This is a genomic window from Paenibacillus sp. FSL K6-0276 (assembly GCF_037977235.1).
Taxonomy (GTDB): domain Bacteria; phylum Bacillota; class Bacilli; order Paenibacillales; family Paenibacillaceae; genus Paenibacillus_AQ.
In genome coordinates this window covers 461,372-519,042 of the sequence record NZ_CP150276.1, presented here as the reverse complement: position 1 = coordinate 519,042, position 57,671 = coordinate 461,372, and the positions used below count along the sequence as shown (strand labels likewise).

General features: G+C 46.3%; 56 protein-coding genes and 1 riboswitch (1 of these 57 cut by a window edge). Of the genes, 22 read left to right on the top strand and 34 right to left on the bottom strand.

The genetic code is table 11. The features are described 5' to 3' along the window. Positions 1-188: 188 nt before the first annotated feature. The 4 genes from MHH52_RS02390 to MHH52_RS02375 all read left to right on the top strand — a co-directional run bounded on the left by MHH52_RS02390 (position 189) and on the right by MHH52_RS02375 (position 6,348). A complete protein-coding gene (locus tag MHH52_RS02390; protein WP_340006430.1) occupies positions 189-2,174 on the top strand; it encodes an anaerobic ribonucleoside triphosphate reductase in 1,986 nt (661 codons plus the stop codon). Then, positions 2,171-2,686 carry an anaerobic ribonucleoside-triphosphate reductase activating protein gene (gene nrdG, locus MHH52_RS02385; protein ID WP_340006428.1) on the top strand — a complete coding sequence of 172 codons (516 nt, stop codon included), beginning with the start codon at positions 2,171-2,173 and terminating at the stop codon, positions 2,684-2,686. The genes MHH52_RS02390 and nrdG overlap by 4 nt, the downstream gene beginning before the upstream one ends. Positions 2,687-2,741: 55 nt before the next feature. Further along, entirely contained in the window at positions 2,742-5,075 is a 2,334-nt protein-coding gene (locus tag MHH52_RS02380) for a ribonucleoside-diphosphate reductase subunit alpha (protein ID WP_340006427.1), read from the top strand. Positions 5,076-5,316: 241 nt separating this feature from the next. Further along, entirely contained in the window at positions 5,317-6,348 is a 1,032-nt protein-coding gene (locus MHH52_RS02375) for a ribonucleotide-diphosphate reductase subunit beta (RefSeq protein WP_339317761.1), read from the top strand. Between the two features lie 175 nt (positions 6,349-6,523). Here the strand turns inward: MHH52_RS02375 and ssuE are convergent, their stop codons facing one another. Together ssuE and MHH52_RS02365 are read right to left on the bottom strand one after the other, a co-directional pair. Continuing rightward, positions 6,524-7,072 (bottom strand): NADPH-dependent FMN reductase, encoded by a 549-nt coding sequence (gene ssuE / locus MHH52_RS02370; protein ID WP_313640573.1) that lies wholly within the window; start codon positions 7,070-7,072, stop codon positions 6,524-6,526. A gap of 126 nt (positions 7,073-7,198) precedes the next feature. After that, positions 7,199-7,423: a hypothetical protein gene (locus MHH52_RS02365; protein WP_340006426.1), complete on the bottom strand. Its 225-nt coding sequence runs from the start codon at positions 7,421-7,423 to the stop codon at positions 7,199-7,201. Between the two features lie 147 nt (positions 7,424-7,570). Between MHH52_RS02365 and serS the strand changes: the two genes are divergently transcribed. Further along, positions 7,571-8,854, top strand: coding sequence for a serine--tRNA ligase (gene serS, locus MHH52_RS02360; protein ID WP_340006424.1), 1,284 nt, complete (start codon positions 7,571-7,573; stop codon positions 8,852-8,854). A gap of 132 nt (positions 8,855-8,986) precedes the next feature. Here the strand turns inward: serS and MHH52_RS02355 are convergent, their stop codons facing one another. The 11 genes from MHH52_RS02355 to MHH52_RS02305 form a co-directional block, all read right to left on the bottom strand. Further along, the gene (locus tag MHH52_RS02355) at positions 8,987-9,625 is read right to left on the bottom strand and encodes a histidine phosphatase family protein (protein ID WP_340006422.1); all 639 of its coding nucleotides are present in this window, start codon (positions 9,623-9,625) and stop codon (positions 8,987-8,989) included. Between the two features lie 38 nt (positions 9,626-9,663). Then, entirely contained in the window at positions 9,664-10,446 is a 783-nt protein-coding gene (locus MHH52_RS02350; protein ID WP_313640570.1) for an AAC(3) family N-acetyltransferase, read from the bottom strand. Positions 10,447-10,616: 170 nt separating this feature from the next. Next, positions 10,617-12,179: a response regulator gene (locus MHH52_RS02345; protein WP_340006420.1), complete on the bottom strand. Its 1,563-nt coding sequence runs from the start codon at positions 12,177-12,179 to the stop codon at positions 10,617-10,619. Next, on the bottom strand, positions 12,176-14,086 hold the full coding sequence (locus tag MHH52_RS02340) for a histidine kinase (protein ID WP_340006419.1): 1,911 nt from the start codon (positions 14,084-14,086) through the stop codon (positions 12,176-12,178). Before MHH52_RS02340 ends, MHH52_RS02345 begins: the two co-directional genes overlap by 4 nt. Before the next feature lie 119 nt (positions 14,087-14,205). Beyond that, on the bottom strand, positions 14,206-15,906 hold the full coding sequence (locus MHH52_RS02335; protein ID WP_340006418.1) for an extracellular solute-binding protein: 1,701 nt from the start codon (positions 15,904-15,906) through the stop codon (positions 14,206-14,208). Between the two features lie 109 nt (positions 15,907-16,015). Next, complete coding sequence (locus MHH52_RS02330; RefSeq protein WP_340006417.1) at positions 16,016-16,906, bottom strand: carbohydrate ABC transporter permease; 891 nt, start codon at positions 16,904-16,906, stop codon at positions 16,016-16,018. An 18-nt stretch (positions 16,907-16,924) separates the two neighbouring features. Further along, a complete protein-coding gene (locus MHH52_RS02325) occupies positions 16,925-17,875 on the bottom strand; it encodes an ABC transporter permease subunit (protein ID WP_340009465.1) in 951 nt (316 codons plus the stop codon). A 308-nt stretch (positions 17,876-18,183) separates the two neighbouring features. Further along, the gene (locus tag MHH52_RS02320) at positions 18,184-21,411 is read right to left on the bottom strand and encodes a cellobiose phosphorylase (RefSeq protein ID WP_340006416.1); all 3,228 of its coding nucleotides are present in this window, start codon (positions 21,409-21,411) and stop codon (positions 18,184-18,186) included. A 28-nt stretch (positions 21,412-21,439) separates the two neighbouring features. Next, positions 21,440-22,777 carry a glycoside hydrolase family 30 protein gene (locus MHH52_RS02315; protein WP_340006414.1) on the bottom strand — a complete coding sequence of 446 codons (1,338 nt, stop codon included), beginning with the start codon at positions 22,775-22,777 and terminating at the stop codon, positions 21,440-21,442. Positions 22,778-23,094: 317 nt separating this feature from the next. Then, positions 23,095-24,114 (bottom strand): LacI family DNA-binding transcriptional regulator, encoded by a 1,020-nt coding sequence (locus tag MHH52_RS02310; protein WP_340006412.1) that lies wholly within the window; start codon positions 24,112-24,114, stop codon positions 23,095-23,097. A gap of 52 nt (positions 24,115-24,166) precedes the next feature. Next, positions 24,167-24,649, bottom strand: coding sequence for a hypothetical protein (locus MHH52_RS02305; RefSeq protein ID WP_340006410.1), 483 nt, complete (start codon positions 24,647-24,649; stop codon positions 24,167-24,169). Positions 24,650-25,032: 383 nt separating this feature from the next. On the opposite strand from MHH52_RS02305, the gene MHH52_RS02300 reads away from it, so the two are divergent. After that, positions 25,033-25,758 (top strand): HNH endonuclease signature motif containing protein, encoded by a 726-nt coding sequence (locus MHH52_RS02300; RefSeq protein ID WP_340006408.1) that lies wholly within the window; start codon positions 25,033-25,035, stop codon positions 25,756-25,758. A gap of 101 nt (positions 25,759-25,859) precedes the next feature. On the opposite strand, the gene MHH52_RS02295 is transcribed toward MHH52_RS02300, so the two are convergent. Continuing rightward, complete coding sequence (locus tag MHH52_RS02295; RefSeq protein WP_042184438.1) at positions 25,860-26,057, bottom strand: YwbE family protein; 198 nt, start codon at positions 26,055-26,057, stop codon at positions 25,860-25,862. Positions 26,058-26,118: 61 nt separating this feature from the next. Between MHH52_RS02295 and MHH52_RS02290 the strand changes: the two genes are divergently transcribed. Beyond that, complete coding sequence (locus MHH52_RS02290) at positions 26,119-26,421, top strand: hypothetical protein (RefSeq protein ID WP_340006406.1); 303 nt, start codon at positions 26,119-26,121, stop codon at positions 26,419-26,421. Between the two features lie 30 nt (positions 26,422-26,451). Here MHH52_RS02290 and sdaAA read toward each other — a convergent pair whose 3' ends face one another. The 4 genes from sdaAA to MHH52_RS02270 form a co-directional block, all read right to left on the bottom strand. Further along, positions 26,452-27,330 (bottom strand): L-serine ammonia-lyase, iron-sulfur-dependent, subunit alpha, encoded by an 879-nt coding sequence (gene sdaAA / locus MHH52_RS02285; protein WP_313639851.1) that lies wholly within the window; start codon positions 27,328-27,330, stop codon positions 26,452-26,454. After that, a complete protein-coding gene (gene sdaAB / locus MHH52_RS02280; protein WP_340006405.1) occupies positions 27,327-28,037 on the bottom strand; it encodes an L-serine ammonia-lyase, iron-sulfur-dependent subunit beta in 711 nt (236 codons plus the stop codon). The genes sdaAA and sdaAB overlap by 4 nt, the downstream gene beginning before the upstream one ends. Positions 28,038-28,190: 153 nt before the next feature. Further along, a complete protein-coding gene (locus MHH52_RS02275; protein ID WP_340006404.1) occupies positions 28,191-28,610 on the bottom strand; it encodes a GNAT family N-acetyltransferase in 420 nt (139 codons plus the stop codon). Continuing rightward, complete coding sequence (locus MHH52_RS02270; protein ID WP_340009463.1) at positions 28,607-29,188, bottom strand: DUF4269 domain-containing protein; 582 nt, start codon at positions 29,186-29,188, stop codon at positions 28,607-28,609. Before MHH52_RS02270 ends, MHH52_RS02275 begins: the two co-directional genes overlap by 4 nt. 127 nt (positions 29,189-29,315) lie before the next feature. Here MHH52_RS02270 and MHH52_RS02265 point away from each other — a divergent pair, with 127 nt between their 5' ends. Both MHH52_RS02265 and MHH52_RS02260 read left to right on the top strand, forming a co-directional pair. Further along, the gene (locus MHH52_RS02265; RefSeq protein WP_340006403.1) at positions 29,316-29,531 is read left to right on the top strand and encodes a hypothetical protein; all 216 of its coding nucleotides are present in this window, start codon (positions 29,316-29,318) and stop codon (positions 29,529-29,531) included. Further along, the gene (locus MHH52_RS02260; protein WP_313639846.1) at positions 29,509-29,964 is read left to right on the top strand and encodes a hypothetical protein; all 456 of its coding nucleotides are present in this window, start codon (positions 29,509-29,511) and stop codon (positions 29,962-29,964) included. Before MHH52_RS02265 ends, MHH52_RS02260 begins: the two co-directional genes overlap by 23 nt. A 7-nt stretch (positions 29,965-29,971) precedes the next feature. On the opposite strand, the gene MHH52_RS02255 is transcribed toward MHH52_RS02260, so the two are convergent. From MHH52_RS02255 to MHH52_RS02245, 3 genes are all read right to left on the bottom strand, one after another. Next, complete coding sequence (locus tag MHH52_RS02255) at positions 29,972-31,621, bottom strand: NAD(P)H-hydrate dehydratase (protein WP_340006401.1); 1,650 nt, start codon at positions 31,619-31,621, stop codon at positions 29,972-29,974. Between the two features lie 110 nt (positions 31,622-31,731). Then, on the bottom strand, positions 31,732-32,364 hold the full coding sequence (locus tag MHH52_RS02250; protein WP_340006399.1) for an NAD(P)H-binding protein: 633 nt from the start codon (positions 32,362-32,364) through the stop codon (positions 31,732-31,734). Positions 32,365-32,582: 218 nt separating this feature from the next. Further along, entirely contained in the window at positions 32,583-32,990 is a 408-nt protein-coding gene (locus MHH52_RS02245) for a GNAT family N-acetyltransferase (RefSeq protein WP_340009461.1), read from the bottom strand. Positions 32,991-33,291: 301 nt separating this feature from the next. On the opposite strand from MHH52_RS02245, the gene MHH52_RS02240 reads away from it, so the two are divergent. Further along, positions 33,292-33,561 carry a hypothetical protein gene (locus MHH52_RS02240; protein ID WP_313639844.1) on the top strand — a complete coding sequence of 90 codons (270 nt, stop codon included), beginning with the start codon at positions 33,292-33,294 and terminating at the stop codon, positions 33,559-33,561. A 108-nt stretch (positions 33,562-33,669) separates the two neighbouring features. Here MHH52_RS02240 and MHH52_RS02235 read toward each other — a convergent pair whose 3' ends face one another. The 4 genes from MHH52_RS02235 to MHH52_RS02220 form a co-directional block, all read right to left on the bottom strand. Next, the gene (locus MHH52_RS02235; RefSeq protein ID WP_313639843.1) at positions 33,670-33,894 is read right to left on the bottom strand and encodes a YezD family protein; all 225 of its coding nucleotides are present in this window, start codon (positions 33,892-33,894) and stop codon (positions 33,670-33,672) included. 111 nt (positions 33,895-34,005) lie between these two features. Then, complete coding sequence (gene cysW, locus MHH52_RS02230) at positions 34,006-34,869, bottom strand: sulfate ABC transporter permease subunit CysW (protein ID WP_340006398.1); 864 nt, start codon at positions 34,867-34,869, stop codon at positions 34,006-34,008. A gap of 666 nt (positions 34,870-35,535) precedes the next feature. Beyond that, positions 35,536-36,390, bottom strand: a complete 855-nt coding sequence (gene cysT, locus MHH52_RS02225; protein ID WP_340006397.1) for a sulfate ABC transporter permease subunit CysT — start codon at positions 36,388-36,390, stop codon at positions 35,536-35,538. A gap of 92 nt (positions 36,391-36,482) precedes the next feature. Next, entirely contained in the window at positions 36,483-37,610 is a 1,128-nt protein-coding gene (locus tag MHH52_RS02220; RefSeq protein WP_340006396.1) for a sulfate ABC transporter substrate-binding protein, read from the bottom strand. Positions 37,611-38,094: 484 nt separating this feature from the next. Here MHH52_RS02220 and MHH52_RS02215 point away from each other — a divergent pair, with 484 nt between their 5' ends. After that, complete coding sequence (locus MHH52_RS02215) at positions 38,095-40,374, top strand: alpha/beta hydrolase (protein ID WP_340006394.1); 2,280 nt, start codon at positions 38,095-38,097, stop codon at positions 40,372-40,374. A 135-nt stretch (positions 40,375-40,509) separates the two neighbouring features. Here the strand turns inward: MHH52_RS02215 and MHH52_RS02210 are convergent, their stop codons facing one another. Beyond that, positions 40,510-41,559 carry a lactonase family protein gene (locus tag MHH52_RS02210; protein ID WP_340006392.1) on the bottom strand — a complete coding sequence of 350 codons (1,050 nt, stop codon included), beginning with the start codon at positions 41,557-41,559 and terminating at the stop codon, positions 40,510-40,512. Positions 41,560-41,994: 435 nt separating this feature from the next. On the opposite strand from MHH52_RS02210, the gene MHH52_RS02205 reads away from it, so the two are divergent. The 3 genes from MHH52_RS02205 (at position 41,995) to MHH52_RS02195 (ending at position 44,177) form a co-directional block, all read left to right on the top strand. Beyond that, positions 41,995-42,255 (top strand): GlsB/YeaQ/YmgE family stress response membrane protein, encoded by a 261-nt coding sequence (locus MHH52_RS02205; protein WP_234532655.1) that lies wholly within the window; start codon positions 41,995-41,997, stop codon positions 42,253-42,255. A 221-nt stretch (positions 42,256-42,476) separates the two neighbouring features. Further along, complete coding sequence (locus MHH52_RS02200) at positions 42,477-42,977, top strand: cytochrome c biogenesis protein CcdC (RefSeq protein WP_340006388.1); 501 nt, start codon at positions 42,477-42,479, stop codon at positions 42,975-42,977. A 237-nt stretch (positions 42,978-43,214) separates the two neighbouring features. Continuing rightward, positions 43,215-44,177, top strand: a complete 963-nt coding sequence (locus tag MHH52_RS02195) for an L-lactate dehydrogenase (RefSeq protein ID WP_340006386.1) — start codon at positions 43,215-43,217, stop codon at positions 44,175-44,177. Positions 44,178-44,248: 71 nt separating this feature from the next. Here MHH52_RS02195 and MHH52_RS02190 read toward each other — a convergent pair whose 3' ends face one another. Continuing rightward, positions 44,249-46,489, bottom strand: coding sequence for a heavy metal translocating P-type ATPase (locus MHH52_RS02190; RefSeq protein ID WP_340006384.1), 2,241 nt, complete (start codon positions 46,487-46,489; stop codon positions 44,249-44,251). Positions 46,490-46,683: 194 nt separating this feature from the next. Here MHH52_RS02190 and MHH52_RS02185 point away from each other — a divergent pair, with 194 nt between their 5' ends. Next, positions 46,684-46,959: a CPBP family intramembrane glutamic endopeptidase gene (locus tag MHH52_RS02185; RefSeq protein ID WP_340006382.1), complete on the top strand. Its 276-nt coding sequence runs from the start codon at positions 46,684-46,686 to the stop codon at positions 46,957-46,959. Positions 46,960-47,116: 157 nt separating this feature from the next. Here the strand turns inward: MHH52_RS02185 and MHH52_RS02180 are convergent, their stop codons facing one another. From MHH52_RS02180 to MHH52_RS02150, 7 genes are all read right to left on the bottom strand, one after another. Then, positions 47,117-47,482: a metalloregulator ArsR/SmtB family transcription factor gene (locus MHH52_RS02180; RefSeq protein ID WP_042184384.1), complete on the bottom strand. Its 366-nt coding sequence runs from the start codon at positions 47,480-47,482 to the stop codon at positions 47,117-47,119. 109 nt (positions 47,483-47,591) lie between these two features. Continuing rightward, positions 47,592-48,326: an ABC transporter permease gene (locus tag MHH52_RS02175; RefSeq protein ID WP_340006380.1), complete on the bottom strand. Its 735-nt coding sequence runs from the start codon at positions 48,324-48,326 to the stop codon at positions 47,592-47,594. 2 nt (positions 48,327-48,328) lie between these two features. Next, positions 48,329-49,045 (bottom strand): ABC transporter permease, encoded by a 717-nt coding sequence (locus MHH52_RS02170; RefSeq protein ID WP_340006378.1) that lies wholly within the window; start codon positions 49,043-49,045, stop codon positions 48,329-48,331. Beyond that, positions 49,042-49,953, bottom strand: a complete 912-nt coding sequence (locus tag MHH52_RS02165; RefSeq protein ID WP_313639830.1) for an ABC transporter ATP-binding protein — start codon at positions 49,951-49,953, stop codon at positions 49,042-49,044. The genes MHH52_RS02170 and MHH52_RS02165 overlap by 4 nt, the downstream gene beginning before the upstream one ends. A 70-nt stretch (positions 49,954-50,023) precedes the next feature. Further along, a complete protein-coding gene (locus tag MHH52_RS02160; RefSeq protein ID WP_340006377.1) occupies positions 50,024-51,451 on the bottom strand; it encodes a HAMP domain-containing sensor histidine kinase in 1,428 nt (475 codons plus the stop codon). After that, complete coding sequence (locus MHH52_RS02155) at positions 51,448-52,122, bottom strand: response regulator transcription factor (protein ID WP_313639828.1); 675 nt, start codon at positions 52,120-52,122, stop codon at positions 51,448-51,450. The genes MHH52_RS02160 and MHH52_RS02155 overlap by 4 nt, the downstream gene beginning before the upstream one ends. A 146-nt stretch (positions 52,123-52,268) precedes the next feature. Beyond that, a complete protein-coding gene (locus tag MHH52_RS02150) occupies positions 52,269-52,688 on the bottom strand; it encodes a pyridoxamine 5'-phosphate oxidase family protein (RefSeq protein WP_340006375.1) in 420 nt (139 codons plus the stop codon). Between the two features lie 113 nt (positions 52,689-52,801). On the opposite strand from MHH52_RS02150, the gene MHH52_RS02145 reads away from it, so the two are divergent. The 7 genes from MHH52_RS02145 to MHH52_RS02115 all read left to right on the top strand — a co-directional run. Beyond that, the gene (locus tag MHH52_RS02145) at positions 52,802-54,007 is read left to right on the top strand and encodes an MFS transporter (protein WP_340006374.1); all 1,206 of its coding nucleotides are present in this window, start codon (positions 52,802-52,804) and stop codon (positions 54,005-54,007) included. Positions 54,008-54,058: 51 nt separating this feature from the next. Then, positions 54,059-55,408, top strand: a complete 1,350-nt coding sequence (locus MHH52_RS02140) for a hypothetical protein (RefSeq protein WP_340006372.1) — start codon at positions 54,059-54,061, stop codon at positions 55,406-55,408. 156 nt (positions 55,409-55,564) lie between these two features. After that, positions 55,565-55,675, top strand: a riboswitch (TPP riboswitch). 160 nt (positions 55,676-55,835) lie between these two features. Continuing rightward, the gene (locus tag MHH52_RS02135; protein ID WP_340006370.1) at positions 55,836-56,888 is read left to right on the top strand and encodes an ABC transporter substrate-binding protein; all 1,053 of its coding nucleotides are present in this window, start codon (positions 55,836-55,838) and stop codon (positions 56,886-56,888) included. Positions 56,889-56,916: 28 nt separating this feature from the next. Next, positions 56,917-57,069 carry a hypothetical protein gene (locus tag MHH52_RS02130; RefSeq protein ID WP_340006368.1) on the top strand — a complete coding sequence of 51 codons (153 nt, stop codon included), beginning with the start codon at positions 56,917-56,919 and terminating at the stop codon, positions 57,067-57,069. 31 nt (positions 57,070-57,100) lie between these two features. Beyond that, on the top strand, positions 57,101-57,253 hold the full coding sequence (locus MHH52_RS02125) for a hypothetical protein (protein ID WP_340006367.1): 153 nt from the start codon (positions 57,101-57,103) through the stop codon (positions 57,251-57,253). 31 nt (positions 57,254-57,284) lie between these two features. Then, positions 57,285-57,437 carry a hypothetical protein gene (locus MHH52_RS02120; RefSeq protein ID WP_340006366.1) on the top strand — a complete coding sequence of 51 codons (153 nt, stop codon included), beginning with the start codon at positions 57,285-57,287 and terminating at the stop codon, positions 57,435-57,437. A 31-nt stretch (positions 57,438-57,468) separates the two neighbouring features. Next, positions 57,469-57,671 carry the 5' portion of a hypothetical protein gene (locus MHH52_RS02115; protein ID WP_340006365.1) on the top strand. Its footprint extends 49 nt past the window's final position, so 203 of the gene's 252 nt are visible here — the first part of the coding sequence; the start codon lies at positions 57,469-57,471; its stop codon lies beyond the right edge, outside the window.

Here is a 57,671-nt window from a genome sequence, read left to right as displayed (position 1 = left end):
ATCTTCTGAGAGACCACTGCAAATATCCGTGTGGATATTTACATAACGCATCGGGCATTTTCTGCCATCCTCGCTAGGGGATGCTTTTTTTATGAGATCAGAATGAATATACAGCCGCTTATAGCGGTCCACTTCTTAATGATAGGACGATAGATGTTTTTCTTTTATACTGAGAGGAGAGCTATACAATGACGTTGTTGGAGAGACAATTTAACGGTACAACAAATGCACGAGAAGTTCTTTTAGAAGAGCTCATTGATTTAGGGCGCGATATTATCGACAGCCGGGATTTGGACCTACTGCGCGAGAATGCCAATTTGAACGGAGAGAGCTTCTCCGGTAAAATGAGCAAGTTCGGCAGTGAATATTCGAAATGGTACGCCCGTAACTTTACGATGCCACCGCAGCTAGTGCAGGCCATTGATGACAATGTCGTCTATGTGCATGATCTGGATCAATACGCGATTGGAACGACCAACTGCATTTTTATCCCGTTTGATAAGCTTCTCCGCGAAGGCTTCAACACCGGCAACGGCAGTGTTCGTCCCCCAAACTCAATAATGACAGCTATGTCACTGGTAGCGATCATTTTTCAATCCCAGCAAAACGCTCAATATGGCGGCGTATCTGCCAATAAACTCGACTATGATCTAGCGCCTTATGTAACCAAATCCTTCGCCAAGCTGTTCCGCAAGGGTCTGGAATACTTTGAAGAAGGACAAGCTGGTGAATCTTTGGGTGAAATCACAATGAGTCGGACCGATCTAGCCGAGTTATATCCGAAATCATTCCGTTATGCACTAAAGGAAACCGAAATCGAAACCCTGCAAGCGGCAGAAAGCATGGTACATAATCTCAATACCATGTCCAGCCGATCCGGTGGTCAAATACCGTTTACCAGCATCAACTACGGGACTTGTACTTCACCAGAAGGCCAGCTTGTGATCAGTTCTCTGCTAACCGCAACTATGAATGGACTTGGAAGCGGAGAAACACCCGTGTTCCCGATTCAAATCTTCAAATGTAAGCAAGGGGTCAATCAACAGCAGGGCGATCCCAACTATGAATTGTTCCTAAAAGCAGCTGAATGTTCTGCACGCAGACTGTATCCGAACTTTGCTAATCTAGACGCTCCGCTCAACTTGCAGTATTATGATCCAAGTGATCCTGATACGGAATTTGCTACAATGGGCTGCCGAACCCGAGTGCTCGGTGACCGTTTTGGGCGTAATCATTGCTCCGGGAAGGGCAACCTTTCCTTTAATACACTGAATCTGGTTCGGCTCGGTCTGGCACACGGCACAGTAACAGGCCGACGTACCGTCGCAGACGAAGCTGGCTTCTATGAAGATCTAAATCATTATATGGATATTGCGCTGGAAGGACTTCTTCATCGCTTCCGCATCCAAACCGCACAAAAAGCTAAAGCATCCGATTTCATGATGCGAGAAGGCGTCTGGGAAGGCGGCGAAAATCTCGCTCCTGAAGACTCTGTAGGCGATCTGCTGAAGCATGGTAGTCTATCACTTGGCTTCATCGGTATGGCGGAATGCATGAAATCCATGTACGGCAAACACCATGGCGAGGATATGGAAGTCCATGCCAAGGCTTTGGCTATCGTGCGTCATATGCGGGAGTATTGCGATCGGAAAAGTGAGGAACTGAATCTCAACATCACCTTGTTCGCAACACCAGCAGAAGGCTTGTCTGGAAAATTCACCAAAATTGATCGCAAGGTACTGGGTTCTATTCCAGGTGTAACTGACCGTGAGTATTATACGAACTCTTTTCACATCCCTGTATACTACGATCTGGGTGCTGCTCAGAAGATCAGCTTGGAAGCCCCTTTCCATGAATATTGCAATGCCGGTGCTATTTCTTATGTCGAAATAAATGGCAATGCCCGCAGTAATCCATCCGCTTTTATCAAAATCATTAAATACGCGCTAGAACAGCAGGTCAGCTATTTCAGCATTAACCATCCGATTGACCGCTGCTCTGGCTGTGGATACGAAGGCGTAATCGGGACAAACTGTCCGTCCTGCGGCGTGCATGAGACGGAAGTACATATCCGCCGTCTGCGCAGAGTTACAGGTTATTTGACTGGCGACTACCAGACCCGCTTTAATGCCGCCAAGCAAGCCGAAGTACGAGATCGCGTTAAGCATCTATGAATATTTGTGGTTACTATCCGGAGTCGATTAACGAGGGAGAGGGCATGCGGGCCGTCCTCTTCCTCAGCGGCTGCCGCCATCGTTGCCCGGGATGTTTTAATCCCGAGACATGGAATTTTAAGTACGGTGAAGTCTTCACCCTAGAACGTCAACACGAAATTATTGCAGAAATTGCCGCTAACCCACTGCTTGATGGTTTAACACTGGCAGGTGGTGATCCTTTTTTCTCGGCAGAGGAGGTTCTGGGGTTCATTCATGAGCTTCGCGCTGTACTGCCAGGCTTCTCCATATGGATTTACAGTGGTTATACTTACGAGGAACTAACCGCCCTTCCCGGTTCGCCGGAGTGGAATCTACTTACGCAGTGTCAAGTGTTAATAGATGGACGATTTATAGAAGAACTGAAAGATACTACACTTCCTTACCGAGGAAGCACTAACCAACGCATAATCGACATTCCGGCCAGTATGAACGGCTCGGAGGTCTTTCTGTGGCAGCCTACTGCGCTATAATATATCAATTTTTGATATTGAAAATTAACCCAAAATAAGAAGGGATGAAATAACCATGCCACAATTCGTAGTAAAACCAGACAATCGCCAACTGGCTTTTGATGAGAACCGCCTTTCCGTCTACGCCGACCGTATCTTGGAGGGACTTGATCAACTAAATAAAGAAACATTGCTACGGGGAGTAATTTCCAAGCTACGCCGTGACTCCGTAAGTGGAGAAGAAATCAGCAACGCCTTCACCATGAGCGCTCTTGAGCTTGTAACGAAAGAAGAGCCTACTTGGAAGTTTGCAGCTGCCCGTGCCCTTCTGACTACCCTTTATAAAAAAGCAGCCGTTCACCGCCGCTATAAAGCTTATCCAGAAGAGCCTTACGGTGAGTTGTACCCACTAATTACGGATCTCGTAAAAAAAGGAATCTACCGTGAAGAGCTTCTGTCTCACTACACTAAGGAACAAATCATCGAGCTAGGCGGATGTATCGATTATACGCGCGACCTTCTATTCGATTACATCGGTCTGCTTACGCTATCTGACCGTTATTTGGCGCATGATTTTGACGGCCGTGTAATGGAGCTTCCGCAAGAACGTTACATGATTATTGCAATGTACCTCATGCACCGTGAGCCAGCCGAGAAACGTCTCGAGCTTGTAAAAGAAGCTTACTGGGCCATGAGCAACATCTACATGACAGCTGCTACCCCTACAATGTCCAATGCCGGCAAAAAGGTCGCTGGACAGCTATCCAGCTGCTTCATCGATACTGTGGACGATTCCCTAGAGGGCATCTTTGATTCCAACACAGACGTAGCGCGTCTTAGCAAAATGGGCGGCGGTATCGGCGTCTACCTTGGTAAAGTACGGGCACGCGGTTCGGATATCCGTGGCCACAAGAACACTAGCTCAGGCGTAATCCCTTGGATTCGCCAGTTGAACAATACAGCAGTTAGCGTAGATCAGCTAGGTACACGTAAAGGTGCTGTCGCTGTCTATCTTGATGTATTCCATAAAGATATTCTCGCTTTCCTCGATCTTAAGCTGAATAACGGTGACGAGCGTATGCGTGCACATGACGTATTCCACGGTGTTACCCTGCCTGACCTGTTCATGGAAGCCGTAGAATCGCGCAGCCACTGGAACCTCTTCTGTCCTCATGAAGTGAAGAAGGTTATGGGCTGGACTGATGAGAATGGCCGTCCACTTGGTCTTGAAGACTTCTATGATGAGGAGCTTGGTAAAGGTACTTTCCGTGAAAAATATGCTGAAGCTACAGCTAATCTGGAATTGTCCCGTATTACCGTTCCTGCAATCGACATTATGAAACGGATTATGAAATCACAGCTTGAAACGGGTACTCCGTACATGTTCTACCGTGATACAGTTAACCGTACCAACCCGAACCGTCACCAAGGTATGGTCTTCTCTTCCAACCTGTGCACGGAAATTATGCAGAATCAATCCGCTACAGTTATTGAACAGGAAGAATTAGTAACCAAAGATGGCAAGACCCGCATTGTTATCTCCAAAATCCCTGGCGATTTCGTAGTCTGCAACCTGAATTCGATTCACTTGGCACGTGCGATTCCAGCTGGTGTGCTAGAAAGACTTGTACCTATCCAAGTACGTATGCTCGACAACGTAATCGATATTAATAATATTGAAGTTCTGCAAGCACAGTACACGAACAGCCAGTACCGCGCAGTGGGTCTCGGCACATTCGGCTTGCATCACCTATTGGCACTCAAGGGCATTCGTTGGGAATCCGATGAAGCCGTAGAATATAACAATCATTTGTATGAACATATCAACTACCTGTTGGTACGTTCGAGTATGGAACTTGCCCGTGAGAAGGGCCGTTATCCGAAGTTTGCTGGTTCCGATTGGGAGACAGGTGCATACTTCACTTCCCGCGGCTACGTTAGCGGTGAACAAGAAGGTAAATATGTAACCACTGAACAATGGCGCGCGCTGCAAGAAGAAGTGGCCAAGGACGGCGTTCGTAACGCATGGATGTTCGCGATTGCGCCGAACGGTTCCACATCGATTATTGCCGGCTCAACAGCCAGCATTGATCCACTGTATGAATTGCTTTCCTATGAAGAGAAAACAACTTACAAGATCGCTAACCCAGCACCGGATCTGTCGGACAAAACGATCTGGTACTATAAGACAGCATTCACCATTGACCAAAACTGGTCGATCCGTATGGCTTCCGCTCGTCAGCGTCACGTCGATCAAGGACAAAGCTTCAACCTGTATGTTCGTCCTGACATCAAGGCTACCGAGTTCCTTGAGCTTCATCTGAACGCCTGGAAGGGCGGATTGAAATCAACTTATTATGTGCGTAGCCGTGCTTTGACAATAGAAGAGTGTGATTCTTGCGCTAGCTAAGAGTCTTACTGCTTTAAAAAATTCGGTGATTTAATCGTAACTACGAGGAATGTTTGGGCTTTCGCTCGCTGTTGTCCCCAGATTTCTTGATTTAAACCGTCATTAACGGTTGAAATCCGGGGACAAAGGCGAACGTTTCACTCCTACAGCTCCAAAATTCCTCTCCGTTACTTCATCAACCTAATTTAATTAAAGACCAGATAAGACAAATTACCCGCGCAAAAAAATGGAGGGAAAATAAATGCAACTACAAAAAATTTTTAACACTGAAGCACCTAACCAATCCACACGCATCATCGACGGTGAATGCTCAGGTATCCTGAACTGGAATGACATCCGCATGCCACATATGTACAAGCTGTACAAGGTGCTGCTGCTTAATCACTGGATCGCGGATGAAATCCCAATGTCCAAAGATGCGCAACAATTCCCTATGCTGGATGCAGAGGAACAACGTGTATTTAAGATCAACATCTCCCTGCTCGCCGTGCTCGATTCGATGCAGACGATGTTCGTCGGCGACGTGAAGCGTTATTTTACCGACTCCTCACTGGAAGCTATCTCTGCCATTATCGGGCAACAAGAAGTGGTGCATAACCAATCGTACTCCTATGTTCTATCCTCTATCGTGTCGGATAGTGAACAGAAAGAGATTTTTGAATATTGGAAGAAAGATCCAGTCCTACTGGAGCGCAACCAATTTATCTCCGATATTTATCAAGAGTTCCGTGATAATCCAACGAAACAAACCTTTTTCCATGCGCTGGTAGCGGATCTCATCTTGGAAGGGATTTTCTTCTACAGCACCTTCGCCTTCTTCTACAATCTGGCTCGTGACCAGAAGATGATGGCGACCAGCCAGATGATCTCTTATATTCAACGTGACGAGAATCAGCACTGTTACTTCTTCGCAGAAGTGTTCAAACAGCTGCTTGTAGACTTCCCTGAGCTGAACACTAAAGAGAACATGGATTACGTATACCGTACCATCGACCGCGCGGTTGAGCTTGAAACCAACTGGGCTTACTACACCCTCACTAATGTTCGCGGCATTGACCTTAACGAGCTTAGCGACTATATCAAATATACAGCGAACAAACGCCTAACCCTGATGGGTATGGAAAAAGCTTACCAAGGCGTTGACGTAAACTGCATGCCTTGGATCAAGCCTTTCTCCGATGATGCACTTAATGCTACTAAAACCGACTTCTTCGAAGCCAAGTCCCGCAACTACGGTAAAGTTGGCGACGATAACGGATTTGACGACTTGTAAGACTGTATATAACGATTCGTATATAAAAAGAGGCCATTCTCTACTTTCACAGTGAGATGGCCTCTTTGCTATAGCAAAAAGCGTCCCTTCAACCCTTGTATCGGATATGAAAGAGACGCTCACGTTTATATGTTTGGTATGGAGCACTCCGAATCAGAATGCCTGCTGCTTAGTCCTATGCCTTGCGCTCCACTCGATGTGTAGTTTCTTCGGCAAGCTCAGCTAACGCATCATTCAGACGCAGCTTCAGCTCCTCAGCAAGCTCCACCACTCCGTGATCATTACGAACCACCTGAGAATCCACGGCATACACACCACCAAGAATGTAGCGTGCGCCGAGTACGGACAACACGGGTTTCAAGGCATAATCAATCGTGAGGAGGTGTGCAAGACTGCCACCCATGAAGAGCGGAAGTACGATTTTTCCGGCCAAACCCTTTTGTGGAACCAGATCCAAAAAGGTCTTCAACACACCTGTATAAGAGGCTTTATAAACCGGGCTAACCACGATCACCGCATCCGCTTCCGCTACAAGGCCATTGGCTTTGACGATAGAATCACTCTCAAACTTGGTATGAATCAAATCCTCCGCTGGTAGCTCTACTACGTTAATGCGCTCAACCTCAAAGCCCTGATCGGTTAAGCTTGCCTCCGCATACTCTATAACTGCATTGATACGCGATACCAGGGAAGGCGTTCCGTTAATCACAACAATTTTAGCCACTTCTCCACCTCTTCCATCCCACTTAAGCAGCTCACACTGCTTTTATTTATCCCGACAAAATTACTTTAAATTAATATTAATCCTATCGCAAAATAGATATTATTGTCAAACCATAAACGCTTGCGCTCATCCCACTCTTGCGCTATACTTAGCAACAATATTAAATCCAAGAATCAGGCCATTGACCGGCATCCAACCGTGAGGCGTCTGCGACCGGAGCCTATAATGACTCCCTAAGTTCACCGGGTTTCGCCCGTTACCGCGAAGACCAAAGAGGGTCGAATTCTTTCCTGTTGTTAAGGAGATTCGATCAACCTGGGTGGCACCGCGAGCTGACGCTCCTCGTCCCATGGATGAGGGCGTTTTTTGCGTTTTTTCAAGCATAAACACCTTCGGCGTCCTTATAAGGACGGTAAGTGTTTGTGCGAGAAATAGAAGGATAAAGTGAAGTGTGAAATTTATACTTTCTTATCTTTTAAACAAAAAGGAGCGAGCGATATGCTGGAAATGAACTGGATCAAGGATAATCAGGAACTCGTACGAAACACTGCAACATGGAAAAAAGTCGACTTCCCACTAGATGAATTGCTGGAATGGGATGAGAAGCGCCGGGGCCTACGACAAGAAACGGAACAAATGAGAGCCGAGCGAAATGGGCTGACCAAAGAGGTTGAACAATTACTACGTCTTGGTGACCGCCCTGCGGGAGAGATCGTCAAGGCACAGGTACGAGAACTCAATAATCGGCTGAACCTACTGGAAGCAGATCTGAACGAGGCTGAACACCGCTGTAGAGAGCTCATGCTGCTCGCGCCGAATCCGGTGTCTCAGGATACACCCATCGGCCACGATGATAATGACAACGTAGAACTGCGGCTGAACGGAACGGTGCCGGAATTCGGCTTTACGCCGCGTGATCATGTAGAGCTAGGTGAACTCCACGATATCATCGATATCCCCCGTGGCGTCAAAGCAGGCGGTCCTCGCAGTTATGTGCTTAAAGGAGCCGGCCTGATGTTACATCTCGCTGTACAGAGGCTGGCTCTTGATGTACTCACTACACGCGGATTCACTGTGATGGATGTTCCCGTGATTGTCCGCCCTGAAGCGCTGGAACGAACCGGATTCTTTCCCGGTGGGATGGATCAGACGTATGAGCTAAGCGGAGACAATCGCTGGCTCGTAGGCACATCGGAGGTCTCGCTGGTTTCGCTGTATAGCGATGAGATTGTCGAGCTGAACTCGCCACTGCGGCTGGCCGGTATGTCGACCTGCTTCCGCCGTGAGGTGGGATCAGCCGGGCGAGACGTTCGCGGCCTGTACCGTGTTCATCAGTTCTCGAAGATCGAACAAGTCGTATTATGCCGAAATGACGAAGGTATTTCGGACAATATACTCCATGAGATCCTCGCGAATGCCGAACATATCCTCCAGCTCTTAGAGCTCCCCTATCGGGTCATGGCCGTCTGCACTGGGGATATGTCCCTGAAGACACACAAGCAGTATGATATCGAGACTTGGATGCCAAGCAGAGGCGCCTACGGAGAGACCCATTCGGCTTCTAATCTACTCGATTTCCAAGCTCGTCGTTCGGGCATCCGTTATCGAGATGCGGATGGTCGCTTACAATACTGCCATACCTTAAATAACACCGCAGTGGCTACGCCAAGAATTCTGATCCCGCTGCTGGAGAATCACCAGCAAGAGGATGGTTCTATCTACATCCCTCAGGCGCTGCGCAAATATATGGATGGATTAGAGCGGCTCGAGCTTCCACAATAGTAGTCTGTTTTATCCAAATAAATTTGAAATGAATAATGCCCTTCCACTTCTCAACAAGAAGCTGGATGGGCATATTTTTTTATTCCGAATATTTGAGCTAACTTTTAACCCACTAGACTGATCGTATAACCTCTACGATTCCATCCCAGCCTCATCCTCTTCATAATGACTTGTATCCCCGTGCAACAGGATCTCCGGCACGCCATCCGTAAAATCAATTTTGGATAAGCAGGTTGGATAAATGTAAGGCAGATCCCAAAGCTCAGGCAACTCTCTACCTTCAAAATAAGCCATCAAGAGTTTGATCACTACCGTATGCGTTACGATAAGAATCGTCTCGCCCTTATGGGCAGTGAGAATTTCCTGAAGCTTCTCTAAAGCTCTTGTCTGCACCTCTTCGAAGGTCTCGCTGCCCTCCACTTTAAACTGGCCAGGATCTCCCCAGAAATAACGATGCTGGTCCGAATACCGAGCTTCTAGCTCAGCAGAATCTCGGCCTTCCCATACGCCCATGCCAATTTCTTTGAATGTATCGGAAATCTTCAGCGGAACATCCCGCTCTCCGCGTATAATCTCAGCTGTACGCAGCGCCCTTGGGCTGGAGCTTGTATAAATGACATCAAGATTTATAGCCTTCATTCCCCGGCTCAACCATTCCGCCTGTTGTACGCCAAGCGTCGTCAGCGCAGAATCCATATGACCTTGCATACGATTCTGCACATTCCATTCCGTCTGGCCATGACGCGTTAAATATATCGTTGTAGTACTCATCCGTCGCTTCTCCTCCTAATCTCAAATCCAGAGATAGTCTACTTCCTGTTTCGCTCCATCCAGTTCACCGCATAGTCAACGATTTCACGCTGTGGAATCAATTGGGCTGTAGCTGAGGCGATCTGACCATATGTAATGAGCCCTGTCTCTTGCCCGAATTGCTCAGCCAGTTCAACGAAATCGTCAGAGTTCCAATCTAGCTCCTTGAATTCCACCCACTGTCTATGACCATCCACCATCATGGGTGCCCCGCCAAAGACTTCCTTCTTTTCTTCATAGAAGGCCCGGTATTCAGCAAGATGTAATGAAGTGTTATTTAGATTTCCTACGCCTAGCAGCAGCACACTTCCACCCAGATCATAAATACGAGCTAGTGGAGAGTCTTCCCCCAAACCGTATTCGAAGGAGTGACCATACATAATCTCATCCCTATGCTTTCCCCAAGCTGCAAATGAATGAATGGGGTGATCGCTGCGCTTTACCCCTTTTTGCCTACGGAAGCAATCCGGAATAATCCCCATCCCTCTCAGTGGAGTCAAGTCTGGATCATAAGCCGGCATCTGCTCACGGATACTCTGCCACCACGACTCGGGAACCGGCGGGTTACTCCAGCCAGCAGGGTCCGTTAGATCGCTAGAATGAGTCGGCATCACAAGCGTGCCTGATTCTCCAAGGACCTCCTCAAGCGCCAAAATAACGGCAACCGGTCCACCTGCCACCCATTGGCCTAGTGATTTGAAGGATGAATGCAGTAGAATCGTCATCCCCGCCTGTACACCCAGTCGCCGAAAATCCTCTGCCAACGTCTGAACCGTAATCAAATTCCCTTGAATTTCTTCAACCCTTCATTCCTCCAAACTCTCTTGCTGCTAATCCTAGCAAAGCTTCTCACTGCCATTATATAGGAGGATCACTACTAACGACACCATTAATGGTCATCACGGCTCAAGTACATCAATAATATCTATAGTGAAGCTACTTATCCTGCCTTTTACGACAAATCTTCAGACAGTATTTTGGCTCTATAATCCCCTGGAGAGATCCCTTCCAACTCTTTAAAGACACGGGCAAATTGCTTACTGTTCTCAAAACCTACTTTTTCCGAAACTCCAGCAAGCTTGCTACAGCCTTTCGCTAGCAGTTCTTTAGCATGGCGGATGCGTACCTTTTTTAGGTAAAGGACAAAATTCTCACCGGTATATGCCTTGAAGGCTTCGCTAAAATAAGAATAATTCAAAGACACATGGTTACTAACCATAGCCATATTTAGTGGACGAGCGTAGTTCGTTTCAATATAGTTCAGTGCTTCCTCCATATCGGCATGCTCCGTATGAGCAGAGCGTACCCCTACAATGTAATCACTCACACTCAGGAGCAAATTCTCAAGCGCACGATAATAATCATGGAAATGACGATAATTGTACATATTGCCCACTGTACGATACTGCTTCAGCACCTCTACCGAGGCTTCGCCATGCACCCGAAATACTTCATCCAGCACCAATTCATTGATATTCTGTCCCACCGACTCCAAATAAGACAGGTCAAGCGCCTTCAAATGCTCGGTCTGAAAAATCTCAGCCAGAAGATGCTTCATCTCCTTCTCGCGTTCTGTTCCAAGCATATTGAGCAGCTTGCGAATTTCCTCCTTCGGTAAGGGGGAATTAGACCGTTCTTGACTCACATCCGCGTAATTCAACAAGTTTACTTGCGGATATACAAAAGTATACTGTAATGCCCGGCACGCTTCCTTATAACAGGAACGAAGGTCTGCGAAACTTCCTCCTTCACTACTTATTCCAATCGACAATCCCATTATTTCTTTGGCTTCAGCTTGTCTGGACAGCTCTATAAAGTCCTGTTTTCTGGTTCCGAGCAATACTAATTTACCGTCCCAGTCCGTTGTGATTTCCGAAAAATATTTTTCAAGTGGTCCCATCAATCGTTCAACCAGCCCCTGAACATCCCCCGGCTTCATTCTTGTTCCGTCATTACAATAGTAATTCAACACACCTACTGTAAAAGGAACCTCCAAGTCATCTAGGCTCTCCTGCTGCTCTTGCTCCAACTGAACTTCCTGCTGCATAAGCAGCCCACGTAAACGGCTAGAACGCAGCTCTCGGCGAAAATGTTCTGCTTCCTGCTCCTGCTGCCTTGCGCTGAGATTATGCTCCTCCTGCTCCTTGTCTATACACTTCAAGATTTCGAATAATTCATCTCTACGAATCGGTTTAAGTAAATAATCCTTCACGCGATAACGGATCGCGCTTTTTGCATATTCGAAATCGTCATACCCGCTTAAGATCAGCACTGCTGGTTTTTTTTCGCCCACTGTCGCCGAGGACAACCGCTCTAACAGCGTAATGCCATCCATAACAGGCATACGTATATCTGTAATAATAATATCTGCACCGTCGGTCTTATAGATATCAAACCCCTCTGCGCCATTACTCGCCATCGTGATGGTATAAATGGACGGAAATTCTCTTTCTATCATAGTCTTGAGACCATAACGAATATTCTTCTCATCATCAATGATCAGTAGCTTCTTCATAGTTTTTTTTCTCCCGTCAAAAGAACTTTCGGCAAGGTTAAACGTACCATCGTCCAACTTCCTGCTTCGCTCTGTACTACAAGTCCATATTCATCGCCATAAAAGATTTGCAAACGCTGATGTACATTTCTCAGACCAATGCCACCCGTTCGGTGGTCTGTATCCCTCTGTTCAGCAGAGCTTTCACAGCGTTCATCTTTCGCATATATCGCCTCGTTTAAAGCATGTAGACGCTCTGGTGTTAGTCCCATGCCATTATCACGAAGCTCTATAAAAATATCACCTTCCTTTTCCAAAATATGAATATAAATGTTCGGGTCCTGTAGATTCTCTTTCTCACCACACCAAGCATGCTTAACGCTGTTCTCCACAATAGGCTGCAGTGACATTTTAAGCACCTCCAGCTCCAAATATCGAGGTTCAATATGAATTACCAGCTTAACCGGATATTCAAAACGAATATTCATCACTTCAATGTAATTCTCAATATGGCGAATTTCATCCCGCAGCTTCACATACTCTCCGGACCATTTGAAATTATAGCGCATCATCCCCCCTAACGAGGTTAATGCATCCGAGATCGTTCGTTGGTTCTCAATTTCAGCCAGCATTTTAATATTCTCAAGCGTATTATACAAAAAATGGGCGTCAATCTGGTTATGCAGCGTACGCAGTTCAGCCTCTTTTGACAACGCCTGCTTGCTCACTGCTTGGGCCACCAGCGTATTAATCGTGTTCATTAATTTGGAGAAATGATGGGCAAGCTCACCAACTTCCCCTCCACCCCGAATCATAATTCCACTGTATGCTTCCCCTCTACGCACCCTTTTCATTGTTTCTGTCAATCTACGTAGATTTTTTAAAATAAAGGCATTCGTCACATAAGCAATCAACGTTAGCAAGGTAATAAACCCAACATTGGCCCCAATGATTAAGTTGCGTGTACGGGAGATATCCTTCATAACTCCCTCCATGGACACAACATTTAACAAATAAGCATTAATTCTTTCTAACGGAGTATTAATCAACAAGAACGATTTACCATTCTCCGAGTAATCATTGTCCCATTCGCCAGTTTCCCGAAAATGCTTATACCGTTCTGCAATCATATCAGCCATCTTCAGATTATTCTGCAAAAAAGAATGGTCCGGTCTGGTGAAAAGCTGCAGCTCACTATCCACAAGGAACATTTGGGTCTGATTATCCCGGACATCTGTATACGTCTTGGGTGTAAAACGACTCAGCATCATATCCACCTGCACCATGCCGATATAATTGTCTGCTGGACGACTTTTCTCACGCAACAACGAAACCTTTGGCAGACTCTCCTCCGGCGCTTCCAAGTATCTCTGCATCAGATCCGGATCACTTTTCTGAAAAGACCAGTATTCCTGCCCCTTCATTTGAAGCGCTTTCTGAAACCATGGCTTGGAGGATACTCTCTCTTCACGAAAGATAATCGGCCAAATTTCATGCACTTTATTGCTTCTCGAATACAGTCGTAAATGCTCAATATTCGGATTATTAAATTGAATACGAGTCATATTCACATAGGCATTTGTATTGAAATTAATCAAATCTGCTAGCTGCGGTTCGGTTTCATTCGCAAGGAATTCTTCTACATCGGCATCAGAATAAGCCATCTGCGCCGCACGTTCCATCGCCTCAATTTGATTATAAATATGTAATTTTTCCATTTGCAACAAATAATCATTCTTCTCGATGGCACCTCTAAGATAGGTATTATTGATAGACTCATAGAAGTAGACGGATACCAGTAAGCACGGGCCTAAAATAATAAAAACATAGGCTGCAATCAAACGACTCTGAAGGGATCTTCGCCCCCACCAATAACTAAAAGAATGCCATAATGCTCTGGTTCGCTCTCGCCTATTCACTCTATACACTTCTGTCCTGTCCACCTCGCTAAAATAGTGAATATTTAACATATTTAATATCTATACCATATTATAGATTGAAAATAACCCAATCGCCCGCATTAGCGGGCGATTGGGTCATGTTTATTTTATTTTTGAGAGAGTTTTACCTTATTCTCTTCATATTTTGTTTGCTGGAAGGCTTGCACTTTAGCCAGACCCAGATCCTCTTGCTTCTTGATGTAATCTGTCCAGATGGAATCAAATTCAGCATCGGATGGAGCCATCAAAAGCTTTGGTAGCATTTTGCTGCGCAAATCTTTGATTTTAGATAAGATGATGCCCTCAGGGGAGCTTGCCAACGGATCGATTTGGTCAAACTCGGAGATACTTTTCGTTTTTCCGCGAGTCCAGTCTTCAAGCTGTTTGAAAGGCTCTACAGATTTTGGTGTCCATTGTGCTGTAATATTAGTATTCATCAGCATCCAGAACGTAAAGGAAGAACCATATTTCTTGTCGAATGCCGCACGGTCTTTATTCATCATATCAAAGACTTCTGGCTTAAATTGGTCTTTGCCGTCAATTGTATCATAGCTGACGCCTTTTTCGCCAAGATAGAGGTCTTTGTTGCCTTCTTCACTGTTCAGGTAACTGAGGAATTTAATGGCGCGTGCTTTGTCTTTAACATCTTTGGAGATCAGCGTTACTGTCCAGCCGGAAATGGCAGGGCCGTTCAGAGTAGGCGCATCCAGGTTGGTATTAGCCGGTCCGTCAACTGCGATATAAACTTTGTTTGGGTCTTGCTGGTACAGAGTTCCCTGTTGGGGTACAAAGTCAGTACGTTGGTACAGCATCGAGAAGTAACGGCCTTGAGCGATTTTTTCTTCCATTTGAGGACGTTTGTCAATAAAGATATCTTTAGAAAGCAAGCCGTCTTGGTTCGCTTGACGCAAAGTTTTCATCCAGCGGATATATTCAGGGTCAATCTCACGGTTATACAGCTTGCCGTCTTTTTCTCTTGGAATAGCTAAGTAGTTCTGAATGTATTGTTCCAGAGAATCGTTACCGGTTGCGGTAAATTCGTGCAGACCGAGCGGAATCATCGGTTGACCGTCGATTTCGGGGAATTTCTCTTTAGCTGCCTTCAGCGCGGCCACGAATCCTTCCGGTGTGCGCATATCAGGGCTGCCAATCGCTTCATAAATATCTTTGCGGACTACGAAGGTTTGGTTGGATACATAAGTATCACCATATTTCTCGAAATCTTTAGGTGAGGAAGAAGCATTCGGATAACCGTATACATTGCCGTCAGCTTGTGTGTACCATCCCAGTTTGTCAGGGTCAGATACTTTGAAGAAGTACGGATCGTATTCTTCGGCGAGTTTGTTCAGAGGAAGCACGAGATTGCCTTCAATCATTTTCTTAACGGCATCTTCATACCAGCCCAGTGTAATGAAGTCCGGCAGTTTACCGGAAGCAATCAGCGTGTTCAGTTTTTCATTTTCATTACCGGCTGGAACGATAAAGTTAATGTCAACACCGGTTTTCTTAGTGATATATTGGGAAGTTGGATCCACACCCCATTTATTAGGGAACCAGGCAAAGTTCAGGTACCAGTCAAACGTAATTGGTGATGTGTCGGATTTCCAACCCGGTTCATCAGCGGATAATGCTGTAGCTTCTGGTGCTGTTGTAGCTGTCGCCTCTGCTGTGTTACCTTCAGTCTTGTTTGCGGAATTACCTTTGTTTGCGGCGTTGCCATTGTTGCCGGAACAGCCCGCTACGGACAGAACCATGATTGCTGCCATAAGCATTAGCATTATTTTCTTTGGCTTTCTTTTCATGTCCATGCTTGTTTACCCCTTTTCTGAGATTGATTAATAATATAATTTATAACTCCAAGACTGCGGGAGCGGTTCGGAGGAGTTACCGCTAGTTCGGGTGAAGTGCGACCGGCACTTAGCCCTTGATGGAGCCAATCATCATCCCTTTGACGAAATAACGTTGCAGGAACGGGTAAGCAAAGACGATCGGAAGTGTTGTAACGACCATGGTAGCCAGCTTGATGGACTGTGAGGTCACCGTTCTGGTCACGGCGCTTCCCTGTACGGCAGTCATCATCAGATTGGAGCTGGACTGGGCGACAACCCGGTACAGGAATGTTTGAATCGGTTGCATGCTTTCATTGTTCATATAAATCATTCCGGTAAAATAATCATTCCATTGGTAAACGCCATGGAACAGCGCAATAGTAGCCAGTACGGGTAAGGAGACCGGTAGGACAATCCGCAGGAAGATGGACCAGTCATTGGCTCCGTCAATACGCGCCGCTTCCTCCAGACCATCAGGAATATCCCGGAAGAACGTCATGAAGATGATTAGATCGAAGAAGCTGAACATGACCGGAATAATATAGACCAGAAAATTTTCCAGCAGATGAAGATCTTTGATGAGTAGGTACGTCGGAATAAGTCCGGCTCCGAAGATCATGGTTATCGTACCTAACAGGATGTAGAATCTGCCCCCAATCAGTTCCCTGCGGGAAACCGCATAAGCAACCATCGCCGTAAAGAACACATGCAGACCTACGCCGAGAAGTGTTTTGGCTACCGTAATCCACATCGCCCTCATAATACCTGGGCTATCGAACACGGCACTAAAGTTCTCCAACGAAAACTTGCGCGGAATCCAGTAAATCCCGCCCAGCATAGCATCTTTTCCGTCATTAAAAGCATTAATCAGCACATACCAGATCGGATACAGCGTAACGAAGCAAATACAAAGCATTCCAATATTGTTTACTATATCAAAGACGACTTCGCCCTTGGTTCTGCGATTCAGTGTAATCATGTACAGGTCCCCCTTGGCCTAAAACAACGAGGTATCGTTGAGTTTTTTAGATACTTGGTTGGCAATCAGCAACAGAATGAGCGAGATAACCGATTTGAACACCCCGATAGCGGCTGAATACGAGAAGCGGGCCGAGAGCAGACCGGTATAGTAAACATAGTAGTCAATCACATTGCTCGCGCTGTCATTTAGCGAATTGCGAAGTACCATGATCTGGTCAAAATTGGAGTTCAGTACACCGCTCACCGCCAGAATAAACAAGATGCTGATCGTTCCTTTGATGGTCGGTACGGTAACATACCACATTTTCTGGAATCTTCCGGCACCGTCGATGGTGGCCGCTTCATACATTTCGGGAGATATGCTGGTAATGGCAGCCAGATAGATGATCGCTGACCAACCCAGCTCCTTCCATAAATCCGAGGTAATAATAATGGTCCAAAAATATTTCGGTTCAGCCAGGAACGAAATCGGCTGGTCGATCACATGCAGCGCCATCAAGATATTGTTGATGATGCCCACATCTGCCAGCCAAGTGGCGAGAATCCCACCAAGAACGACCCAAGACAGGAAGTGGGGCAGATACGATATCGTCTGAATACTCTTCTTAAAGCGAACGGATCGAACTTCGTTCAAAAAGAGGGCGAATATGATCGGCAGCGGAAAGATCAACAGTTTAATTAAGCTGATGCCTAGCGTATTCTTCATTACATACACAAAATTATCGTCCGCCAGGAACTCTTTGAAATTCGCAAGACCGACCCAAGGGGCTTCCGAGATTGGCTTGACGATGTTGTACTCCTTGAAGGCGATAATAATGCTATACATCGGAATATAGTTAAAAATAATCATCCAGATTACACCAAGCAGTGCCATGGTCTGCAAATGTCGCTGGGTAACGAACCTCTTCCAAAGCGGAATACGATTTACTTTACCGGTTTCGAAATTGCCCGCAAATTGAGGCTTCATCGCTGGGCTTACTTCCCCATTTGTTCTTTTCTCCATCATATGGACCTCCAGAATCTCTATATCCGCTCTTGTATAAAGCGCTTACAATATCTATGTATTCATTGTATTTGCTTTTGCCTGTCTCCGTAAGGTATTGAATTTCGGATTATAGGTTCCATTTTTCGGGTTCAAGCTAAAACGCCTTCGGCGTCCTTTAAGGACGGTAAGCGTTTATGCGAGAAATATAAGGATAATGAATAACGTGAAACTTATACTTTCTTATATTTGGAGAAAAAGATAAGGGCGAGCCTAAACCCGCCCCTCGATTTTCATGCCAATACTGCTCGAATTTGCTTAATTTCTCCACGCCGCAGAGCCTCTGCCTCTTTACCTCGTACGAGTGATCCGGAAATTTTAGTCACAGTTCCATCGCGATATATAAGCATCAAGCATTGGATAACAACCTTATTCTCTCCAAACGTATTCTCACGTTTAGGATTAGAATAGATGACTTCTGTAGCCCCTAGGAATGTGAAAGAAAGTTCGCTTTGTTCATCGAACAGCCAACCCGGCAGTACCGGGTCGAGTGACAGCGTAAGCACACCATCCTCCACTCTGAAGATATGGCTTCCAGCCATCATTGTTCTCCACATACTTAAGAATTCCGCAGTCGAACCGCTAAGTCTTGCTACGAAACCTCTACCATGATTACCCGGATCAGGATTGCCTCCAGTCGCAATAAAGGATGAGTTCTCCAGTGTACTGCGTCCATAAACAGCAGGATCAAGGAACGGAACTAGTGAGGTCTTCAGTTCTCCGTAGAACTCCTCATAAAGCCCGCCTTTCAACAGCTCAAGCAAATATTTGTAGGACATATGCAGGAAGTTGGACTCCCGCTCTAGCCAGCCCGGCGTAAAGGCTCTCATTCGTCCGATCTCATGAGACTCTCCCTCAAGACTAACCGAGGTTTGATACATTGACGTTGTTGGATCGTACAGCCCTGTCTGCTTAATCAAATTATAGATTTCTTTGGCTTGCACCAGATCTTTCAGCGTCTTCAACCAGCGAGTAGGCCCCTCAAGGAAATATGGCAATGCATATACCTCAAACTCCTCCACCACAGCTTTTGGCAGACCGTATCCGCTAATTACCGGTTGACCCTCAGCATCTATTACCTGCTGGAATTTCTTCGCCTCAAAGCGGAAATAGGTTGGGGTAAGTCCGTTACCGAGTTCTACCGCCTTGTTGATCCCCTCGTTAATTTTGACCAAGAACTTGGAGAGGGCTTCACGAATGTATTCTAAGGTTACTTTAGACTCAGCCCCAGTAATACCAAAACGGATACGTGCTCTATAAGCCTCACGCGCTGAAGCTACAGTGTCCCAATAATTGAATTGTTCCAAATCTCCCGAAAGAACAGCCGTTACCGCGCGATATACCTCTTCAAGCAGCTGTGCAATTTCTTCTGGCAGCTTTACAACTCCCTGTACATTGTCTGCACCTTTCAGTACATCCAGCAAAAAGACTACGGTACGCTTCAGTTCAAAAGTCTCGCTCATTCCGGAGCCAAACAATCCTGGCAGACCATTCATAGCATCGTTCCAGCCCGGCTTATTGCCTTCCATCTCCACACCCATGCCGTAAGGGTCAAGTGTAGCAAATTTATTCAAAGCAAGAGACAACATCTTCACGAACAGATTGGTGTGGTAAATGGCACCGTGCCCACCTTCAGTGCGCAGCCAATGGGTATCTCCAGCTTTCCATTTCAGCTTATGCAGCTTCTCCTCATCCTCAAGAAGAGCGCCATATTGCCGAGCTTTACCGTCACTAATTACATACTTCTCACTACGTGGCAGCACATACGCTGGGCTATCGTAGAACGCATAAGTTTTATCTCCGAATAGAAGCTCCTGCTTTTTGTCCGGGAAGATATCCAAATACCCTACTACCAGATCCAAATTATATGTCCAGTGATCGGACCAGAAGCCTTCGCCAAAAGCAGCTTCAATGTTTTGCTGAGACAGGGCTAGTAGACCCGATAAAAATTCTTGCTCGCTTACCTTCAAAGTAACGTTATGATCCGCAATATAGTTTACTAAGCTACCTGGTGTGAACCGACTGCTACACAGCTTTACAAGCTCAGCTTGATGATCTGCCGCAGCTTCCCCGATCCATTCCGCAGCTTGCGCCTTACTGTCCGGTTTCACTTCAAAGGTTGTTCCTTGAACGCTGAGCGGGTTGTATCCATCTGCTTGAATCAAGCTATAGAACATTTTAATATTGAAGCTACCAACCTGAGGATTAAAAAACACGTCATTCCGACGATTCTGGTTCATATCGCGGAAGTTTCCATTCCCCTGTGAATAATATTCTGGAGCGAGTGAGAAGAAGTTGTAGTCACGCTCCAAATCGCCATGCTTACGCGAGTACAGATGAACTACAAAACCATCTTCGCCATTGTCGAAGATAAAAGGATAACCTCCACGCAGGAAATTATCGAGATAAGACTGACGGCAATAGGCATCAAATACTGCCGATGAAGTGTGAGTGGCAATGTCTGCTGTTAAATCTTCCGTCAGGCCTGCAGCCTCTTGGGATTTAGACAGGATATATTCATCACGGCATAATAACTCTGCTTTCTTATTGATTTTATCGATGTCATTTACATGCCCAACCAAAGTATTCAGGATCAAACTGCTGCCCGGTGCCAAACGTCTAGCCACCCCACTAAAGCCGCAAGGAACTTTGTTGACCGGATATTGCGGAAGCTCACTCAGTTCCGAAAGAGTTAATCCTGCAAAGCGGTCTGGGTAAGTAAGAGAGGTATTGCCGCCAAAGACAACCTCGAAATCCACGATTGGCGAGACTTTTTCTCCTTCTCCAGTAAACGACAGATAGAAATGTCCATTTGTAATTTCGCTAACCTGCGCACTATCATTTGTGCTGGAACGCAGTTTATAGAAGGGAATACCATTCTCAAGATTGTATACGTCCATCCAGCTGCGCAGCAGGTTACCTATTTCCTTGTATCCACTGTTTTCTACTCCGTAAGGTAAAATCTCAGGCAGACCATCCATCAGCTCCAGCTCAATTTCTTTGCCACCGATGTTCTCAATCTCTACGCGGCGCACCAATGCAGCATAATCGTCATTTGGCAGATTGAAGTAGTGTACGGTCGTCTTCAGACCATGCCCGGCATGGCTTTCTTCAATGGTAAGTCCGTTAGGCAAAATGGTCATGATCCGCTTGGCGGCAGGATCTGGACGCGCCGATTGAAACGGCTCATAAATCTCCTGCTCACCTTTTATTTTAATAAAGGTTCGGAACCCGGTGGTTCCTACATCTTTATAAGAGATGTTTGCTGGCGAGAATTCCATGATCGGCGAATTTTTATCGCGTACCCCAAAGCTACAAATCGCTTGCCCCCGGTTCACATAAAAAGTCCACATTGGAATTCCTTTCAGGCCTGCAAGACCCGGCAAGAAACTGGAGAAGGGCTTTCCTGTGTCAAACTGCTCCATTACAAATTTACCTGAATCGAAATAATAATTACTCACGATAATGTCCTCCTAAACTGTTAATTATTTATGAAATCAGATGCGTTACGATAGAATGAGGCGATAGCTCGCAGCTGGCAATCTCTTCACCCATTCCTAGTGTTACACTACGTACCTCTTCACTTTCATTCATCAGTACGACAGCAATACTGCCGTCCGGATTACGGAATGCTGTAGATAGAACCCCTTCAGCTTCAGACGTAAGTCCGATCCGTACCGCACCTGGTGCGATAAATTTACTGAAATGCCCGATATAATAATAGGAACTGTTATAGTGCAGCTCGTCAGTTGTCGTATCTGCAATGATCGGCGCATCGCAGAGATTGCCTACATGATTGGGACCCCCAGTCTCATCCAGTACCAGGTTCCAGTCCAGATATCCTTCTGTCCACGCATTGAGATCGCCAATCATATTCCTTCCGTAACGTTCACCCGTAAACCATTCACCTAGCTTAACGCCGCCCTCTTGGCAACCCTCTGTGAACAATAGATGTTTATCAGGAAATAAATCATGTACCTTTTCTACCTTGTCGAACTCCTCACCACCGTACCAGTGAATACCTGTACCCCATACATACTGTGCAGCTTCAGGATCAGATAATACTGCCGAGGCACGTTCAACCATAATATCGCGGTTATGATCCCAGATTACAATGTTCACATCCGAATGGCCGGTCTGATGCATTACCGGTCCAAGATGATTTTTAACAAAATCCCGTTCCTCTTCCGCACTATAAATACAAGAATCCCAGACCTGAACGGCAGCCGGCTCATTCTGCACGGAAACCGCCCAAATCGGTACTCCCTCTTTCCCATAAGCTTCAATGAACTTCGTATAGTAGCGTGCCCAAACTTCCGCGTATTCCGGCTTTAGTGATCCACCGTTATTCATTTCTCCATTTGTTTTCATCCATGCCGGAGGACTCCAAGGAGAGGCCAACATCGTAAATGGACCGCCTCTTACTTCCATGGCGTCTTTAATCAGCGGAAGTACCCACTTGTGATCATGAGAGATATCAAAAGTAGCCAGCTCTGTATCATGATCAGCAACATACGTATAATTTCCGAGAGCAAAATCACAGCTGTGAATATGAACACGTCCCATGCTATAACCTAATCCCTCTACAGGATGGAAGTAGCGATGAATGACCTCTGCCCGTTTCTCGGTACTCAGACGTGACAAGGTATAAGCTGCAGCCTCCGTGAAAGCGCCGCCAAATCCAATCATCTTTTGAAACTCCTGCTCTGGCTTAAGCTCCACATCGGCAGACCCAGATCCTACTCTTTCGCTAAAAACAATTACATCTTTCGGAGTTAAGCGTTCCCCTGTATCTTTTGCAGTTACTACAGTTTGAACCTTTGCCATTGTATCCATCTCCTCTGAATTGTTTTCTTACCAAGCATAAACGCCTTCAGCGTCCTTATAAGGACGGTAAGTGTTTATGCGAGAAATTTAAGACATAAAGTATGGTGTGAAACTTATACTTTCTTATATTTTTAAAAAGCACTAGTCTTTACTGGATCATCTTCCGATGTTATAGATTCGAAACCGGTTTCGATTGTTTCGAAAAAAAATGATCTTTCGAAATCAATTGAAAGAGCATTTAATTGAAAGCATTAATTTCTTTTACTTTAGCAGGACTCTTTTCAGTTCGTCAAGATTTATCCTGATTTTACTACCGACTAATTTGCGCTAACCGGAGGTGCACAGGATTCCCGTTCAACCACTTCCACCGGAACTAAAATCGCTTCCTTATCTAACACTTTCCCTTCAATTGACGCTAACAGAATGTCTGCAGCTCGGCTTCCAAGAAGTTCCGTATCCTGACGCACCGTTGTCAATGCAGGTGTAACATACTCGGCCAGATCGATGTCATCGTAACCCATAACTGAAATATCCATTGGTACGGAAAGTCCACTATCTTTGGCTGCCCTAATAGCCCCTAAGGCTAGTAAGTCACCCGAAGCAAAGACGGCGGTTGGACGTTCAGGCAGCTTAAGAAGCTGCAGCATCGCGTTATAGCCGCTTTCTCGAGAATAAAAGGCTCCGTTTACAACATAGGGTTTGGGCACTTTAAAGCCTCGCTGCTTCATAGCGGTCTTGTAACCTAGCTCCCGCATTTTACCTGGAAATGTATTCATACCTCCGGATATATGAGCAATCTTTCGATGCCCCAAAGAGGCTAGATACTCCACCGCCAGCTGTGCCCCAGCTGTATTATCCGAACAAACCGTATGCGTCTCAGAAGTCTCAAAATCCACAATAACCGTAGGAATATCACTTTCAAGTAGTTCACGGAAATACGGATCCTCATAATCGGACAAGAAGACAACAACGCCATCTACGCCACGAATTCTGCAATTCTCTAAATAACCACTTTGCTTACCGCCGACATCTTTGGAGATAAACATGAGGGCATAACCCTTTTCCACGGCAACCTTCTTAAAGCTCTCAATCACAGCGCTAAAAAAAGGATGGCGAATACCAAATCCCGTATTCTCTACGAACAGCACACCGATGGTCCATGATTTCTTAGTGGTCAGTGTGCGGGCATGGGAATTCGGCAAATATCCCATTTCTTGGGCAACCCGGAATATTTCCTGGCGAGTCTTCTCCCGTACATCGGAATAATTATTAAACGCCTTGGATACCGTTGTTGGAGAGTAACCGGTTCTTTTAGCAATATCGTATATCGTTGTCAATTCGGCTCACTCCTTGCCCTGACAAATGAAATGCTTTTTGTTCACTGCAATTTTAACGTCTTTCAGTACCGCCGTCCAGCGAAAAGTAACATTGTACAGATGGCAGCAGTGTAACAGCTTGAATCAAAAGCCCTAGACTCATATAGATCAGATGTATGATTGCTACACTGTTCAGCATGTACGTCTGCACCATTATCCAAATGATTTGCCCAAACCCGATATACAGAGACAAAGCCCAGAAGCTATATATTTTCTTAAAAGGATTCAATGTATCCACCAAGTGCCACTGAGGTCTCTTGACCAGACCATAAACAACGAGCAGGGGCGGTATACCGAATACGATAAATAGTAGAATACCTGGGAATAAAAAATCCGAGAATGGCGATCTTTCCAGCATAGAAGTTGGCATTTTCATTAGATCACCACTAGGATCTATTACAAGAGCACCACCCCCTCCTAACGCTCCAACCCCCAAAAAAATATGAAGAATATAAAGCAATGTTACTGCAAACGGTCTTCCCTTCGTTGATTCCATTTCACTACCCCATTTCCATGTAAGAATTAGAACAACCTTATTTACATAACGAATTTGCCCCTCCATTTATTTTACAAGTTTTCCCTGTTTGTCACCGAGATGCATATCACAAAATCGGCTGCGTTTGTGTTTTTTTTACGTACGATGTGAACGGCTGCACTTTACGATATACTAAGTTTAGAATCTAATATTTAACCTGACGGATCTCATAAATAGAAACCATTGAATCCCAAGTATAAACGCCTTCGGCGTCCTTATAAGGACGGTAAGCGTTTAAGCGAGAAATTCAAGACATAAAGTATGGTGTGAAACTTATAGTTTCTTATATTTTAAAAAACAAGGAGACAGGACAGGCGTACACATGCGCTGCACCTAACATACCTATGAACGATACCGATCTTCTATCTAACAAACAGTGTGCTTATTGCCACAAGCAGAAGCCGCTCTCTGAATTTCGCAGACGTACAGGCAAACGTTCCAAGGGGCAGTCACGCCGTGGTGCCTGCCGTGAGTGTCGGAAGCAACGGGAAACACTAAATATAAAGCTCACAGCAAACCCCTTACTGGTGAAGCTTGATACGATCCAAACCCATCAGCACTCTCTACTAGAACGCTCCAAAGAGGGAAAGCCGCCTTCCGCTTCTGCTTCTTCAGGACAATCCAATCCGAACCGCCGCGTACGAGGTTTGGAGCAGCGAAAAAAACATCCACATTCTCAAGGCACGAAGCTAAATCCTGAAGATCTAACCCAATTGATTCCTTCTGCCAAAGGGATGATTCTAATGCGTGGACATAGCGATAAGGGACGGCGCTGGCATCAGGAGATCGATCTAGAGCTTGCGATTACTCTAGTCAGGGAACATGCCGCTATCGTTGTGAACCGCCGAACCATAAGGCGATTGTATAGCAATAAGGATTTTCGCGCTTATATACTAGCCAGAGACAACTACATCTGCTACTTCTGCGGCGCTTATGGGGACACTATTGATCATTTACTACCTCGTGCTAAAGGCGGCCATACAACCCCAGATAATTGCGTCTGCGCTTGCACGTTATGTAATCAGACCAAAGCCGATAAATCTGTTGAGGATTTTATGGGTCGAATGTAACATCTTAAACCAAAAAGCCCTAATCTCGGAGGTTGTTCTGTTCCCGTGAACAGATGCCTTGAGATTAGGGTGGCTTTTTAATGTGGAGAAGTAGGGTTTATTTAGTTCCCTGTAATATTCTTAACTCGTCCTACCTGTCCGCTAGTCAATCTGACCTTAATGCCATGCGGATGACGAGGTGAGTTCGTGAGAATATCTTTCACCGTACCGTGTGTTAGCTTGCCTGTAGGTTGATCCTGCTTAAGCACAATATCCACTTCAAGCCCAGGACGAATATCCGCTCTTACTTGTCCGTTCATGATGTAATCCCCTTTCATGGGTTATAATGTTGTCAACTACAATAGATAAGGATGAGACGTAATGGCCTTCGGTATCAACAGAGAAGAACTATCCCGGTGGAAAAAAGCGGTCTCCGCAGGTGAGATCGCCTTCATGACTCATTATTGGCTGGATCCACGATTTCCTGGCATCACTACCGTCACCAAGGTGGGCTGTAGTGATCTTACCACACTGAAACATTGGTGCGAGGAGAATGGCTTGCCTGCCAAATATATTCATAATCGTTCATCGTTTCCCCACTTCGACCTCATTGGACCAAGGCAGGCAGAAATCCTTCGGCAAGAAGGTCTATGGGAACAGTTGGAACGCTTCAAGATGCTCTAAAATTACGAATTGTGATTTAAGGCGTAGGAATTACTTCTTTTTGCGTAAATCCTGCATGATTTTACGACCGGTAGGTGTCTGTGCTAAACCGCCTCCTGCGGTCTCGCGGTGTTTCTCTGGCATAGCTGAGCCTACCTCAAGCATGACCTTTATGACTTCGTCTGAAGGAATAACACTTCGAACACCAGCCAGTGCCATATCTGCGGCTGCGAGTGCGGTAACTGCACCGAATCCGTTTCTAACAATACATGGAATCTCTACAAGTCCTCCAACCGGATCACAAATCAGACCTAATGTGTTCTTAAGCGCCAGTCCGACAGCATGCACTGCTTGTGCAGGCGTTCCTCCGCGTAGCTCGGTTAAAGCACCGGCGGCCATCCCGATGGCTGAACCCACCTCGGCTTGACAGCCACCTTCCGCACCCGATACAAACGAATTATTGGCGATGACATAACCGATTGCCCCGGCAGCGAACAACCCTGATACCATATAGTCATCATCCCAGCCAAATCGTTCCTGACAACTGAGGAATACACCTGGAATAATCCCGCATGAACCAGCAGTAGGCGTCGCAATGATCCGGCCCATAGAAGCATTCACCTCGGATACAGCCAGCGCGTAAGCCATAGCTTGACCTGCGGGTCCACCCAGGCACGGCTCATCAGCTGCGTTATATGCGCCTACACGCTGGGCATCCATTCCCGTGAGGCCGCTACGCGAAGTTGTATCTTCATTCATCCCGCGATGAACAGCCTCTTTCATCACTTCATAATATTCACGCATCGTGGAAAATTCATGTTCACTGGAACGCCCAGATTCCGCGCTTTGCTCTTCGAGCATTAGTGCTCCAATCGTAAGGCCGCGTTCCTCACACAATACAGCCAGCTCGCTAAGTGTTTGAAAATTCATGTTAAACTTTCCTTCCCCTTCTCATCTCGCTTACCTTCATTTAAATTAACCAACTTCACGGATTTCACAGCAGTGAGCGCTTTAAGCGCTTCAATAAGCTCTGGTGTAGCCGCTTCATCCAGCTCCAGCACCGTTAAGGCTGCACCGCTGCGATTCTTACGATCCAGAGACATATGCCCTATATTAAACTGTCCGTTACGCATCACTTCCGTAACACTCGCCAGAACACCCAAATAATCCATATGGTTAATCAGAACCGTCGGATAGATCCCCGTAAGCTTCACTCCAAAACCGTCAATATCGACAATCTCGATATTCCCGCCACCAATAGATGTCCCTGTTAGTGTCAGTTTGCTTCCGGTTTCTTGTCCGATAAGATGCAGCTTAACCGTGTTGGGATGTGGAAACAAGCCCGTTCCCTGCTTAAAAGAAACCTCCATACCGGCTTCAACCGCCAGTTCTAGGGAATCTGGAAGCCGATGATCGTCGGTAGTGAAATCAAGTAACCCTCCAACAATCGCTCGATCTGTGCCATGTCCCTGATAAGTTGCTGCAAAAGAACCGAAGAACGTTACTTCTGCCACACGTGGTATTTCACCCAGCACCTGCCTTGCAGCTCTCCCGATCCGGGCCGCCCCAGCGGTATGTGAGCTTGATGGACCGACCATTGCTGGACCAATAATTGAGAATACATCCTTAAAACGCATAATAGACCTCCTGCCTGCAAGAATAGGCAATTATCGTACTCCTATATAGTATACTGCACTAGCAGTCGGAGTTCACTGTGATATTTGCTGTGATATTCGTATGCCTAACATTGCGGTATTCAGAGGTAGTATTTGTATTACGTGTCCTGTGTATCACAAGATATCCTGAGAGTACAGCATAATTCCACCTCTATACTGCCAGCCCATTCCTTCCCAGAACTCTCTTCCTTGTTCGTTGCTTTCAATAACCATCAGATGGCACTTGGCAATGCCGGCTGCGCGAAGATTCTCAACACAGCGAGTCACAAGCTTACGACCAACACCCATTCTCCGGCAGTCATCACTAACTGCAACATGATACATGTAACCTCTTCGCCCATCATGTCCGTACAATGCCGTGCCTACAATCTGACCATCTTCATTCTCACAAATCTGACTAAAGCCTCGGTTACGTTCCAGATAACGTATAATCTCCAGCCTTGAATCCGCTTCGCTGAGTCCCATCCCCTCTGTATACTCCCACAGCTGATAAGCAGCTTCATAATCATCCACGACCATTTCCCTATAAATCATACTTGGTCCCTCGCTTGTACAGAATGACATAAAGCATAAAGAGCGCTCCGAGGAAGCTTTTCTAGCTCCAGCAGCGCTTCGTAAGGATCGCCCTCTAATCCCAGAGCTTTCGCAAAGGCAGGTTCTGTCTTCCATCCATTTGATTTCATCATGATGATCTGCTGACGAAAATCATCACCCATATGAGCTAAGATTTCAGCCTCAACGATCATATGCAAATAACCATTCTGCAGCTCCGTTGGCCTCGGCTGTCCAAACAGTTCTATAGGCCAGCCCCTTACCATAAAGTTAACTTTCGTTCGAGGGATGCTTTGAACCACTCGCGATTCGCTAACAAACCCCTCCATGGCTCCAAAATATCGAACAACTAGCGCCTTAAACTCCGCAGGATCATGAACCTCACATATGATATCCAAATCGCTGCCCTCAACTTGAATTCCAAGCGGTACTGTGCCAACCAGCATAGGGTTATAATCCGCTAGCAAATTCATAATATCTAGTTCCTTAAGAAGGTTATAGACCTCTTTCTGAACCGCGGTTCCATGATTCAAATCATCGACATTTCGCCAATCATTCATTTTGGACAAGCACCCCTCCGACTAGGTTAAAAGAGCATGTGTATGTATAGAAGACAGCGCACGCTTTTCTGGGCGAATGCATAGAAATATACGGAAGATAGAAGGCAAGGAGGAGTGTATTAGAAAAATGAATCCCACCTACCCCTATTATGGGGAACGAACAGGATGTAAGGAGTCGCCTATTACTTTCCCCACACAGCAGCAAAACCGCAAGGCAGGTCTAGAAAGTCTGATGAATCCCCGCCGATCTGTATTCATGTCAACGGTGAAGACATGGGTACAAGCTGACACACAACACACCTCGAGAGGAATGTATACCTATGAACAAGATACCCGATTATGATATTCCTTCTATCCGTTTAACAAGTGGCATGTACGCATTAACAAAATTAGCCTGCGCAGGGCTAACATACGTTCTTATCTCCTTACTTATGCTTGGATTTCCACAAAATAATGGCGTACCCGAAGGTTGGCCCCTGTCGGTTCCTTATGCCATTTATGCTTATGGGTTGCCGGCGGCATTAGTAGCAGATGTTCTGCTGCGTATTCTGCGTACCACATCCCCTGTCGTTTCCCTTGTTGTATACGTAGCCGCAGGGTTCGGTGCTGGTCTATGGCTGGCAGCGGAACAAGGTGCAGAGCTTCTGCTATGGGGTCTAGGTGGAATTCTGGGACTACTACTGCTGCGAGTTACGCAACTAGGCGTGGAACGATCCCCTCTGTTACTGCCTGTGTTTGCACTATTTCTGCCACTACTCTGCTTACTGCTGTTATAAATAGTACTCAGAGTGCTTCAATGATATCGCCTGCAATGATGGCCGTCTGATTATTCCGCTGACGGGCTGCCCTCTCCCCTGCTAATCCGTGTAGGTATGCACCAAAAGTTGCTGCCTGCGCAGCATTAAGCCCCTGAGCCAGCAGGCTGGAAATCATGCCCGTTAGCACATCACCGGCTCCACCAGTGCCCATACCGGGATGGCCTGTGGTGTTTACATAAGCTTGCCCTTCAGGTGTTGCTATAACCGTATGCGCTCCTTTTAATACGAGCGTAACCCCTTGCTCTTTCGCATAGCTCAAGGCCAGACCGATTCGGTCCCGTTGCACCTCAGCCGTTGTTATGCTGGCAAGCCGGGCCATCTCACCTGGATGAGGTGTCAGAATCACGGGATGGCGTCTACTTGCCCAGCCCTTGTAATCAGCCTCAGCTAATATATTCAAGGCATCCGCATCGATGACCAGAGGACAATCCGTTCCTTCCCAAAGATTGCGAAGCCATTCTGTATCGGCCTTGAAGCGACCAAGACCAGGACCAACGGCAAGAACATCTCGGTCAGTGCCTAGCTTCAGTAGTTCGGAAATAGTCTTTGCATTCCATGTTCCATCTTCATTGCCACCAACATCGGCTAGCATCAATTCAGGAGCAGAACCGATGATAAAGGGCAGCAGCTTCTGAGGAAGCGCCCATGTCACCAATCCGCAACCTGCCCGGAGCGCAGCACGGGCAGAGAGCAGTCCGGCACCGCTCATCCGTAAGGTGCCAGCGGCAAGAAGTACATGCCCATATGTACCCTTATGGCCTTCAGGCGAACGCCGACGGGCCAGATCAACGCCCAGATGGGCATGCAGCACTTCCGGTGTCAGCAGGTGAACCTGCACACCGCTTTCAGGGGCCAGAGAAGTCGGAATGCCGATGGCCCGGATCTTCACATGCCCCGCTGCGCTTGCGCCGGGGTATTGCAGGAGGCCTCGTTTAAGAAACGCGAGGCAAACCGTCACCGACGCATGAATGCAAGGCTCATGCGTCTCCCCTGTGTCCGCGTTCAGACCACTCGGGATGTCCGCGGACACGATCACTTTGCCGCTGCTATTCGCTGCGGCAATCAGCTCCGCATAGGCGCCGCGCGGGGCTCCCGCGGCGCCGGTGCCGAGCAGCGCATCCAAGATGCCGCTGCACTCGGCAAGGTCCAGCCGGTCCCTGCCGTATACCACGGCAGGCAGGCCCAGGGCTGCAGCCGCATCGCGCTGCAGGGCGGCCTCGCCGGAGAGCGACTCCGGCGGCACCGCATAGACGAGCGTGACAGCGATGCCCGTCTCGCGAAGGTACCGTGCGGCGGCGAGGCCATCGCCGCCGTTGTTGCCTTTGCCGACGAGGATGAACCATCGCTCGGCGGCGGCATTGTCCAGGGTCAGCGCATGATCTGCGCTGACCTGAAATGCCGCGCCATTCCCATCCAGCGCGGCATCCTTCAGCCCGGCGTCTTCCCATTCGGCTGCATTCCTGCAACCCTCTCTACCTCTCCGCCGGCACAGCGCGATGATCTCCTGTGCAATGACTCTCCCCGCGTTCTCCATCAGCGCAATGGCTGGAATCCCCAGCCGCTGGATCGTTTCACTATCCAGATGCCGCATTTGCTCAGCAGTTACCAGAAACATGATTTGGCCCCTCTCGGCTTCTACTCAAAAGTCCAGCATCTCTTCATGACCTAGCCTTCCACAACGTCTCAAAGCATCTCGAATATGCTTGATTTAGCGCAAGCTAAATATCAATAAGCTACAGTAAATCTCGCCCGGCTAAAATTCCCTTCCTCCAGCTCGTCCACCATAGCTACAGCAAAATCCTCCACACTGATCATGCTTTCGCCATTCTCATCAAGAATAAGACGGTCCAATCCAATACGGAATTGACCTGTACGTCGACCTGACTGAACTACCGCAGCAGGACTGGCATACGTATAGTCCAGTTCTGTGTTTTTGTAGATTTCATAAGCTTGCGCATGTGCTTCTGCCAGTGGTCTAATCTCGGCTGGAAAATCCGGCGCATCCATCAACAGCTCTCCAGTTTCAGTCTTCAAACTGCCTGCACCACCAACAACTAACAGTCGATTGAGCCCTGCCACCTGCATGCCCTCCACCAACGCTTTTGCCGCTGTAATCAGATCCTTCTCGTGGCCAGCTTCCGGCCCGTAAGCACTGATTACCTCTTCATGTCCACTGACCACAGCAGCTACTGAAGCAGGATCAAGAATATCCACCGTTGTGATGTGTAGACGTTCATGTTCAAGGGTCACTGACTCTGGATTGCGCACCGCAGCTGTTACCTCGTGTTTTCTTTTTAACGCCTCCTGTACAATCGCCTTTCCAATCGTTCCTGATGCACCCAATACTACAACATCCATCTTTTTTTCCTCACTTTGTCCGGGTAAGGCCATCATACGACCTTCCTACTTAATTTATATTTTTAATACTCGCCTCAATAGCTTTTCCCTTACAACCTTTAAACATTATTTATCCCATGAGGTCCCATTGAAATCAGATCCCCAGCAATTAGCTTCCAGACGAAAAACCCCTTACCAATACAAGGGGCACTCTCCCTACTAAGCAGCATGTACTCGGATTAGCGACGCAAAAACATTCCCTGAGAACGTGGCATAACCGATTCAAAGCCATATTGTGCATACAATTTCGAGGCTTCCCCATCTGCAATCAGACTTACATAAGCCTTATCCGGTACAGTATTAAGGAACTCCCTAATTTCACGCATGATCAATTTTCCTAAACCGCGGCCCTGATGTGAAGGCTTTACTGCGATATCCGTGACCTGAAAAAAGCATCCTCCATCACCAATCACCCTGCCCATCCCGATTAAGGTATTCTCCTCATACAAAGTTACCGCAAAAATAGAATGAGGCAGCCCTATCGCAGCACCTTCCGCGCTCAATTCACTCAGCCCAGCTTCTTTTCTCAGCGCTAAATACTGTTCCACTGAAGGACATTCATGGCGTATATCCAGCTTTCCTGTCATCCCCATACCGCTCTCCTCCTAGCTTCTTACAATAAACTAAGCTTAGCACCGTTCAGCATTGCTGTTCCAACTATATACGACTGTATGGTGCACAGGCAAGACTCACCGGCTTCGTTGTTTTGAAATGATCTATTTGTCATTACATAAAAATAAAGCAAGCAAACACATCCACCGTAGTGGGAAGTATTATATTCTTGAATCCTATTACTAACTGTGTGGAATAGTATCTATAACAATATTCTAAAAAGGTTGGTGAAGCATAATGTCTCCTGTAGCAAAGCTATTTAAATGGGGAACGTGTGTGTATGAGGCTTTTCTGGCTCTGCCTGTCATCGGCGGTCTCTTTATTATAGCTAATGGTTGGGTCCCTCTTGCCATTGCCTTTTTGCTCCACGCTGTAGCCATTGTTATCCTGCAAAGAGAGCGGAAGCCCATCGTAGGGAACGTTCTAGGCATTCTCACCTCGATTTTAGCGTTTATCCCTATCGTAGGTTGGGTCATGCATGGCATCACTGCACTCGTACTGCTGTTTGAAGGAATTTCCTCTTCTCGTCAGGCTCCTCGTTATTAAAAAGAGCACATGAATCGACAGAAAAATAACCCGCTCCTATCCAGGAGTGGGTTATTAGCGTTTATCCTCAAATATGATATATACCTTTATGATTGCCTAGAGATTGTATCAACGTCCTGCCGATTGGGAATCGGCCCGCCGGCTTCCGCTCTCACCAATGTAACGCCCATTTGCGTTGCCACTGCCATTCTCAAAACGTTTGCGTTCCGTACGCTCCATCTGAACAATCTGACCTTCGTGCACCACGATGTGCAATGAGCCAAATTCCATATCATCCAGAAGTCCTGCAATCCGCGTAAGCCATAAATCATCCACTTTCAGCGGTTTAGCCATTCTCTAGCCTCCCTTTCCCCATCCAAAGGATTATATCCGCCTAATTTTCAAAATTCCGTTATTACCAACTAGTATACTATGAATTAACTTAGCACGGAACCAAAAATACTGTCAATGGGCATTTTTTCGTGATAACCAGCTTTTTATAATCATCGTCACCAAGGCCAGTAACAGGAGCAGTGAAGCTACTGCAAAAGATGCTGAAAATTGATATTCATTGTACAAAATCTCAACGTGCAGCGGCAGTGTATTCGTCTCCCCGCGTATATGTCCGGAAACCACAGAGACTGCGCCGAACTCACCCATGACCCGCGCATTACACAAAATAATGCCGTATAATAAACCCCATTTAATATTAGGAAGCGTGACTCTGAAAAAGATTTGCCACCCGTGTGCTCCGAGGGTAATCGCTGCCTCTTCCTCCTGTGTACCCTGATCCTCCATCAGTGGGATCAATTCACGCGCTACAAAGGGGAACGTCACAAACAGCGTAGCGAGCACGATCCCCGGAAGAGCAAATACGATCTTGATATCGTGTGCGCTCAGCCAAGGACCAAACCAACCATTGGCACCGAAGACGAGCACAAAGATCAGACCGCCGATCACCGGCGATACTGCAAATGGGAGATCAATCAAGGTAATGAGAAACCCTTTGCCACGGAAGCGAAACTTAGTAACTGCCCATGCCGCCGCAACACCAAAGAAAGTGTTCAGTGGCACAGTGATCGCCGCAACAAGCAGCGTCAATCGCAGAGCGGAACGAGCATCTGGATCAGTCAGGGCAGCTATATATACATTCCAGCCCTTTTTTAGCGCCTCTGTCAGCACGACAACCAAAGGCAGAGCAATCAGCCAAAAAAGAACTAGTCCTGCAGCTCCAATCAACACCCATTTTACAATCGTGGATTCCGTTGTCGCTGGCGAGGACGTATTCTTCTGCAGCTTGGGGGCTTGGAGTGGGACTGTACCTGCCAAAATTATTCCTCCTTTAAAGGGTTTTACGAAAGCATGATTTGCTTTTTAAAAATACAAAATCTACGGGAAATATGAAGTGTCTTCGAGTAAATTTGGGATTTAACAGGCGTCTATTGTCTCTGGAATTCTTAAAACATGACTATTGGTAATGGGTCACTTCCGAGGATTATTGGACTTATCGGATGATCTGCTATCTCCTAATTTGTTATTTTCTGTTTACTGGTAAGGAGTCACTCCGAGGAATATTGGACTTCCGATCGCTGTTATCCTCAGATTTCCTGATTTGAACCGCTCCTCGCGGTAGAAATCCGAGGATAAAGGCGAACGCTAACGCTTCTCCAGTTCCAAAATTCCTCTCCATTCCTTTTTACCAGTTATTAATTTCAAACTCCGAGATCGCTATCGCTCCTCTAACCGCAAATTCCTCTCCGTTCCTTTCTTACCAGCCATCTGGTTTCAAAACTTCGAGATCGCTATCGCTCCTCCTAAAACCCAGATTACTCTTCGAGTCCTCATTCTACCGGAAGGTTCTGCATTTTACGGAAGCAAGAATGCTTCGTAAAATAAAGTCGTCATTTACCTGTTAGGGTATAGCTTCGCTAAGAATCGCTCAGCAAGCCCTTAATACGAAAGTACTTGAAGTATAGAGCGTAAACCTCAAATACTTTACCGAGAAGTCTTACGCACCCAACGCTGAAGCGTATTAATGACTAACAGCATCAAGAAGGAAATGAGAAGCAAAAGCAACGCGACGGCAGTAGCTCCGGCATAATCATACTGCTCCAGTTTGGACATAATAAGCAGCGGAGCAATCTCCGTTCGCATCGGCATATTGCCGGAGATGAACACGACAGAGCCGAATTCGCCAATACCACGGGCAAATGCCAAAGCAAAGCCTGTTAGCAGCGGCGGGAACAGCTCAGGCAGTACTACTGAACGAAAGGTTCTCCAGCGGCCTGCGCCGAGGGTTGCCGAGGCTTCCTCCATATCTCGGTCCAAATCCTCCAGCACCGGCTGTACCGTTCGCACGACGAAAGGTATACCGATGAACATTAAGGCTAGAGTAATGCCGAGTGGAGTAAATGCCACCTTTAATCCAAGCGGTTCAAGCCACGACCCGATCCAGCCATTCGTAGCATAGAGAGCCGTCAAGGAGACACCAGCTACAGCCGTAGGCAAGGCAAACGGAAGATCGATCAGCGCATCAAATATTCTTTTGCCCGGAAATTCGTAACGCACTAGTACCCACGCCAGCAAGAGACCTAGAATAGCATCTACAAAAGCAGCAGCCGCTGCTGTAGATAGGCTGACACGATACGAAGCCAATACACGCGGATCGGTAGCTACATCCCAGAATTTCGCCCAGCTCAGCCCAGTAGAATTGAACAACAATGCTGAAAGTGGCAAGAGTACAACGAGACTCAGGTAAAGTACGCTGTACCCCATCGTAATCCCAAAACCGGGTAGTATCTTTCTCCGCGTTGTCGCCGATACAGCTGTAGTAGTTGCGGTGACATTCATCCCCTATTCATCCTTTCTCGCCTTCGGCATGTTAGCCGATCAGCCCCTGCCGGGACAAATCTCATAAGCATAAACTTCATTTCAATAATCCGTTATTTAGCCCCTGGCACATAGATCTTGTCAAAGATCCCGCCATCGTTAAAATGCTTCTCTTGCGTTTCTTTCCAGTTTCCGAATTTGTCAGCTAGTGTGAATAGCTTAATATCTGGGAACTTATCTTTATATTGTTCTTTTACGCTATCTAGTGTAGGACGGTAATAATTCTCAGCCGCGATTTTTTGTCCTTCTTCACTATAGAGATACTTCAAGTAAGCCTCGGACACCTCACGCGTATTTCTTTTATCCACAACCTTATCTACTATTGCTACCGGCGGTTCAGCCAGAATGCTCTCGGATGGATTCACAATATCAAATTTATCTGGGCCTAGCTCTTCAACGGAAAGATAAGCTTCATTCTCCCATGCAATCAGCACATCGCCAATTCCACGCTCTACAAAAGTGGTCGTCGAACCGCGCGCACCGGTATCCAGCACCGGAACATGCTTGAACAGTTCTTTTACAAACTCTTCGGCTTTAGCTTCGTCATTATTGTTGTGGTCTAGCGCGTAGCCCCATGCCGCCAAGTAATTCCAACGTGCGCCACCTGATGTTTTCGGATTCGGTGTAATCACCTCTACGCCTTCCTTGAGCAGATCCGGCCAATCTTTGATTCCTTTCGGATTCCCTTTGCGTACTAAGAACACGATCGTCGAGGTATAAGGTGAACTATTATGATCGAATTTACTTTGCCAGTCTTCATTGATAAGACCTTTTCCCTGCAAGGCGTCAATATCATATCCAAGGGCCAGTGTAACCACATCCGCTTCCAACCCATCAAGCACAGCGCGGCTTTGTTTACCTGATCCACCGTGAGATTGTTTAATCATGACCTTTTGTCCCGTTTCTTTCTCCCAATAAGCTGCAAAAGCTTTATTATAGTTCGCATATAGCTCACGAGTAGGATCATAGGACACGTTGAGCAGTTCCACCGGATCTTTGGATGGAGCTTTTGTAGCTTCAGCAGCATTCGTGGCCTCCGCTGAGTTGGTTGTTGCTGGTGTGTCCGTTGCCGAACTAGAACTATTGCCGCTATTGTTATTGCCGCCGCAAGCAGCAGTAAGTCCTGCCGTCAGCAACAAGGTAAATCCTACAAGAAGCCCTTTATTCATTTTTTTCTTCATCTTTTCCACTCCCCATGTTTTTCTTGCCTTCATTTCTTTCTTAAAATATAAGAAAGTATAAGTTTTACGTTATACATTATCCTTATATTTCTCGCTTAAACGCTTACCGTCCTTATTAGGACGCCGAGGCGTTTAAGCTTGGCGGTAACAAAAAGAACGGAGGAAAGCCTACGTATGGCAGGTCAAACCGGTCCTATGACACGTGTCTGCGAGCCTAATGCAGGCGTTCCTCCGTTCGTACGGTAAGAACTTTATTAAATTATTCCTATCCACTTAGTTGGTTATATGGATATAATACTGAAACCCTTCAACTGTGTCAAACCTTTTTCCCCAACCAATGACAAAAGAATTTTTCAAGTACCACGCTATACAGGCAATGGTGTGGGTTCCTGTAAGATCCACTTGTTATTGATGCTATAAAGTAATATTATTGCTACAGCTTATGGTCTAGAGAAATTACCGTTTAATGTCGGGAGTGAGAATCATGGGTATGGATTTAGAGTACGTTCCTGCGCCGCTAAGACCACGGCTTCACAGGCGTATGACTCAAGAAATCAGACGAAGAATTAGGGGAACTTACCGTTATGATACAACGGTCTGGAGGACTGCGATCGCTGGTCTTTGGATCGTTTGCTTTTTGGCTTTCACAACTGCTGTATTAGGCATACCCACTGGATTAGGGGTGGTTACTGATATTGCACTTGCTGCAGGTACAAGCACCATTCTGCTGGCAATTTCCAGCAATATCATAGCCGTACTAATAGCGTTGACCGGACTGCGCGTCCCACGACTATTCGCAGGCTGTGTATTGAGCGATGTTGGAGCTATTCTACTAATCTTATATTACTCTGATTTTGAGATTGAAGCTGCGGCTCTCATTGCTGTTCTTCTGTCACTACTAGGTGCATTAGGTGGATTAGCCATCGGTCTGCTACGCAGCAAAAGAGTAACACTGGGAATTCTGCTTACCATTACGGTGACTTTTTCCCAACTTGCTCTGGCAAACGGAGTGCAGGAACTGCCTACATTGGAACCCATTGATATCAGCGATTCAGATGTGATTCCACTGACTGCCTCCAATCCAGGAAAACCTGGCAATCAAGCTTATCAGACCTTCACCTATGCCAACGGTAACGATCTGCATCGTGTTGAGTACGGCAAAGATACAAGTGTGATCTCTTCTACAGTGGATGCTTCTGCTTATATTAAGGATTGGTCAAAACTGCGCACTTTATTCTGGGGATTCGATTATAGTGCACTTCCACTGAACGGCCGTGTATGGATGCCTGAGGGCGAAGGTCCCTATCCGGTAGTGCTGATGGTGCACGGAAATCATATGATGGAAGATTACTCTGACGGAGGGTACGCTTATCTCGGTGAACTCTTGGCCAGCCGAGGCTTTATCACGATTTCCCTGGATGAGAATTTCCTGAACTATTCTGCTTGGTCCGGTATTCCGGACAATGATTTCAAAGTACGAACCTGGATCATTCTGAAACATCTGGAACAGCTTGCAGCTTTCTCGGATGAACCAGGCAATCCTTTTTATCAAAAAATAGATTTCACAAAAACCGCCCTGCTCGGACATAGCCGCGGAGGACAAGCTGTGGCTATGGCTGCGGACGCCGAACGTTGGTTCAAAAACGATCCCGTTATGACGGCTGTGAATCGGTTTAATATAGCTTCTGTAGTCGCCCTTGCCCCTACGGACAAAACGATAGATGAACAGCAAGCCCGTCTCAAGGACGTCAACTATTTGACTCTGCAAGGGGCTCGCGATGGGGATGTACATGATTTCTATGGTGATCGGCAGTATATACGTACTTCCTATTCCCAAGGGTCCTCTGCTTTCAAAAGCTCGCTGTATATTGCGGACGCCAATCACAGTCAATTCAACAGCGATTGGGGCGCGTATGATCAGACATTACCTGCTGGCCTCTTTTTAAATCAAGCGCAAATTATGGAAGCAGACAAGCAGCGGCAAATCGCTAAGGTGTATGTGTCAGCTTTTCTGGAGACCACTTTGCATGAAAAAGGCGAATACCAGAGCTTGTTCCGGGATTACCGCAGCGGACTGAAATGGCTGCCGGATACCACTTACTACAATCGATTCCAGGATGGGGGATATCGGCCAGTAGCCACATTTGACGAGGACCGCAACAAGAATACCGTAAATCTCGGAACAGCAGAGGCATCAGGATTATCCTGGTCGGAAGAGCTCGCAAAAGATCGTGAATCGAAGAGTAAAGCCACTTATGGTGTCGTTCTTGAACGCACAGCTAAAAAAGATGAAGAAGCCTATTACAACATCAAACTTAAAGACAATGTCGTTACTGAAGTTGCCCTTTCAGGCGCAGATGGCCTTACATTCTCCTTAGCAAACCTCAATGGAGATATCTATGGTGATATCAAAGATGAACTAAGTATTCCGCTACCTCCCAATGTAGAGGTCGAGTTAACCGACAGAAATGATACCTCAGCACGCCTGCCGCTAAGTGAGGTAATGGATATTCTTCCACTACCACAAACGCAGTTCACATTATTCCCATGGCTTGAGGAACGAATAAATGATGGGAAGTACGGCGATCTATCCGAAGCTATTTTTCAAACCTATGAGATGCCATTCGAACAGTTTCAAGAGGAAGAACCGGAGCTGAAGCCTGAGAACCTAACGGAAATCACCTTCTATCTTGAAGAAGTGGGCGATAAGATTATGCTTGATGATATCGGCTTCTACGAGCTAGGATTTCGAAATATATTTTAAGGTAACTAGCCATTATACCATTAAAGGCCTCCCCCTCAGCATATACACAGCTGAGGGGAAGGCCTTTTTATTTAGATGGATTACGCGAATAGCCCCTATTATTGAAACATACAATAACCTAAACCTATCCCCAGCCTACAATACTTGTACACAGACTGGTGACTTTATCTCCAGCTCATTCCCAGTAGGAATTAATCTTCCACTGTCACTATCGATGGAGAACGAAGTAATATTATCGCTATTTTGATTAGCAGCGAGCAGCTTGCCACCAATAATAGCGAAATTACGCGGAGTACGTCCGCCTGTAACCTGCCAATCTACCGCATCAAGATGACCTGTTGAACCCACAATATGGAACAGGGCGATACCGTCTTGTCCCCGGTTCGAGACATACAAGAATCTACCACATGGCGATACATGAATATCGGAAGCTGTATCATCACTACCCGCATTATATTGCTCTGGAAGCGTGCTAACATGCTGTAAAACACTGAGGTTTCCGTTCTGTTCATCATTAGCAAATACCGTTACTGTACAGTTTAGTTCATTCGCCAGGTAAATCCATTGTCCTGAAGGGTGTACCGCCAGATGGCGGGGGCCTGAACCAGGTGGGAGATTAATCTCCCGATGCTTAGACAGCTTACCTTCTTCAAGGCGATAAATCAGAATTTGATCCAGTCCCAAATCGCAAACCAGTATATGCTTGCCACTTCCATCCGGAATGACGGAGTGTGGATGCGGAGCTTCCTGACGATCTTCACGAATTCCTGAACCTACATGCTTCACTTGGTCAGACATGACCTGAAGCGAACCATCCTCATTTACAGGAAATACGTTGGCATTGCCACCGGAATAATTAGAGACGAATATGTAATCTTGCTTAGGACTGATCGAGACATAACAAGGAGCGCCACCTTCCGTAGGACGACTTCCAAGTGGACTCAGCGCTTTAGTAACAGGATCAATCGCAAAAGCATAGACCTCACCCTCATCCTTCTCACTAACCGCATAGAGCACGCTGCCTGTGCTGTTTACTGCTAAAAACGATGGATTCTCAACGCCCTTAGTACCCTCAAGAATCTTCATTTCCCCTGATGAAGGACTAAGCGAGCATAATAGAATAGCTTCCTCACCCTCAGGGTTATACGTTCCCACATAAAACAATACCTCATTAAGCCGTTCCATAGTAGCGACTCCTTTGTTTGTATAAATTGTACTCACTTCTTAATTACCCTTTACTGATAGCAATTTACTCAGTATTTCATAATATTTTTTCACTATAGCATGTTTATAGTTGTTATACATTATCGAGCCCGTATTTTAAGGCCATTTCCTAACTATCCGGTTACAATAAGAGTTCAAAAAGTCGGCTTTCAGAACCAAGAAGGTTGGACGTTACTTGAGGAAGGAGGAACGGAGCGTAGTGTTGTGCTACGTGAGTACCGGACTTCCCAAGTTCGTTCAATATTCGATGCCGAGTCCGCTTCCTCAACTACTTCGTTATCAAAGTTGGCTTTTTGAACTTACCTTGCAGATGTAAGTTTTTACAAGTGGTTTAAACATGATTGGCAAGGTTAATAGTAGACATCGAAAACAACAAAACGAAGGAGTTGAAGTAACATGAGTTTTTTATGGATGTTAATTGTTGGTGGGATCATTGGTTGGTTAGCGGGTCTGATTATGGGCAGAGATATTCCAGGCGGGGTTATTGGTAACATTATCGCAGGTATTATCGGCTCATGGCTCGGCGGCGTGCTTCTGGGAAGCTGGGGACCTAAAGTAAGTGATTTCTACTTCTTCCCTTCTTTGATCGGGGCCATTGTTCTGATCTTTATCGTCAGCCTTATTCTTCGCTCAACAAGTGGACGCAGCCGTTCATAAGCTGAAGCTGAACTAATAATTATTGGGGCTACTTCCCCAACAAAATATTAATGAACTAGAAATGGCAGGTCAAGGTGCTTTATCCTTGGCCTGCTATTTCTTGTTTTTGGACTCTGACGGAGTTACTACCTCCGTACAGCGGCTACACTTCAATGTTCTGCCATCGTTTTTCTGTTATAATGAAGATACAAGTGACTCAAATCATAGAGAGGTCGTGAATCATGGGTAGCATTAACCCCTCACTCCTACATATCGGCTCCACTATAGGGACCTTGCTCATGGCGCTAATGGTTATTTTCATTCGTCTAAAATCTAGCGCACGTCCAGTTACCATTCGAAAAATATGGATTCCACCTCTCGGGATGTCGACCGGCTTTGCTATGTTCGTTGTACCTGAAGTTAGGTTCCCTTTATGGTGGGCAGCGCTCGCCTTTCTGATCGGCTGGTTCATCTTCGCGTATCCTCTAATACGCAGCACAAACTTCGAACAACGGGATGGACAAATCTATGCTCAGCGTTCTAAGAGCTTTGCTTTCATTCTGCTTGGACTTCTTCTAGTCCGCACCTTACTTCATGAATTTATTAATAGTTATGTTACTATCCCACAGTCCGGTGGATTGTTCTTCATCTTGGCCTTCGGTATGATTGTTCATTGGAGATTCTTTATGTACAAACGTTATAAGGTAATGACTTCCTCGGAGGCACATTCCCTACAGTCATAAGTATAAATCGTTAACCTAAGAAGCCATCTCAATCCATACGATTGAGATGGCTTCTTAACTATTGAACCTTGAAGTGAAAAAAATCATTTTTCTGTCTCCGATGTTAGGTAACTTGCGAAGGGATAAGTTAAAATATAAGCATACCTAACGATAAGCTTCCAAGAGACCTCATACTGAATTGAGAATCATTTGGACGGCTATGCTGCGTATAACTTTTAGAGAGTGAGGTCAAGGCAATTGAAAAGTAAATCGAGAAAAGTCGCCATCGTCGGTGCCGGGATGGTTGGTTCCAGCTGTGCCTATTCCATGGTCAATCAGGCGATTTGCGATGAGATCATGATGATCGACCGCACCTATGACCGGGCTATGGCACAAGCACTTGATCTCTCACACTGTATGGATTTCACAAACACACGCACAAAGGTGTATGCCGGAACCCATAGCGACTGTGCAGGAATGGATGTAGTTATCTTGACTGCCGGCGCCAATCCAACAGCGGGACAGACAAGGCTGGACGTTCTGGAAGCCTCTGCGGTAATTACTAGAGAAATTATCACCAACATCATGGCTGGGGGATTCGATGGAATATTCGTAGTCGCCGCTAATCCAGTCGATATTGTCACTTATATGGTATGGAAAATATCAGGGCTGCCCCGCCACAGAATTATTGGTACGGGGACCTCCATTGACTCCTCGCGCCTAAAGACACTGCTGTCTGATGTGTTCTCCATAGACCCACGCAGTGTTAACGGCTACGCGCTCGGAGAACATGGCGAATCCCAGTTTGTTGCTTGGTCGCATGTGACGATTGGCGGCAAGCCCATCCTGCAAATTATGGAGCAGCATCGAGAGCGGTTCCACCATCTGGATCTGGAGGATATCTCCCGCAAGACCAAAGATGCCGGCTGGGAGATATTTACCAAAAAAGGTTCCACACATTTCGGTATTGGCAGTGCACTGGCCTACATTACTCGTTCCATTCTAAATGATGAGCATAAGATCATTGCCGTATCCGCAATTCTGGACGGAGAGTACGGGCAAAGTGGTGTATGTACCGGCGTGCCTGCCATTATTGGCAACACTGGAATTCAAGAACTACTGGAGCTTAACCTAAACACCGAAGAAGCGGGGAAATTCAACGCCTCCTGCAGCATCGTTCGCTCAGGCATTGAGAACCTACACTTGGAAGACAACATTTAATCTCCTGCAAACGAAAGAAATCGCTCTTTGGGGATCGGTAAGTAACACCAATACCTCAAAGAGCGATTTTTTTATCCTTGATCTTTAACCTTTAATGCTCGGATACTGTTCAACACAGCAAGTACGGTTACCCCAACGTCTGAGAATACAGCTTCCCACATCGTGGCAATCCCAAATGCACCGAGGATAAGAAATATAGCTTTAACGCCTAAAGCGAAAATAATATTTTGCCATACGATCATCCGTGTACGCTTCGCAATGCCGATAGCTACAGCAATCTTCGAAGGTTCATCGGTCATAATTACGATATCTGCCGCTTCAATCGCAGCATCGGAGCCCAGTCCGCCCATTGCGATCCCAACATCTGCTCTAGCTAGTACTGGGGTATCATTAATTCCATCACCGACAAAAATAATTTTCTCGCGATGTGACTTTTCACGGTCCAGCTTCTCGATGGCCTCTACCTTATGCTGCGGCAAAAGCTCAGCGTGCACCTCATCTACACCTAACTGCTTCCCAACATCTTCAGCTACAGAAGAAGCATCGCCAGTTAGCATCACCGTTTTACGAATGCCAAGCTTCTTGAGGCTCTGAATAGCCTGCTGCGAGTCCTCCTTCACTTCATCAGCAATCACCAGATAACCTCCATACTGATGATCCACCGCTATATGAACAACTGTCCCGCTCTGCTCTGGCACCACATAAGCAATACCCTCTCGCTCCATCAAGCGCGCATTACCTGCAAGTACGGTCTTCCCTTCAATCGTTACTTCAATACCATGACCAGAGATTTCGTTGTAATTCGAGATCGCTTCCTTAGAAATCTGTTCTCCATAAGCCGTTCGAATCGATTCGGCAATCGGATGATTCGAATGGCTCTCCGCATAAGCGACAGTCCGCAGCAGTTCATCCTTAGACCTGCCACCCGACGGATATATTCCCGTTACTTTAAACTGCCCCTTAGTCAACGTTCCGGTCTTATCAAAGACCACTACTTTCACATCATTCAACGCTTCAAGATAGTTGCTTCCTTTAATCAGAATACCACTGCGTGAAGCTGCACCAATCCCTCCGAAGAAACCAAGTGGGATCGAGACCACAAGCGCACATGGACATGAGATTACGAGGAATACAAGCGCCCGGTAAATCCAATCTGAAAAGGTTGCACCGCTAATCACTAGCGGAGGAACGACAGCTAGCAGGACAGCTGTGATCACTACTATAGGTGTGTAGGCCCGTGCAAACTTAGTAATAAAGTTCTCGGTTTTGGCCTTGTTGCTCGAAGCATTCTGCACTAGTTCCAGAATTTTGGATACAGCTGATTCTCCAAAGGTCTGAGTGACTTGCATCGTAATAACACCGTTCCGATTAATAAACCCACTTAATACCGTACTTCCTGGTCCAGCCGAACGTGGTACAGATTCCCCGGTAAGTGCTGATGTATCCATCATGGCGCTTCCCTCAAGGATCGTTCCGTCCAGAGGTACCTTCTCACCCGGTTTCACAACAATCACATCACCGATCGCTACTTCCTCAGGGGAGACTCGTTTTAGATCATTTCCAAGCTTAAGATAAGCAAATTCGGGACGGATATCCATAAGTGCCGTGATAGATCGGCGTGAACGGTTTACAGCCAGACCTTGAAACAGTTCTCCAATTTGGTAAAAGAGCATAACCGCTACGCCCTCTGGATACTCACCAATCGCAAAAGCGCCGATGGTTGCGAGAGCCATCAAGAAATTCTCGTCGAACACCTGACCCCGGATAATGTTCTTGACCGCCTGCCAGACGACCTCACTACCCACAATGAGATAGGCTGCTAAGAAAATCAGCAGTTCTACTACACCCTCCACTGGTAAGAATATTCCGGCAAGAGCGAGTATCCCACCGCCACCTAGCCGCAATAGAATCTTACGGGTATCGCCTTCCCCATGCTCGTGACTGTGACCATGGCTGTGACCATCAGCGTCTTCGTGCTTATGTCCGTCTGCAGCCTGATGATCGTGTTCGTGGCCATGTTTGTGATCATGCTGATGACCACTGTTATTATGCAGCTTTTGACTACCCGTAACCTTCTCTTTCACATTTACATGGGGCTCAAGTGCCTTCACCGTTTTCTTTGCTTCTACAATTGCCGATTCCTCATAACCTTCGGCGGTTTCCATCGTCATTGTCTTCGTAACAAAATTAACGGAGCAGGACGATACGCCTTCAATCTTCTTCACTTTATCTTCAATTTTCATTGCGCAACTGGCACAATCCAAGCCTTCTAATTCCCACTGACGTTTTACTTTTCCTTGCATCGTATCCATACGGCACATCTCCTCAAATAAAAGACATATATGAGCACTTGTTCATATGTTTTCTTATTGCTATTATATTCCCTTTATTTTTGAAGGTCAATACGCGATATACACCATTTTTCTCCGCTTCCATAAAAATTAAATAAATTGACCTTTTCACGAAAATATGAGGTGCTGTTACTATTGGCTGTATCTGCCGTGGATTGATTTTCAAGACTCTGCACACTAAGGGTGCTAAAACGGCTGTGATTATTTCAAGCATTCTCTTCTCTATTACCCACTTACTTAATGCATTATCCGGTACAGACATGACGCAAATCCTTCTACAGCTCGTATATGCTCTTCTGATCGGTTTTGTGCTTTCATTGTTGATGCTGAAAAATAATAATATTCTACCGCTGATATTGTTTCATTTTGTACATCATCTGATTCAGTTTGTGGGTAACGATAATACAAAGCGACTATATGGGTGGAATTGATCTATTCATCCTTCTCGTACTCGCTGTGCATTGTGGCTGGCTGGCTCTATCTTTTAGAAAACCAACCATGCCGAGCAACCTAAATCAATCTAGTTAACGCAAAAAGAGCGGTTCTCCAATAATCGGAGAACTGCTCCTTTGTTTTTGAAAATTATAGCTATTCGTGACGGACATGCTCATGTGTCTGCAGAAAGATCTGCTCCACATGTGCATCGTTGAGCGAATAGAATACCGTCTTCCCTTCTTTACGCCGCTTTACGATTCGTAAATTCCGTAAATAACGGAGCTGATGGGATATCGCAGATTGGCCCATATCAAGGATCACGGACAAATCATGTACACATAATTCTTTCTGGGACAAAGCGTAAATGAGCCGCACTCGTGTTGGATCACCCAACGCTTTGAACATCTCTGCCATTTTATCCGTAATTTCTCGGTCAGGCAGGATCAATGCAATGGATTCCGGTTCAAGCTCCGAACCCTTGCATGTGTTATCGCAATCTTCTAATGCCGTTGGCTCCATGCTATCGCCTCCTCCACCAGCTAGTCAGCTTCGCTGATTGTTTTCTTCAATTATATGAAAACGAGCTCTGGATGTCCATTGAGAAGGCGTTTAGAAGCCTCGCTGCAAATCAGACCGCTTTACGATAAAAGGAAATCAGTCCCGCCGCAAAAAACACAATAAAGCTACCGCCTACAACCATCATCAGCGTTTCAAACGGTAAATTAAAAGCCCCAAACGTATCATCACCATACGGCATCATGGCCAACATCGGTTGTACCCAAGGATAATAGGGGCCATAGGTTGAAGAATTGGCAATCAGCATATTGGGAATGGTCAGACTCACATTAAGCGCCAGTGGTGCGCCGAAACTGCTCCAGCCTTGGGAGATGGCCAGTTGCAGTGCAGCGAGTGGTAAACAGGCAACAAAGCCGCCAAATACCGAACTTAACAGCAGCGACCAAGGGATTGGATCAGGAACATTTCGGAAGAAGCCCATTCCCAGCACCATCACGAGGAACGTTAGTTGAACCGCAGCCAGCAAAACGATGATCATCACATATTTTGAAAGATACACCGATAACCGAGTCACAGGCAGAGACAGCAACATCTTCCAGCCTCCGTCATGGTGCTCATAACGACAGATCAGCGCAGCAAAAATACCCGACAGCACAGGTAGAAACAGCAAGGCATGCATCATCGACATCACATTCAACAGCAATTCCCAACTCATCTTCTCCCCTTGATTATCTGCCAATGCCCCAGGAAGCAATGCTAAAATCGGACTACCTATAACTAAAATCCAGACATATGATTTAGACATTTTTAATCGCTCTGCGGATAGCACTCTCCAAAATGAATTCATCGTTAATCCACATCCTTTCTTGCGAAGTGCACTGCACCCGGCAAAAGCACCAGCATCCCCAGCAGCAAGCCCGCACCGCTAAACAAGAGACGATGAGAAGAATCCCAAGCCATATATGGCCATGTTAAAGGAAACCATTCCGAAAGGAACATGGAGAAGATAGACACTAGAGATAAGGTAATCCCAAGAGCAACCGGCAATGTCTGATTACGATTAGCCAAGGAAAGCCACAGCTGCAAAGCGATGACCGGCAACGCCGCAATATAAGACATAAAACCAATTCGGAGCACATCCAAGTACGGAATAAGTTCAGCTTTAAATCCCAGAATGAGCCCTAAAGTAACTGTACCCACCGAGAGTAGCAAGCAAGAAACCGCGACAAGCAGCAGACAGAGCACCAGCTTAGCCATAAATACTGAAGTACGAGAGATAGGCAATGCCAAGAGCTGCTTCCATGAACTCATCTGATGTTCAACATTCGCAATCAGCGAGCATACTAAGGTCCCTCCGAGAAAAAGAGCAATGGGCACAAATGAGGCTACATTGTCCAGAAGTCCACCCCATAAATCCGCGCTATACTGTTCGCGAAGATAATCATATCGTAGGCCGAAGTTCAGGCCCTGCATGGCTACAAGTCCAAGAGGTCCAAGAAACACTAGAAACCAGAGTCCTTTGCCACGGATTTTGAGCCAATCCGCCGACAGCGCCCGCCACATCATGATTCCTCTCCTCCTACAACCTGCAGGAAGAAGTCCTCAAGCGATTGTCTCCGCTCCTCTACACGATAGATGGCATGCCCATTCTCTACCAAGGTTTTGACTAGCAAGGCTACTCTTGCATCGATCATCCGGGAGAAGACCAAATTTTGGTCTTGAAGTACCCCTGCGTATCCCCGTTCTTCTGCGAGACGCAGCGCGGACTCTGGATCTGAGACCGCTAGACGCATTTCTCCACCGGCCTGACGCTGCAGATTCGTTATACTATCTTGGTACACCATTCGCCCTTGGCGAATGATGCCTACGGTATCAGCCATTTGCTCAATTTCACTAAGCAGGTGACTGGATACTACGACAGTAATCCCTTGTTCCTGCGGCAATCTTTTAATCAGCCCGCGAATTTCCTGAATCCCTGACGGATCAAGTCCGTTCGTAGGCTCATCCAGAATAAGCAGCTCCGGTTCCCCGAGTAAGGCAGCAGCAATACCTAGTCTCTGCTTCATCCCGAGGGAGAACCCTTTAACTGGACGTTTCTCTTCCCCTGTTAAGGAAACAATATCAAGCACCTCAGCAATCCGTGACTTCGGAACACCAAGAATACGCCGGATGGCTTCGAGATTATCCACAGCGCTTAAGTGCCCGTAATAAGATGGCGATTCGACAAGCGACCCTACCTTCCGTAAAATTTGCAGCTTATGCTTGCGAAGATCCTGACCGAACACTTCAATCCTTCCTGATGTCGGAGTAATCAGTCCAAGCAGCATGCGGATCGTCGTCGTTTTCCCTGCCCCGTTTGGGCCTAGAAAGCCATAGATTTCTCCCTTGCGGATATTCAAATTTAAATTTTCCACCGCAGCCCGGCCACGGTATTTTTTCAATAAGTCCTTCGTTTCAATCACTGTTTCTTTCATGTTCTTCACCTCGGTATATAGCATAACGTCCCAAGGTTAAGAACAAGGCGGCACGAAGTTTAAGTTTTGTTTAAATTTCATCATGCGGAATAAAAATTACAACGGAGGTGCCTACTCCTGTACTCTCCATATCCCACTCTAGCTCCATATGCTTCATCAATAGATCCACAATAGACAGCCCTAATCCTACTCCTTTGTAATCGGATGGACTCTGGATGCCTCTACCATGATCCGTAATCATAATGACACGTTGCCCATTGCGGGACTCGGTAGAAATCCCTACATAAAGACCACTGCTAGCATGACGAACTATATTCTGAAACAGATTGTCAAGAATACGGCGAAACCACACCTCGTCCACCATCCAGAATAGCGGTTCAGCCTCCAGATCAATATCGATCTCGAAGTTCTCTTTTTCCCATACGGGGTACCAAGCAGCGGCACTTTCCCGCAACAAGCGCAAGACATCCTTACGCTCCCGCTTCAAGGTGATCCGTCCGCTGTTGAGAAGATTGTAGGATAAAAGATTCTCGATCAAGACGCTAAGATCCGCGATACGCTTATCCATGAGCTGTAAGGACTGTTGCCCTTGTGGGGTTAAGTTCTCCTTAGTCATTACATGGATGTGGCTGCGGATAACTGTTAGCGGTGTACGCAAATCATGAGATAGGTTGGATACTAGACGTTTGCGTAGTTCCTCCTCTTCCAGTTCCCTCTTTCGACTTGCGTCAAGCTTCGCCACCATCGTGTTAAAAGCTTCCTCCAGTCGGCCGATCTCATCTGGTTTGCCTGTCGCTATAGATTTAGGCATTCGATCTGGTCCCGTAATCGTCATCGCGGTTTGTAGCTGTAGTAGCCGTTTACGTATTTTTCTAAAGAATAGCAAAGAAACCAGAGCGAACCCTCCAAAAAGAGCAAAGAGCACAAAGTAATACCAAGCCCAAGCCCCGACTCCCCCATAAGCCCCTTTGTTTAGCAGCTTTCTTGGAATTTGCATCACCATAAACCCTTTACCTGCTTCCACTTTGTCCCCCATGAAGGCAACGATGGCTAAAGGATCTAGCTTCGTACTTTCTTTCATAAAATAAATAGCCTCAGCCGCAGTCCACTGATCAGGAACTCCGCTATAAATCTTATCCGGATCACCTTCATCAGGTGTAAGAATCAACTGGGTCATTCCCTGCCCATCTACCCAAAACATAGTGGTCTCAGTGTATTTCCGACTCAGTTCATGTAGCCGTTCATTTATAGCTTCCGTAGAAGCATTTTCTAAGTGAAGTGCCTCTTTATGCCACATATTCTCCAGCGCAGCAATATTCGAATATAAGGATGTGTCTACAGGTGGAGCACCTTTAGTCGCTTCGTTAACCATATTGTAGACAGCAAAGGACAACGGAAGAACCACAGGAATAAATAGCAGTGCAGAAACGATAATAAGCAAATACCCCGATAACAATGAGGAGCTGCGCTGCTTGCGAATGCGGTCTAATCCTCTCATGCTCTTACCCGGTATCCGATCCCACGGACAGTTTCGATAATTTCCGGATTACCTGGATCAATCTCCAGCTTTTCACGCAAATAACGGATATGTACCATCAAAGTTTTATCCCCTTCGAGATAGGTTTCTCCCCAGACGGCTTCATAGATCTGCTCCTTCGTCATTATCTGGCCGAGATGACGCAGCAAATAAGAAAAAATCTGAAATTGCTTACCCGTAAGCATGACTTCTTCCTGAGTCTGAGCATTTATAATCCGGTTATCCCCTTCATATACGATAAGGTGCTTAAGCGTGAGCGAATCCTGAACAACTGCTCCATTCCGTCTGAGCAGCACTTCAATTCTGGCTGCCAATTCATCAGGATGAAAAGGCTTCGTCAAATAATCATCCGCGAACTCCAGTCCCTGCAGTTTATCATCGATCGAGGTTCGTGCTGAGAGCATCAAGATCGGCAGATTAGGGTACGCCTTCTTCAATCTTTGTCCGACAGTAAACCCATCCAGGCCCGGAAGCATTACATCCAGAATAGCCAATTGACAAGGCGCAGCTTCCTCAGACGCTCCCTCCCCGCTCCGCAGCCAGCGTACACTATACCCCCGCTCACTTAAATCCGCAGACACGACGCTGCCGATTTCACGATCATCTTCAATATATAACAGAGTAACGGTCATGTATTTCAAATCCTCCCTGAATGATTACCTAAAAAGTTGAAGTCATTATAACATGTTTTAACAGGACACTCAGGGACTTATCTTTTAAAAAAGCCCTCCTAATCCTCAGTAGGATAGGAAGGCTATAAGAATCATTTGAAATTGGCTTAGGGGGTCCAAACGCCATGCTCTTTATTACTACCGATGTACTCGATACGTGTTGGAGTAAGCTCCAGAATCACATAATTAGGGTCGCCTGGTCCTGTAAACCATGGCTCTAGCTCTTTATTCCACACCTTGGTGCGCAGTCCTTCATCCTTAGAAACGGCAACGGTTGCTTCAATCTCCAGCACATCTTTGCTTCCGCCTGACTCATATCCAAGCAGCAAAAATGCATTTGGATTATCAGATAACTCCTCCACTTTATGCGTCTTGCGATTCGTAGCCAAAAAAATCTTCAATTCTTCATGGAAAATGGCCATATAACGAACTTTGGGCTTATTTCCTTCTTCGATCGTACCAAAGGAACCGAACTTGTTAGCATCCAGTGCCTTAATAATGAGTTGCTCTAGTTGTTTGTTATCCATTACGTAAATCTCTCCCTTCATGCATATAAACAAAAGTTTATATACCCAAGCTCACTGTTTGGACTTATCATAACTATGGTGCTTGTTATAATTCTAGATAAGGAGCCTATTTCGTGAAAAAACTGATTTGGATCGGCTGTCTTTCCTACTTTGTCATTGGACTTGCTCATGTAGTGCTGGGATCTATTCTTCCCGTTCTGCTACAGCATTATGACCAAAATTACAGTGCCGGCGGGCAATTAATCTTTAGTCAATTCGCTGGTTTTCTGGCTGGTGTGCTTGTCTCTCCCCTACTCAATCGCCGTTTTGGCAAACGAGGAGGCATCATTATCGCCACCGCTCTTCTCCTGACTGCTGAAATTGCGTATGCTTTTCTACCACCTTGGGGGTGGATGTATGTCATCGCTGTTGCGGCTGGCTTTGGTTTCGGCATGATCGAAGCCGTCATCGGCACCATCATTATCGGAGCTGTGACAGAAGGAACCGCGATTGCGATGAGCCGACTTGAAGTCCTATTTGGGATAGGAGCACTCGTGATGCCGCTAATCGCCAGTCCGCTCATTGCTAACGGAGCATGGAGGTTGGCATTTCTAATTGTTGCTGCCTTCTCATTCATTTCTCTCATCCTCTGGGGAAGAGGTCATTTCGGGAATCTGCAGCGCATACTGGATGAGCGAGCTCCTCGTAAAGTCTCAGCTTCTTCGCGATCCAGCACACGACTTCCGTATAAAGGGAAGCAATGGATTCTGCTTGGCATCTTCATACTTTTCTTCTTTCTTTATGTAGGCACGGAGATGAGTCTGGTCAACTTTATGCCCGCCATCTTTATCGCCAAGCTAGGGATGACGGAATCTGCAGCGGCGCTGACAGTCACTTTCTTTTGGCTAGCTATGTCTACAGGAAGACTGTTTGCTGGAGTGATCGCAGAGAAAATTTCTTATCGCATGTATATTTTGAGTAGCTGTTTACTGACCTTGTTACTGCTGGCTCTTTTTCCGTTCACAGAAAATCGAATGGCTGCGTTCATTGTCATTCTGCTGCTGGGGCTATTTATGTCCGGTATTTTCTCCATTGCTCTAGTCTTCTCCAGCAAGATGCTGCCAGGAGCCGAAGAGTCGACACCCAGCATAATGATCGCTGCTGGAGGTGTCGGTGGAGCTCTGCTACCCCTATTCATGGGCTGGTCTATGGACCATCTAAAGGTGGCACAGACCGCAGGGTTACTTGCCGCTTTTGCCGCCTTCTTGTTCTTGCTGAGCATTGCCGCATGGAGATTCCAATCGAGCCAAACGGTGAAAGCAAAAAGTTCTCGTGTTTAGACTTGTATCAACTTAATCCTTTTAGGGTAATGTGATCTGCTCATCCAGCAATTGCAGGATGATGGATTCACACGTTTTTTTCTGGATAATAAAGCGCTGGAAGCTGCCTATTATGGAGATGGTTACTGTGTCTCCCATGAAAGAATGGAGCGCACCTATCTGCCATTTGCCGCACATGTCCTCTTTCCACGTCAGAGGGATGTGGATTCTTTCCGTCGTTTTTCTAGAGTAAATAATCTAGACTGTATGCTGGAGATGCCGCAGCAATCCGTAGATTTCAAGGTTCTCTCGACAGATTTATTCATATGTCCTTTTCAACTTGGCTTCGTGACCATATGGGTCCAGCTTGAGGGGGAGTCGATCCCCTATAGTACTGCACTTGAATTCGCAGACCGCTTTCGAAAACTGGAGAACACCTTCATACCTGACGACTATACCTATATCCATTGCGGGGAACAAACCTTTGAGATGGTGGAGGATTTCGTCTTCCGAAATCTGGTGGATGGACTGGAGCCTTTTCTAGATCATTCGGATATCAATGGGGCTTATTTCGAGACACTACCCTTTTTCGTAGATGAAAGAATGCAGGTTCAAGCCTTTTACGGCTTTCAGAATGAGGAGAATACAGAAGAAATTACTGTAGAACTCCGCTATCGTGCTTCTCAGCTAGATGGAATGGATCTGAACGGAGAGCCTACTATTAGTGCCAGCGATCCCGAATATATTGAGCACTACTGTAAAGAGCATACTTATAATCGCTGGGGTCCGGACACTTATTATTTGATGAATGAGCAGACCTTTTGCTGCCTGACCCGAGCTGAACCGAAGATCGCCGTTAGGCTTGCCAACCAAATGTACGGGGAATATTATTACGGACTTCTATTAAGTATTTTCCATAAAATCGTTCTGCTAAAGCTCGCGAATATGCACTCCCGACTCCGTATTAATCACGATTATGATGAAATAGACAATCTAATCTTTTCGATTAATAAATTTTCAGCGAAGTTTTATTTCTTGGAGCTGGTTTCACAGTCGCAGGGGCGGGAGATTTTTCTTCAGCTTCGCAAAGTTTACGGTAATGATGCCCTTTTCGGCGAAGTAAAAGTAACCTTGACCGACCTGTTTCAATATCAGGATAAATTTCAGTCGAAGCGTCGTGATAATCTGTTGATGATTCTCACTGTATTTACGGTGGTCAGCGGGATTTACGGCATGAATCAGGTCATTGATGATCTAAAGGGAAAGATTGAATGGAGTAAAATGATCGAATATTCTTCTTTTGAATTCCTCGCCCTCTTTGTAACCGTGACAGGTATTCTAGTAAGTGTAGTCCTCACGCTAAATGCGCTGATTAGTGAGCTCAAGAGGCGCCACCGCAAGAAATATAAAGATCTAGACTAATGAAAAGGGATCCATAGACTTGAAAAATTTAGGAGCATGCTACTAGACATTCCGAGAACAGCCGTCTATAATACACCGTATGCGAGAAATATAAGACATAAAGTATAGATGAAAACTTATACTTACTTATATTGCACGTGGAAATACCCGTTAACTTCATAGAACCAGGGGTGCTGGAATTGGCCGGCTGAGATTGTATCCCACAAGATACTGACCCTTATACCTGATCTGGATAATGCCAGCGTAGGAATCGCCAATTGGTTTTGGTCCCTGTGACCTTTACTAACCTTGCGCCAAGCCAGCGTCCCGATCACTCGGGGCGCTTTTTTTGTGTAGATCACAAAAGATGTAGAAGAAATGTACATACTACACTTTATGGTTCATGTTGGATGACGGGATCTGGCAACCTTAAAGGAGAGAAGAAGACATGCAAGTCAAGAAAGCACTCATGCTGAGCCTCACCTGTATGCTCATTCTTGCGATTGCCGGATGCGGCAGCAACAATGGGAATACAGCTGGAAACAAAGGAAATGCTGCGGAATCCAATGCAGCGACCGGATCAAATGCTCCAAAAGATCTTACCAAAGTTAAGGTTGCACTGGACTGGACACCGAACACGAATCATACCGGTCTATACGTAGCCAAGGATCTTGGTTATTACGCTGAAGAAGGTTTGGATGTAGAAATCGTTCAACCCGGCGCCGCAGGTTCCGATACCATGGTTACCTCTGGGGAAGCTGCTTTTGGGATCAGCGCTCAAGAAGGATTGACTCTAGCTCGACTGCAAGGCGTCCCCCTTGTCTCGATTGCAGCCATTATTCAGCATAATACGTCGGGATTCGCCGCTCCAGTGGACCGCAATATTAAATCGCCAAAAGATTTTGAAGGTAAAACCTACGGCGGTTGGGGCTCTCCCGCTGAAGAAGCAGCCATGAAAGCGATCATGGACCCTGAAGGTGGCGACGTGAAGAAGGTTAAGCTCGTCAGCATTGGGGAAGCAGATTATTTCACAGCCGTAAAACGAGACATTGATTTCGCTTGGATCTTCTACGCTTGGACTGGTATTGAAGCCGAACTGCGTGGTGAGCCGCTGGATATGCTGTACTTGAAGGATTATGCGCCTCAGCTCGATTATTACACCCCTGTGCTGACAACGAGTGAGAAGCAAATTTCTGAGAATCCAGATTTGGTGAAGGCTTTCCTGAAAGCCACATCGAAAGGTTATCAATATGCGATTGATCATCCAGAAGAGGCTGCCGCCACGTTATCCAAGGCTGTTCCTGAACTGGATGCCGAGCTTGTCTTAGCTAGCCAGAAATGGCTTAGCCCGAAATACAAGGATGACGCTGCCCGCTGGGGTGAGCAAAAAACCGAAGTCTGGCAGAATTACGGTGACTGGATGTATGGTCTGAAGCTGCTGGATAAACCGCTGGATGCTGCAAGTGCATTCACTAATGATTTTTTACCGGCGGCGGAGTAAACACTTGAGGAAGGAGGAACGGAGCGTAGTGATGTGCTACGTGAGTACCGGACTTCCCAAGTTCGTCCAAGATTCGATGTCGAATCTGCTTCCTGAACTACTTCGTTATCAAAGTTGGCTTTTTGAACTTACCTATTCAATGAGAGTTCAAAAGGTCGGCTTTCAGAACCGAGAAGGTTGAACGCTACTTGAGGAAGGAGGAACGGAGCGTAGTGATGTGCTACGTGAGTACCGGACTTCCTAAGTTCGTTCAAGATTCGATGTCGTATCCGCTTCCTGAATTACTTCGTTATCAAAGTTGGCTTTTTGAACTTACCTATTCAATGAGAGTTCAAAAGGTCGGCTTTCAGAACCGAGAAGGTTGAACGCTACTTGAGGAAGGAGGAACGGAGCGTAGTGATGTGCTACGTGAGTACCGGACTTCCCAAGTTCGTTCAAGATTCGATGTCGAATCCGCTTCCTGAATCACTTCGTTATCAAAGCTGGCTTTTTGAACTTACCTATTCAATGAGAGTTCAAAAGTTCGGCTTTCAGAACCGAGAAGGTTGAACGCTACTTGAGGAAGGAGGAACGGAGCGTAGTGATGTGCTACGTGAGTACCGGACTTCCCAAGTTCGTTCAAGATTCGATGTCGAATCTGCTTCCTGAATTACTTCGTTATCAAAGTTGGCTTTTTGAACTTACCTATACAATAAGAGTTCAAAAAGTCAGCTTTCAGAACCGAGAAGGTTGGACGCTACTTGAGGAAGGAGGAACGGAGCGTAGTGATGTGCTACGTGAGTA

Coding starts and splice junctions, on each gene's coding strand:
- MHH52_RS02390 (WP_340006430.1), top strand. CDS start 189: ATGACGTTGTTGGAGAGACAATTTAACGGTACAACAAATGCACGAGAA.
- nrdG (WP_340006428.1), top strand. CDS start 2,171: ATGAATATTTGTGGTTACTATCCGGAGTCGATTAACGAGGGAGAGGGC.
- MHH52_RS02380 (WP_340006427.1), top strand. CDS start 2,742: ATGCCACAATTCGTAGTAAAACCAGACAATCGCCAACTGGCTTTTGAT.
- MHH52_RS02375 (WP_339317761.1), top strand. CDS start 5,317: ATGCAACTACAAAAAATTTTTAACACTGAAGCACCTAACCAATCCACA.
- MHH52_RS02365 (WP_340006426.1), bottom strand. CDS start 7,423: ATGGGACGAGGAGCGTCAGCTCGCGGTGCCACCCAGGTTGATCGAATC.
- serS (WP_340006424.1), top strand. CDS start 7,571: ATGCTGGAAATGAACTGGATCAAGGATAATCAGGAACTCGTACGAAAC.
- MHH52_RS02355 (WP_340006422.1), bottom strand. CDS start 9,625: ATGAGTACTACAACGATATATTTAACGCGTCATGGCCAGACGGAATGG.
- MHH52_RS02345 (WP_340006420.1), bottom strand. CDS start 12,179: ATGAAGAAGCTACTGATCATTGATGATGAGAAGAATATTCGTTATGGT.
- MHH52_RS02335 (WP_340006418.1), bottom strand. CDS start 15,906: ATGGACATGAAAAGAAAGCCAAAGAAAATAATGCTAATGCTTATGGCA.
- MHH52_RS02330 (WP_340006417.1), bottom strand. CDS start 16,906: ATGATTACACTGAATCGCAGAACCAAGGGCGAAGTCGTCTTTGATATA.
- MHH52_RS02325 (WP_340009465.1), bottom strand. CDS start 17,875: ATGAAGCCTCAATTTGCGGGCAATTTCGAAACCGGTAAAGTAAATCGT.
- MHH52_RS02315 (WP_340006414.1), bottom strand. CDS start 22,777: ATGGCAAAGGTTCAAACTGTAGTAACTGCAAAAGATACAGGGGAACGC.
- MHH52_RS02305 (WP_340006410.1), bottom strand. CDS start 24,649: ATGGAATCAACGAAGGGAAGACCGTTTGCAGTAACATTGCTTTATATT.
- MHH52_RS02300 (WP_340006408.1), top strand. CDS start 25,033: ATGAACGATACCGATCTTCTATCTAACAAACAGTGTGCTTATTGCCAC.
- MHH52_RS02295 (WP_042184438.1), bottom strand. CDS start 26,057: ATGAACGGACAAGTAAGAGCGGATATTCGTCCTGGGCTTGAAGTGGAT.
- MHH52_RS02290 (WP_340006406.1), top strand. CDS start 26,119: ATGGCCTTCGGTATCAACAGAGAAGAACTATCCCGGTGGAAAAAAGCG.
- sdaAA (WP_313639851.1), bottom strand. CDS start 27,330: ATGAATTTTCAAACACTTAGCGAGCTGGCTGTATTGTGTGAGGAACGC.
- sdaAB (WP_340006405.1), bottom strand. CDS start 28,037: ATGCGTTTTAAGGATGTATTCTCAATTATTGGTCCAGCAATGGTCGGT.
- MHH52_RS02275 (WP_340006404.1), bottom strand. CDS start 28,610: ATGATTTATAGGGAAATGGTCGTGGATGATTATGAAGCTGCTTATCAG.
- MHH52_RS02270 (WP_340009463.1), bottom strand. CDS start 29,188: ATGAATGATTGGCGAAATGTCGATGATTTGAATCATGGAACCGCGGTT.
- MHH52_RS02265 (WP_340006403.1), top strand. CDS start 29,316: ATGAATCCCACCTACCCCTATTATGGGGAACGAACAGGATGTAAGGAG.
- MHH52_RS02260 (WP_313639846.1), top strand. CDS start 29,509: ATGAACAAGATACCCGATTATGATATTCCTTCTATCCGTTTAACAAGT.
- MHH52_RS02255 (WP_340006401.1), bottom strand. CDS start 31,621: ATGTTTCTGGTAACTGCTGAGCAAATGCGGCATCTGGATAGTGAAACG.
- MHH52_RS02250 (WP_340006399.1), bottom strand. CDS start 32,364: ATGGATGTTGTAGTATTGGGTGCATCAGGAACGATTGGAAAGGCGATT.
- MHH52_RS02245 (WP_340009461.1), bottom strand. CDS start 32,990: ATGACAGGAAAGCTGGATATACGCCATGAATGTCCTTCAGTGGAACAG.
- MHH52_RS02235 (WP_313639843.1), bottom strand. CDS start 33,894: ATGGCTAAACCGCTGAAAGTGGATGATTTATGGCTTACGCGGATTGCA.
- cysT (WP_340006397.1), bottom strand. CDS start 36,390: ATGAATGTCACCGCAACTACTACAGCTGTATCGGCGACAACGCGGAGA.
- MHH52_RS02220 (WP_340006396.1), bottom strand. CDS start 37,610: ATGAAGAAAAAAATGAATAAAGGGCTTCTTGTAGGATTTACCTTGTTG.
- MHH52_RS02215 (WP_340006394.1), top strand. CDS start 38,095: ATGGGTATGGATTTAGAGTACGTTCCTGCGCCGCTAAGACCACGGCTT.
- MHH52_RS02210 (WP_340006392.1), bottom strand. CDS start 41,559: ATGGAACGGCTTAATGAGGTATTGTTTTATGTGGGAACGTATAACCCT.
- MHH52_RS02205 (WP_234532655.1), top strand. CDS start 41,995: ATGAGTTTTTTATGGATGTTAATTGTTGGTGGGATCATTGGTTGGTTA.
- MHH52_RS02200 (WP_340006388.1), top strand. CDS start 42,477: ATGGGTAGCATTAACCCCTCACTCCTACATATCGGCTCCACTATAGGG.
- MHH52_RS02190 (WP_340006384.1), bottom strand. CDS start 46,489: ATGGATACGATGCAAGGAAAAGTAAAACGTCAGTGGGAATTAGAAGGC.
- MHH52_RS02180 (WP_042184384.1), bottom strand. CDS start 47,482: ATGGAGCCAACGGCATTAGAAGATTGCGATAACACATGCAAGGGTTCG.
- MHH52_RS02175 (WP_340006380.1), bottom strand. CDS start 48,326: ATGAATTCATTTTGGAGAGTGCTATCCGCAGAGCGATTAAAAATGTCT.
- MHH52_RS02170 (WP_340006378.1), bottom strand. CDS start 49,045: ATGATGTGGCGGGCGCTGTCGGCGGATTGGCTCAAAATCCGTGGCAAA.
- MHH52_RS02165 (WP_313639830.1), bottom strand. CDS start 49,953: ATGAAAGAAACAGTGATTGAAACGAAGGACTTATTGAAAAAATACCGT.
- MHH52_RS02160 (WP_340006377.1), bottom strand. CDS start 51,451: ATGAGAGGATTAGACCGCATTCGCAAGCAGCGCAGCTCCTCATTGTTA.
- MHH52_RS02155 (WP_313639828.1), bottom strand. CDS start 52,122: ATGACCGTTACTCTGTTATATATTGAAGATGATCGTGAAATCGGCAGC.
- MHH52_RS02150 (WP_340006375.1), bottom strand. CDS start 52,688: ATGGATAACAAACAACTAGAGCAACTCATTATTAAGGCACTGGATGCT.
- MHH52_RS02135 (WP_340006370.1), top strand. CDS start 55,836: ATGCAAGTCAAGAAAGCACTCATGCTGAGCCTCACCTGTATGCTCATT.